The sequence below is a fragment of the Clavibacter capsici genome (assembly GCF_001280205.1).
Lineage (GTDB): Bacteria > Actinomycetota > Actinomycetes > Actinomycetales > Microbacteriaceae > Clavibacter > Clavibacter capsici.
Genome location: NZ_CP012573.1, coordinates 1243317 through 1299035 on the forward strand (window position 1 = coordinate 1243317; position 55719 = coordinate 1299035).

At 73.4% G+C, this 55719-nt stretch carries 55 protein-coding genes, 1 tRNA gene, 1 other RNA gene and 1 pseudogene (2 of these 58 running past the window's edge); 31 read left to right on the forward strand and 27 right to left on the reverse strand.

Translation table 11 applies throughout. The features are described from left to right. From AES38_RS05890 to AES38_RS05910, 5 genes are all read right to left on the reverse strand, one after another. Positions 1-1722, reverse strand: partial view of an alpha-mannosidase gene (locus AES38_RS05890; RefSeq protein WP_256998878.1) — the 5' portion only. Its footprint begins 1239 nt before the window's first position; 1722 of the gene's 2961 nt are visible here — the first part of the coding sequence; its start codon is at positions 1720-1722; its stop codon lies beyond the left edge, outside the window. Between the two features lie 204 nt (positions 1723-1926). Further along, on the reverse strand, positions 1927-2835 hold the full coding sequence (locus tag AES38_RS05895) for a carbohydrate ABC transporter permease (protein ID WP_081001853.1): 909 nt from the start codon (positions 2833-2835) through the stop codon (positions 1927-1929). A 2-nt stretch (positions 2836-2837) separates the two neighbouring features. Continuing rightward, positions 2838-3833 (reverse strand): carbohydrate ABC transporter permease, encoded by a 996-nt coding sequence (locus tag AES38_RS05900; protein WP_053774187.1) that lies wholly within the window; start codon positions 3831-3833, stop codon positions 2838-2840. Between the two features lie 3 nt (positions 3834-3836). Then, positions 3837-5225: an extracellular solute-binding protein gene (locus tag AES38_RS05905; RefSeq protein WP_053774188.1), complete on the reverse strand. Its 1389-nt coding sequence runs from the start codon at positions 5223-5225 to the stop codon at positions 3837-3839. 122 nt (positions 5226-5347) lie between these two features. Continuing rightward, complete coding sequence (locus AES38_RS05910) at positions 5348-6613, reverse strand: ROK family protein (protein WP_053774189.1); 1266 nt, start codon at positions 6611-6613, stop codon at positions 5348-5350. A 174-nt stretch (positions 6614-6787) separates the two neighbouring features. Between AES38_RS05910 and AES38_RS05915 the strand changes: the two genes are divergently transcribed. Next, positions 6788-7915, forward strand: a complete 1128-nt coding sequence (locus AES38_RS05915; RefSeq protein ID WP_053774190.1) for an iron-containing redox enzyme family protein — start codon at positions 6788-6790, stop codon at positions 7913-7915. Next, positions 7912-8187, forward strand: coding sequence for a CDGSH iron-sulfur domain-containing protein (locus tag AES38_RS05920; protein ID WP_053774191.1), 276 nt, complete (start codon positions 7912-7914; stop codon positions 8185-8187). Before AES38_RS05915 ends, AES38_RS05920 begins: the two co-directional genes overlap by 4 nt. 9 nt (positions 8188-8196) lie before the next feature. On the opposite strand, the gene ypfJ is transcribed toward AES38_RS05920, so the two are convergent. The 10 genes from ypfJ to AES38_RS05970 all read right to left on the reverse strand — a co-directional run bounded on the left by ypfJ (position 8197) and on the right by AES38_RS05970 (position 17016). Further along, complete coding sequence (gene ypfJ, locus AES38_RS05925; RefSeq protein ID WP_053774192.1) at positions 8197-9105, reverse strand: KPN_02809 family neutral zinc metallopeptidase; 909 nt, start codon at positions 9103-9105, stop codon at positions 8197-8199. A gap of 31 nt (positions 9106-9136) precedes the next feature. Further along, complete coding sequence (locus tag AES38_RS05930) at positions 9137-9787, reverse strand: DNA alkylation repair protein (RefSeq protein ID WP_053774193.1); 651 nt, start codon at positions 9785-9787, stop codon at positions 9137-9139. Then, entirely contained in the window at positions 9784-10797 is a 1014-nt protein-coding gene (locus AES38_RS05935) for an NAD-dependent epimerase/dehydratase family protein (protein ID WP_053774194.1), read from the reverse strand. Before AES38_RS05935 ends, AES38_RS05930 begins: the two co-directional genes overlap by 4 nt. Before the next feature lie 114 nt (positions 10798-10911). Continuing rightward, positions 10912-11424, reverse strand: a complete 513-nt coding sequence (locus AES38_RS05940; protein WP_053774195.1) for a DUF2017 family protein — start codon at positions 11422-11424, stop codon at positions 10912-10914. After that, positions 11421-11795 carry an ATP-dependent Clp protease adapter ClpS gene (gene clpS, locus AES38_RS05945; RefSeq protein WP_053774196.1) on the reverse strand — a complete coding sequence of 125 codons (375 nt, stop codon included), beginning with the start codon at positions 11793-11795 and terminating at the stop codon, positions 11421-11423. Before clpS ends, AES38_RS05940 begins: the two co-directional genes overlap by 4 nt. A gap of 88 nt (positions 11796-11883) precedes the next feature. Further along, positions 11884-12582: a response regulator transcription factor gene (locus tag AES38_RS05950; protein WP_053774197.1), complete on the reverse strand. Its 699-nt coding sequence runs from the start codon at positions 12580-12582 to the stop codon at positions 11884-11886. Continuing rightward, entirely contained in the window at positions 12579-13877 is a 1299-nt protein-coding gene (locus AES38_RS05955; RefSeq protein ID WP_242430817.1) for a sensor histidine kinase, read from the reverse strand. Before AES38_RS05955 ends, AES38_RS05950 begins: the two co-directional genes overlap by 4 nt. Positions 13878-13909: 32 nt before the next feature. Continuing rightward, positions 13910-14749, reverse strand: a complete 840-nt coding sequence (locus tag AES38_RS05960) for an ABC-2 transporter permease family protein (RefSeq protein WP_053774198.1) — start codon at positions 14747-14749, stop codon at positions 13910-13912. Continuing rightward, positions 14746-15681, reverse strand: coding sequence for an ABC transporter ATP-binding protein (locus AES38_RS05965; RefSeq protein WP_053774199.1), 936 nt, complete (start codon positions 15679-15681; stop codon positions 14746-14748). Before AES38_RS05965 ends, AES38_RS05960 begins: the two co-directional genes overlap by 4 nt. 129 nt (positions 15682-15810) lie before the next feature. Next, positions 15811-17016, reverse strand: a complete 1206-nt coding sequence (locus AES38_RS05970) for an aminotransferase class I/II-fold pyridoxal phosphate-dependent enzyme (protein WP_053774200.1) — start codon at positions 17014-17016, stop codon at positions 15811-15813. Positions 17017-17254: 238 nt separating this feature from the next. Between AES38_RS05970 and AES38_RS05975 the strand changes: the two genes are divergently transcribed. From AES38_RS05975 to AES38_RS06005, 7 genes are all read left to right on the forward strand, one after another. Continuing rightward, positions 17255-17755, forward strand: coding sequence for a hypothetical protein (locus AES38_RS05975; RefSeq protein ID WP_244629245.1), 501 nt, complete (start codon positions 17255-17257; stop codon positions 17753-17755). A gap of 413 nt (positions 17756-18168) precedes the next feature. Beyond that, positions 18169-18648 (forward strand): PKD domain-containing protein, encoded by a 480-nt coding sequence (locus AES38_RS16285; RefSeq protein ID WP_244629246.1) that lies wholly within the window; start codon positions 18169-18171, stop codon positions 18646-18648. Between the two features lie 199 nt (positions 18649-18847). Beyond that, positions 18848-20377 (forward strand): S1C family serine protease, encoded by a 1530-nt coding sequence (locus AES38_RS05985; protein ID WP_053774203.1) that lies wholly within the window; start codon positions 18848-18850, stop codon positions 20375-20377. Positions 20378-20526: 149 nt separating this feature from the next. Further along, on the forward strand, positions 20527-21600 hold the full coding sequence (locus AES38_RS05990) for a glycosyltransferase family 2 protein (protein WP_053774204.1): 1074 nt from the start codon (positions 20527-20529) through the stop codon (positions 21598-21600). Further along, the gene (locus tag AES38_RS05995) at positions 21597-22418 is read left to right on the forward strand and encodes a CDP-alcohol phosphatidyltransferase family protein (protein WP_053774205.1); all 822 of its coding nucleotides are present in this window, start codon (positions 21597-21599) and stop codon (positions 22416-22418) included. Before AES38_RS05990 ends, AES38_RS05995 begins: the two co-directional genes overlap by 4 nt. Further along, positions 22415-23290: a glycosyltransferase family 2 protein gene (locus AES38_RS06000; RefSeq protein ID WP_053774206.1), complete on the forward strand. Its 876-nt coding sequence runs from the start codon at positions 22415-22417 to the stop codon at positions 23288-23290. Before AES38_RS05995 ends, AES38_RS06000 begins: the two co-directional genes overlap by 4 nt. A gap of 97 nt (positions 23291-23387) precedes the next feature. Further along, positions 23388-24671, forward strand: a complete 1284-nt coding sequence (locus AES38_RS06005; RefSeq protein ID WP_053774207.1) for a CDP-glycerol glycerophosphotransferase family protein — start codon at positions 23388-23390, stop codon at positions 24669-24671. Positions 24672-24701: 30 nt separating this feature from the next. Here the strand turns inward: AES38_RS06005 and AES38_RS06010 are convergent, their stop codons facing one another. Further along, positions 24702-25451: a hypothetical protein gene (locus tag AES38_RS06010; RefSeq protein ID WP_053774208.1), complete on the reverse strand. Its 750-nt coding sequence runs from the start codon at positions 25449-25451 to the stop codon at positions 24702-24704. 153 nt (positions 25452-25604) lie between these two features. On the opposite strand from AES38_RS06010, the gene AES38_RS06015 reads away from it, so the two are divergent. Next, positions 25605-25928, forward strand: coding sequence for a helix-turn-helix domain-containing protein (locus tag AES38_RS06015; protein ID WP_043672823.1), 324 nt, complete (start codon positions 25605-25607; stop codon positions 25926-25928). On the opposite strand, the gene AES38_RS06020 is transcribed toward AES38_RS06015, so the two are convergent. The 4 genes from AES38_RS06020 to AES38_RS06035 all read right to left on the reverse strand — a co-directional run bounded on the left by AES38_RS06020 (position 25918) and on the right by AES38_RS06035 (position 28620). After that, a complete protein-coding gene (locus AES38_RS06020) occupies positions 25918-26229 on the reverse strand; it encodes a hypothetical protein (RefSeq protein ID WP_043672820.1) in 312 nt (103 codons plus the stop codon). The genes AES38_RS06015 and AES38_RS06020 overlap by 11 nt on opposite strands. Before the next feature lie 76 nt (positions 26230-26305). After that, positions 26306-27094 (reverse strand): ABC transporter ATP-binding protein, encoded by a 789-nt coding sequence (locus AES38_RS06025; protein ID WP_053774209.1) that lies wholly within the window; start codon positions 27092-27094, stop codon positions 26306-26308. Continuing rightward, complete coding sequence (locus AES38_RS06030) at positions 27094-27891, reverse strand: ABC transporter permease (RefSeq protein ID WP_174775889.1); 798 nt, start codon at positions 27889-27891, stop codon at positions 27094-27096. Before AES38_RS06030 ends, AES38_RS06025 begins: the two co-directional genes overlap by 1 nt. Before the next feature lie 36 nt (positions 27892-27927). Continuing rightward, entirely contained in the window at positions 27928-28620 is a 693-nt protein-coding gene (locus AES38_RS06035) for a phosphocholine cytidylyltransferase family protein (protein WP_053774211.1), read from the reverse strand. Positions 28621-28911: 291 nt separating this feature from the next. Between AES38_RS06035 and AES38_RS16540 the strand changes: the two genes are divergently transcribed. The 3 genes from AES38_RS16540 (at position 28912) to AES38_RS06050 (ending at position 32493) form a co-directional block, all read left to right on the forward strand. After that, complete coding sequence (locus tag AES38_RS16540; protein ID WP_371259391.1) at positions 28912-30597, forward strand: ATP-binding cassette domain-containing protein; 1686 nt, start codon at positions 28912-28914, stop codon at positions 30595-30597. After that, on the forward strand, positions 30573-32144 hold the full coding sequence (locus tag AES38_RS06045) for a hypothetical protein (RefSeq protein WP_053774212.1): 1572 nt from the start codon (positions 30573-30575) through the stop codon (positions 32142-32144). Before AES38_RS16540 ends, AES38_RS06045 begins: the two co-directional genes overlap by 25 nt. Before the next feature lie 61 nt (positions 32145-32205). Next, on the forward strand, positions 32206-32493 hold the full coding sequence (locus AES38_RS06050; RefSeq protein ID WP_043672805.1) for a DUF3039 domain-containing protein: 288 nt from the start codon (positions 32206-32208) through the stop codon (positions 32491-32493). 25 nt (positions 32494-32518) lie between these two features. Here AES38_RS06050 and AES38_RS06055 read toward each other — a convergent pair. Beyond that, positions 32519-33789: pseudogene (locus AES38_RS06055) on the reverse strand (nicotinate phosphoribosyltransferase). A gap of 136 nt (positions 33790-33925) precedes the next feature. On the opposite strand from AES38_RS06055, the gene AES38_RS06060 reads away from it, so the two are divergent. The 5 genes from AES38_RS06060 (at position 33926) to AES38_RS06080 (ending at position 38706) form a co-directional block, all read left to right on the forward strand. Beyond that, positions 33926-35389, forward strand: a complete 1464-nt coding sequence (locus tag AES38_RS06060; RefSeq protein WP_053774213.1) for a cryptochrome/photolyase family protein — start codon at positions 33926-33928, stop codon at positions 35387-35389. Positions 35390-35447: 58 nt separating this feature from the next. After that, positions 35448-36344: a glutamate racemase gene (gene murI, locus AES38_RS06065; protein WP_053774214.1), complete on the forward strand. Its 897-nt coding sequence runs from the start codon at positions 35448-35450 to the stop codon at positions 36342-36344. Then, positions 36341-37078 (forward strand): ribonuclease PH, encoded by a 738-nt coding sequence (rph, locus tag AES38_RS06070; protein WP_053774215.1) that lies wholly within the window; start codon positions 36341-36343, stop codon positions 37076-37078. The genes murI and rph overlap by 4 nt, the downstream gene beginning before the upstream one ends. Positions 37079-37089: 11 nt before the next feature. After that, a complete protein-coding gene (locus AES38_RS06075) occupies positions 37090-37698 on the forward strand; it encodes a non-canonical purine NTP pyrophosphatase (protein WP_053774216.1) in 609 nt (202 codons plus the stop codon). A gap of 90 nt (positions 37699-37788) precedes the next feature. Beyond that, positions 37789-38706 (forward strand): cation diffusion facilitator family transporter, encoded by a 918-nt coding sequence (locus AES38_RS06080; RefSeq protein WP_053774217.1) that lies wholly within the window; start codon positions 37789-37791, stop codon positions 38704-38706. A 40-nt stretch (positions 38707-38746) separates the two neighbouring features. On the opposite strand, the gene AES38_RS06085 is transcribed toward AES38_RS06080, so the two are convergent. From AES38_RS06085 to AES38_RS06095, 3 genes are all read right to left on the reverse strand, one after another. Then, the gene (locus AES38_RS06085) at positions 38747-39475 is read right to left on the reverse strand and encodes a DedA family protein (RefSeq protein ID WP_053774218.1); all 729 of its coding nucleotides are present in this window, start codon (positions 39473-39475) and stop codon (positions 38747-38749) included. Between the two features lie 124 nt (positions 39476-39599). Continuing rightward, positions 39600-40523 (reverse strand): pyridoxal-phosphate dependent enzyme, encoded by a 924-nt coding sequence (locus AES38_RS06090; protein ID WP_053774219.1) that lies wholly within the window; start codon positions 40521-40523, stop codon positions 39600-39602. 63 nt (positions 40524-40586) lie between these two features. Beyond that, positions 40587-40668: transfer RNA gene (locus AES38_RS06095), tRNA-Leu, on the reverse strand. A 32-nt stretch (positions 40669-40700) separates the two neighbouring features. Here AES38_RS06095 and xylB point away from each other — a divergent pair. The 8 genes from xylB to AES38_RS06135 all read left to right on the forward strand — a co-directional run bounded on the left by xylB (position 40701) and on the right by AES38_RS06135 (position 46834). Beyond that, on the forward strand, positions 40701-42134 hold the full coding sequence (gene xylB, locus AES38_RS06100) for a xylulokinase (protein ID WP_053774220.1): 1434 nt from the start codon (positions 40701-40703) through the stop codon (positions 42132-42134). A 65-nt stretch (positions 42135-42199) separates the two neighbouring features. After that, complete coding sequence (locus AES38_RS06105; protein ID WP_053774221.1) at positions 42200-43435, forward strand: TadA family conjugal transfer-associated ATPase; 1236 nt, start codon at positions 42200-42202, stop codon at positions 43433-43435. Further along, the gene (locus AES38_RS06110; protein WP_053774222.1) at positions 43432-44295 is read left to right on the forward strand and encodes a type II secretion system F family protein; all 864 of its coding nucleotides are present in this window, start codon (positions 43432-43434) and stop codon (positions 44293-44295) included. The genes AES38_RS06105 and AES38_RS06110 overlap by 4 nt, the downstream gene beginning before the upstream one ends. After that, positions 44292-45242, forward strand: a complete 951-nt coding sequence (locus AES38_RS06115) for a type II secretion system F family protein (RefSeq protein WP_053774223.1) — start codon at positions 44292-44294, stop codon at positions 45240-45242. The genes AES38_RS06110 and AES38_RS06115 overlap by 4 nt, the downstream gene beginning before the upstream one ends. 51 nt (positions 45243-45293) lie before the next feature. Further along, a complete protein-coding gene (locus tag AES38_RS06120) occupies positions 45294-45488 on the forward strand; it encodes a hypothetical protein (RefSeq protein ID WP_053774224.1) in 195 nt (64 codons plus the stop codon). After that, complete coding sequence (locus tag AES38_RS06125) at positions 45488-45865, forward strand: TadE/TadG family type IV pilus assembly protein (RefSeq protein WP_053774225.1); 378 nt, start codon at positions 45488-45490, stop codon at positions 45863-45865. Before AES38_RS06120 ends, AES38_RS06125 begins: the two co-directional genes overlap by 1 nt. Next, the gene (locus AES38_RS06130; RefSeq protein WP_053774226.1) at positions 45840-46295 is read left to right on the forward strand and encodes a hypothetical protein; all 456 of its coding nucleotides are present in this window, start codon (positions 45840-45842) and stop codon (positions 46293-46295) included. The genes AES38_RS06125 and AES38_RS06130 overlap by 26 nt, the downstream gene beginning before the upstream one ends. Beyond that, complete coding sequence (locus AES38_RS06135; RefSeq protein ID WP_053774227.1) at positions 46295-46834, forward strand: pilus assembly protein TadG-related protein; 540 nt, start codon at positions 46295-46297, stop codon at positions 46832-46834. Before AES38_RS06130 ends, AES38_RS06135 begins: the two co-directional genes overlap by 1 nt. 37 nt (positions 46835-46871) lie before the next feature. On the opposite strand, the gene AES38_RS06140 is transcribed toward AES38_RS06135, so the two are convergent. Further along, entirely contained in the window at positions 46872-48179 is a 1308-nt protein-coding gene (locus tag AES38_RS06140) for an MFS transporter (protein ID WP_053774228.1), read from the reverse strand. Positions 48180-48272: 93 nt separating this feature from the next. On the opposite strand from AES38_RS06140, the gene prfB reads away from it, so the two are divergent. From prfB to ssrA, 5 genes are all read left to right on the forward strand, one after another. Beyond that, on the forward strand, positions 48273-49376 hold the full coding sequence (gene prfB, locus AES38_RS06145; protein ID WP_043672750.1) for a peptide chain release factor 2: 1104 nt from the start codon (positions 48273-48275) through the stop codon (positions 49374-49376). A gap of 75 nt (positions 49377-49451) precedes the next feature. Further along, a complete protein-coding gene (ftsE, locus tag AES38_RS06150; RefSeq protein ID WP_053774229.1) occupies positions 49452-51077 on the forward strand; it encodes a cell division ATP-binding protein FtsE in 1626 nt (541 codons plus the stop codon). Next, positions 51074-51991, forward strand: coding sequence for a permease-like cell division protein FtsX (gene ftsX / locus AES38_RS06155; RefSeq protein ID WP_053774230.1), 918 nt, complete (start codon positions 51074-51076; stop codon positions 51989-51991). The genes ftsE and ftsX overlap by 4 nt, the downstream gene beginning before the upstream one ends. Before the next feature lie 66 nt (positions 51992-52057). Beyond that, positions 52058-52534, forward strand: a complete 477-nt coding sequence (gene smpB / locus AES38_RS06160) for an SsrA-binding protein SmpB (RefSeq protein ID WP_053775699.1) — start codon at positions 52058-52060, stop codon at positions 52532-52534. Positions 52535-52678: 144 nt separating this feature from the next. Continuing rightward, positions 52679-53054: a transfer-messenger RNA gene (ssrA, locus tag AES38_RS15445) on the forward strand. 99 nt (positions 53055-53153) lie between these two features. Here the strand turns inward: ssrA and AES38_RS06165 are convergent. Beyond that, positions 53154-54968, reverse strand: a complete 1815-nt coding sequence (locus tag AES38_RS06165; RefSeq protein ID WP_053774231.1) for an ABC transporter permease — start codon at positions 54966-54968, stop codon at positions 53154-53156. A 2-nt stretch (positions 54969-54970) separates the two neighbouring features. Next, positions 54971-55719, reverse strand: the 3' portion of a protein-coding gene (locus AES38_RS06170) for an ABC transporter ATP-binding protein (RefSeq protein WP_053774232.1). Its footprint extends 280 nt past the window's final position; 749 of the gene's 1029 nt are visible here — the last part of the coding sequence; its start codon lies off the right edge, out of view; it ends in the stop codon at positions 54971-54973.

Genomic DNA, 55719 nt, shown 5'->3' on the forward strand with positions numbered 1-55719 from the left:
GTGCTCGCGCTCGGCCTCCTGGTGCACCCACGCGATGGAGGTGCCCGGGAGGATGTCGTGGAACTGGAGCAGCAGCACCGTGCGCCACAGCGCGTCGAGCTCGTCGTGCGGGTACTCCGCGAGTCCCCGGACGGCCGCGGTCGCGAGCCACAGCTCCGCCTCGCGCAGCAGGTGCTCGCTCCGCCGGTTGCCCTGCTTGGTGCGCGCCTGCGACGTGTACGTGCCGCGGTGGAACTCGAGGTACATCTCGCCCGACCACACGTGCGGATCCCGGATCTCCGCCCGGGCCGCGTCGAAGAACGCCAGCGGCGTGCCCAGCGTCACGCGCGGCGACCCCTCCAGGTCGTGCGTGCGGTGCGCCGCCGCGACCATCTCGCGCGTCGGCCCGCCGCCACCGTCGCCCCAGCCGAACGGGACGATGGACGCGTTGCTCACGGCCTTCTCGGCGTGCTGGCGCTCGGCGCGCGCCAGGTCCTCGCCGGAGAGGTCGGAGTTGTAGGAGTCCACCGGCGGGAAGTGCGTGAAGACGCGGCTGCCGTCGATGCCCTCCCAGAGGAAGGTGTGGTGCGGCATGGTGTTGGTCTCGTTCCACGACTGCTTCTGCGTGAGGAAGTACTCGGCGCCCGCCCCGCGCACGATCTGCGGCAGGGCGCCGGTGTAGCCGAACGAGTCGGGCAGCCACACCTCGCGGGCGTCGATCCCGAACTCCTCGAGGAAGAAGCGCTTGCCCTGCACGAGCTGGCGCACGAGCGCCTCGCCGCCCGGCATGTTCGTGTCGGACTCGACCCACATCCCGCCGACCGGCACGAACCGGCCCTCGGCCACGCGCTGCCGCACCCGCTCGAACAGCCCCGGGTGGTCCTCCTTCAGCCACGCGTACTGCTGCGCGCTGGAGGCGGCGAACACGAAGTCCGGATCCTCGTCCATGAGCGCGAGCACGTTCGAGAAGGTGCGCGCGACCTTGCGGCGGGTCTCGCGCACGGGCCAGAGCCAGGCGGAGTCGATGTGCGCGTGGCCGACGGCGGTGACCCGGTGCGCGCTCGCGTGGGCCGGTGCGGCCAGCACGGCCGCGAGCTCGCGTCGGCCCGCGTCGGCGGTGCCGGCGACGTCGTCGGGATCCACCGCGTCGCACATGCGCTCGAGCGCGGCGAGGATCTCCGCGCGCCGCGGCGACGCCGGATCCAGCTGGGCCATGAGGCCGCGGAGCGTCCACACGTCGCGGTCCAGCTCCCAGACGGCCACGTCGCGCCAGGCGAGGTCCATGGTCCGGAGCGTGTAGATCGCCTCGTCGCCGGCGGTCGCGGGGTCGCCGAGCGGGGTCTCGCCGTGGAAGGAGTCGCCGCCGATGTCGGGGTTCGAGGCCGCCTCGATCCAGAGGTCGATGCGCGTCCCCGGCGCCGTGCCCGCCCCGATCGCCTCGAGCGGCACGTAGCCGTTGTAGGGCTCGATGGCCTTCACGACGCTGCCGTCCGGCCGGTGGACGAGGCCCTCGGCCTGGAACCCGGGCTGCCGGTCGCTGAAGCCGAGGTCGACGAGCACCTCGAGCGCCGTGCCCGCGGCGTCGCCGTCGGCGGGCACCTCGCCCGTCACGTGGAACCACGTGGTGCCCCACGCACGGCTCCACGGGGTGCCGACGGCGAAGGGCCGGCCGTGCTGCGCGACCGCCTCGGCGAACGGCACGGGCTCGCCGGGCGCGTCCCACGCCTCGATGGCGAGCGGCATCCGGCGGCGGTGGACGTTCGGCGTGAGGCGGTCGCGGACGAACCGCTCGATGCGGGCCTCGGCGAGCTGGGTGGTGGGGGCATGGTCGTCTCCGGTCGTGTGGCGCGGCGGGCCGCGGCGGGTGGATCGGTGGGTCGGGTGGTGCGGGCGCGCGGTCGGCGCGCCGGGGTGCGGGGGAGCGCCCGGCGGCGGCTCCCGGACGGATCAGCCCTTCACGGCGCCGGCCAGCGCGTTGGAGCCGCCGAGCGTGCGCGAGACGAGCACGTACAGCGCGATGACGGGCACCGAGTACACGAGCGAGAACGCCGCGAGCTGGCCGTAGGCGACCGACCCGTACTGCCCGAAGAAGGCGAAGATGCTGACGGCGGCCGGCTGCTTGTCCGGGCTCAGCAGCAGGATGAAGGGCACGAAGAAGTTCCCCCAGGCCTGGATGAACACGAAGATGAACACCACCGCGATCCCCGGCCGCATGAGCGGCACGACGATGTGCGTGAGCGTGCGCATCATCGACGCGCCGTCGGTCCACGCCGCCTCCTCGAGCGAGATCGGCACGGAGTCCATGAAGTTCTTCGCCATCCAGATCGCCATCGGCAGGCTGGTCGCGGCGAGGAAGAAGACCGTGCCGCCGATCGAGTCGATGAGGTCGAGCGTCACGAAGAGGCTGTAGACGGGCACCATCATCGCGGTGATGGGGAGGCAGGTGCCGAAGAGGATCCCGTAGAGGAACGGCTTGGTGATCCGCATCCGGTACCGCGACAGCGGGTACGCCGCGAGGATCGCGACCACCACCGTCACGACGGCGCAGCCGCCCGAGAGCACGAGGCTGTTCATCAACGGGATGAAGGAGATCTCGGGCGTCAGCACCGCGGTGAAGTTGTCGAGCGTGAACTCGGCGGGCACCTTCGCCGACAGCGTGGCGGACCGGTCGACGGACGCGAGCACGAGCCAGACGAGCGGCACCGCGAAGCACAGCGCGACGAGCACCAGCACGCCGTTCGCGACGAGGCGCATCACGCGGCCGCTCGGCGAGGTCATGCGCGATCCCGGCGGCCGGGCCGACCGCCTCGCGCGAACCGGCCGGGCGGCGGGCGGGGTCATCGTGGTCACGGCCATGGTCAGTCCACCTCCGGGCGCAGCGCCCTGATGTAGATCACCGAGAACACCGCTCCGACGAGGAGCATGATCGTGGCGATCGCGGTGCCGAAGCCCAGCTGCGAGAACTGGAACGCCTCCTGGTAGGCGAGGATCGGCAGGGTCGAGCTGCTGGTGCCCGGGCCGCCGCCCGTCATCACGAAGATGAGGGTGAAGACCGAGAGCGTCTGCAGCGTGGTGAGCATCAGGTTCGTCGAGATGCTGCGGCGGATGACCGGCAGCGTGATGAACACGAGCCGCTGCCAGCCGGTCGCGCCGTCGACCTCGGCCGACTCGGTGATCTCCGGCGGCACCTCCTGCACGGCCGCCGAGTACACGAGCATCGAGAAGGCCGAGCCGCGCCACACGTTCGCGAGGATCACCGACAGCAGCGGCAGCCCGTAGAGCCAGTTCGCGCCCTCGATCCCGAACCAGCCCAGGATCGTGTTGAGCGTCCCGTCGTCGTTGAAGAACGCGTACGCGGCGAACGCGGCGACGATCTCCGGCAGCACCCAGGCGGCGATCACGAAGGTGCCGACGATCGCGCGCACCACGCGGTTCCCCTGCCGCATGAGGAGGGCCAGCCCGAGGCCGACGACGTTCTGCCCGACGACCGCGGAGAAGAACACGAACGCCAGCGTGAGGAGCACCGACTTGGGGAAGTCGGGATCCGCGAACAGCGCGGTGTAGTTGTCGAACCCGATGAACCGCGCGCCGCCGGCCGCGTACCCGGTGAGGGACGCATCCGTGAAGGAGCCGTAGAGGCTCGAGATCACGGGGCCGAGGAGGAACAGGGCGAGCAGGACGATCGAGGGCAGCAGCGGGATCGTGCGCGCGCCGGTGCGGAGCGCGTGGGAGCGGGCGCGGCCCGGGCGGACCGGTGCGGATCCGCCCGCCCCGGGGCCGCGGCCCGATCCCCCCGCGTCCGGCCGGCCGGCATGGCGGCCGACGGGCACCGGGACGGGGGCGATGGTGGCCACGGATCAGTCCTCGGCCTTCTGCGTCCCGTCCTCGCCGACGATGCCGACGAGCGCCTGGTCGTAGGCGGCCGCGGCCTCCTCGGGCGTCTGCTGGCCGGTCATCACCGACTCCATGGCGACCGTGATGGCGTTCGAGATGCGGCTGTAGTCGGTGGTCGCGGGACGGAAGTGCGTCGTGTCGACGATCGAGGAGAAGAACTCGAACGTGGGGTTGGAGGCGACGTACTCGGGATCCTCGGCGACGTCGCTGCGGACCGCGATCTGGCTGGCCGCGATGTCGTACGACTTCGAGCCCTCCTTGTCGAGCGCGTCGGCGATGAACTCGAACGCCTTGTTCGGGGCCTTCGTCTTCGCGCCGACCGCGAGGGTCCAGCCGCCCGACATGCTCACGGCGCCGGGTGCCTGGCCGTCCTGGGTGGGCATGGGCGCCTGGCCCATCACGTCGCTCCACTCGGGCCACGGGTTCGTGCCCGTCTCGAGCCAGGTGCCGCTCAGCCACGAGCCGTCGAGGTCGATGGCGAGCTTGCCCTGCGGGAGCCACTGGCCGGCGACGATGGTGCCGATGTTGGTGTCGAGCGCCTCCTCGGGCTTCGGGCCGATGCCGCCCTGGTAGACGTCGCGGATGAAGCCGAGCGAGTCCTCGAAGCCCTGGGAGCCGGTGATCCACTTGCCTGTCGCGTCGTCGTAGAGGGTGCCCGTGGGGGTGCCGTAGTGCAGCATCTCGAAGCCCTGCATCGTCGCGCCCTCGCCCTGGGGCTTGCCCGAGTAGACGTTGATGGGCACCACGTCCGGCAGCTTCGCCTTGATCGTCTTCGCGGCGTCGAGCACGTCGTCCCACGTCCTCGGCTCCCACGGCACGGGGAGCCCGGCCTGGGCGAACAGGTCCTTGTTGTACCAGAGGGCGCGCGTATCGGTGCCCATCGGGATCCCGTAGACCTTGCCGTCCTCGCCGACGCCCGCCTGCTTGGCCGAGTCGAAGAACTCCGACCAGTCGTCCCACTTCGCGACCTGGTCGTCGAGGGGGAGGAGGTAGCCGGCGGCCGCGTCGGACTTCACCTTGAAGGTGTCCTCGTACATCACGTCCGGGGCGGTGGAGGCGGAGCGGTTCATCAGCGCGAGCTTGGTGAAGTAGTCGTCGTTCTGCGCGGCGATGGGCACGAACTCCACCTTCATGCCGGGGTTCGCCGCCTCGAAGGTCTTCGCGGTCTCCTTCATGTGGGCGTCCATCTGGGTGAACGTCCCGAACTTCTGGTACGCGACCTTGAGGGTCTTCCCGTCGCCGCCGCCCGCGCCGCCCGAGCAGCCGGATGCGAGGAGGAGGGCGGCGACGGAGGCCGCCGTGATCTGGAGGATGCGGGCTCGCGTCCTGCGGCGAGGCGTTCGATTCATCATGGTGCTCCCTTGCTCCACTGGCTCGGACGGCCGGCGTCGTCGCGGGTCGTCGGGGTTAGCCAAACGTATGGACTAATCCATGTCAAGACATCCTGGTGACCATCCGCGGACGCATGCCGTCGCTAGCCGTGGATGAGCATCGCCGACGGACGCGGTGAGAAGGCGTTGTCGAGCACGAGGCACGCGGCGCCCACCGCGGCGACGTCCTCGCCCACGGCCGACTCGACCACCCGCACGGGGTGCTTCGCGATGAGGGCGGGGGAGCGGCGCACCTCCTCGGGCAGCACCCGCAGCATCAGGCGCGAGACGGGGTGCCAGAACGGCCCCCCGCAGACGACCTCGTCGAGGTCGAGCAGGTTCACCTGGATCACGATGGCGCGCGCCAGGTTCCGGGCGGCGGTCTCCACGATCCGGCGCGCGGGCCCGTCCTCCGCGTCGGCCCGGGCGGCGAGCACGTGGAAGGCCTCGCCGATGAGCCGCATGTCGACCGCGTCGCCGCTCGCCGCCGCCTCCGCGAGGGCCGCGTCCGACACGTCGCCGGCCGCGAGCACGCCGCCCTCGACGGCCTGCCGGACCAGCGCGTGCGGCGTGATCAGCTCGCCCACGCAGCCGACCCGTCCGCACGTGCACCGTCGACCGCGCGACGCGACCATGATGTGCCCGGAGTCCCCGGCGTTCGAGCTCGCGCCGCGCACGGGCTCGCCGCCGAGCACGAACCCGGTGCCGAACCCCGTGCCGTAGTAGACGAACGCGAGGTGGCGGCGATCCCCGGTGCCGAACCACAGCTCGGCCACGGCGGCCGCGGTCACGTCCTTCTCCAGGAGCACGGGCAGCCCGGTCGCGGTGCTGAGCGCCGAGCGCAGCGGCACGTGGCGCCAGCGGGGGAGCATCGGCGGATCCAGCACGAGGCCCGCCCCCACGTCGATGGGCCCCGGTGCGGCGAGCCCGACGCCGAGCACGGCCCCCCGGTCGACGCCCGCGTCCGCGATGAGGCCGTCCACCAGGCGGGCGACGAGCGCGACCACCTCGTCCGGGCGGGACGCGGACGGGGTGGGGCTGCTGACGTGGCGGAGCACCGTGCCCTCGAGGTCGAGGAGCACCGAGGTGATGACCGCGGGATCCACGTGCACGCCCACCGCGAAGCGCCCGTCGGCCACGAGGTGCAGCAGGGTGCGCGGCTTGCCGGGTCCGCGGATCACGGTGCCGCCCTCGCGCACCAGCCCCTCGTCGATGAGGCGGCGCGTGACGTTGGTGACGGTCTGCGCGCTGAGCCCCGTGCGCTCGGCGATCTCGGAGCGGCTGGCGCCCTCGGCGGCGCGGCGCACCGCGTCGAGCACCACCGTGCGGTTGTAGCCGCCGATGGCGGGCAGGTTGGTGCCGCGTCGCATGGGGCACCTCCTCGCGCCGGCCGTCGCCCGTCGCGCGCGGGCCTCCCCGCAGTATCCCGGATGCGCGGACCCGGCAGCGGCCCGCGGCGGGGCGATCGGCGATCCCTTACCGCTGCCCGGGGGACATGCCGACACGCCCGGCCGGGCCGACCGGGGGCGGAGCAGGGTGGACGCATGACCGATCTGCTCGACACCGCCCACGAAGCGGTCCGCACCCTCCCGTCGCCCCTCCCCGCCGCGCGCGGGCCGCTCAGCGCGGCCCTGCTCGCCGACCTGGTCGGGGGATCCTCCACGCCGGTCGCGCGCGGATCCGACGGTGACGCCGGCGCCGACGCGCCCGCCCCCGACCTCGCCGCCCTCGCGGTGGAGGCGCTCGCCGCGACGGACGACGTGGTCCGCGACGACGACGTCCAGCTGGCCCTGTTCTGCCTCTACGAGCTGCACCACGCGGGCCTCGAGGGCGTCGACGACGACCGCGAGTGGGACCCGCGGCTCATCGCCGTGCGCGGGATCCTGGAGCGCGCGTTCGAGGCCGCCCTGCGCGAGCGCGTCCCCGTCCCCGAGCGCCCCGAGCCCACGTCCGCGGGCGTGGCCGCCGCGCTCTTCGCGCTCACCTCGGCGGACTCCGGCCCGTCCCTCTCGCGGTTCGTCGCGCGGAAGGCCACCGTCGGGCAGCTCCGCGAGTTCCTCGTCCACCGCTCGATCTACACGCTGGGCGAGGCCGACCCGCACTCCTGGGCGATCCCGCGCCTCCGGGGCCGCTCCAAGGCCGCGCTCGTGGAGATCCAGGCCGACGAGTATGGCGGCGGCCGGCCCGAGCGCGTGCACGCGACGATCTTCGGCGCGACCCTCCGCGGCGTCGGCCTCGACGACCGCTACGGCGCCCACCTCGACGACGTGCCCGCGATCACGCTCGCGTCCTCCAACGCCATGTCGCTCTTCGGTCTGCACCGGCGCCTCCGCGGTGCGATCGTCGGCCACCTCGCCGCGTTCGAGATGACGTCGAGCGTGCCCAGCCGCCTCTACGCGAGCGGGATCCGCCGCCTCGGCTTCGGCGACGACGTCGCCTGGTACTACGACGAGCACGTCGAGGCCGACGCGGTGCACGAGCAGATCGCGGCGCACGACCTCGCGGGCGGGCTCGTGGAGTCGGAGCCCCGGCTGCTCGACGACGTGCTGTTCGGGGCGGCCGCGTGCCTCGAGGTCGAGGGCTGGGTCGGCGCGCACGTGCTGGCGAGCTGGCAGGCGGGCCGGTCGTCGCTGCGGGAGGGCTCGACGGCCGCCGTCGTGACCGCCGCGTGAGCGCGCTCCCCGCCGACGACGACGCGAGGGGCGTCCCGGCGCCCGCGCGCCCGGCCGCCGCGGAGCCGCCCCGGATCATCGCGTACCCGGACGGCCCGTTGCTCGTGCGCGGCGAGTTCGAGATCGTCGACCCCGAGGGCCGGCCCGTGCCGCGCACGCGCAAGACGGTCGCGCTGTGCCGCTGCGGCGTCTCCTCGATCAAGCCCTACTGCGACGGGACGCACCGGCTGGTCGGGTTCCGCACGGATCCGCCCGCCCCGACCGAGGAGTAGCGGGGCGCCTCAGAGCTGCGCGGCGGGCACCGCGAACGTGTCGCACGCCGTCGGCCCGCCCGCGCGCCCGGCCTCGAACCAGCGCTGGCGCTGCTCGGCGGATCCGTGTGTCCAGGTGTGCGGGTCGACCTCGCCGCCGCTGGCCGCCTGGATCCGGTCGTCGCCCACCGCGGCCGCCGCGTCGAGCGCGTCGCGGACCTCGGCCGGGCTCACGGGCTCGAGGAACGCCGTGCCCGCGTCGTCGCGGATCCCGGACGCCGCCCCCACCCACGCGCCCGCGAAGCAGTCGGCCTGCACCTCGAGCCGCACGGAGTCCGACGCCGGGCCGGTGCCCGTCCGGTCGGCGCGGTCGAACGCGCCCGAGAGCTGCTGGATGTGGTGGCCCCACTCGTGCCCGACGACGTACATCTGCGCGAGCGGCCCGCCCGAGGCGCCGAAGCGCGTGCGCAGCTCGTCGAAGAAGGTGGTGTCGACGAAGAGCCGCTGGTCCGGCGGGCAGTAGAAGGGTCCGGTCGCGCTCGAGGCCTCGCCGCAGCCGGTGCTGGTCGCGGCGTCGAAGAGGGAGAAGCCGGGGGAGACGTAGTCGGCGACGCCCGCCTCGGGCGCCGCGGTCGTCCAGTACGTGTCGAGGGAGTCGGCCGCGCCGGCCATCCGGCACTCGACGCTGGCGTTCGCCTCGGCGCCGGTCGTGCAGCCCTCGATCGCCTCGTCCTGCTGCTGTCCGGATCCCGTGCCCGGCCCGCCGCCCGCCCCGCCGACGAGCCCCGACAGGTCGACGCCCGTGAACTGCTGCACGAGGATCACGGCCACGACCACGAGCAGGCCCGCGCCGCCCGCCGCGACCCCGGTCGTGCGTCCTCGGCCGCGACGACGCGTGACCTTGCTGGTGTCGATGCGGGCGTCGTCGTCGAAGGTCATGACCCGAACGTACCCGGGCGCGCGCGGGGCGTCAGTCGCCGGGGACGGGATCCGCGGCGAGGTCGGGCCGCGTCTCGCGCACGACGTCCCGCACCCGCTCCACCGCCTCGCGCACCACGTCGTGCCCGCCCCGCGGAGCCGCCTGGGCCGCCCGCGCACGACGGAGGAAGCCGTCCCAGTCGCCGCCGCCCGCCCGGAGCGGGCGCGTCGGCGCGAGCAGCGCGGCCCGACGGAGCCACACGTCGGCCTCGCCGGCCCAGCGGTCGAGCGCCGCGTCGGCCTTGGCGCGCGGCGACCCGGCCAGCCGCTCGACGAGCGGGCCGATCACGTCGAGGGCGAGCGGATCCACGAGCGCCCGCAGCCGCGCGTCCCGTACGAAGCCCTCGATCCGCGTCAGGTCGCCGTTGTCGAGGCGCCCGACGTGCTCCTGCAGCAGCACCACCGCCGCGAGCCGCCGTTCGTACACGCGCGACCGCCAGAGCTCCGAGGCCAGCGCGACGGCCTCGTCCCGCGTCATCCCGGGACGCCGGCGACCGAGGTCCCGGACCGTGCCGCGGACGGCGCCGACCGACGCGCCCACGAACTCGAGGTCCGACCGCAGCCGCTCGCGCTCCGCCTCGGCGCGGTACCAGGCGCCCTCCCGCTCGAGCGCGGCCGCGACGAAGTCCGCGTCCTCCGTCATCCGGCGAGCGGCGCCGAGCCCTCGCGGCCGGTGCGGTGCACGAAGGCGCGGCCGAACTCGGTCAGCACCTGCTCCGCCGTGTGCGTCGGCGTCCAGCCGAGCACCTCGCGGGCGCGCGCGGTCGACATGACGGGGACGTTCGCGGCGATGTCGATCCAGCCCGGATCCGTCCGCTGCACGCGCGCCCGCCAGCTGGCGGACACGAGCGCGCGGAGCGCGGGCAGCGGCACGGTCACGACGCGCGCGTCGAGCAGGCGCCCGACGAGCGCGGGGTCGACGATCGGATCGGCCGCGATGTTGAAGGCCCCGGGCGCGCGGCGCTCGACGGCGCGCCAGATGGCGTCGGCGACGTCCTCGTTGTGCACGACCTGCGACACCAGCTCGCGGGGGAGCGGGAGCACCGGGGTGCGGGTGGCGAGGCCGAGCCAGCGGGTCGGGATCCAGCGCCCGAGGAAGAGCCCGGCGATCTCGGCCGCCGCCTCGTCGTGCATCACGAGCCCGGGGCGCATGCGCGTCACGACGACGTCGGGGTGCGCGGTCGCGAAGGCGTCCATCGCGCGCTCGTTCTCGGCCTTGTGCCGCGAGTAGTGGGAGGTGTGGATGCCGCCGGTGGGCCAGGTCTCGTCCCGCGGGCGGTCCTTCGGCGCGGCGCTGTAGGCGCCGACGGAGGACGCGACGACCACCTGCGCCACGCCCGCCTGCGCGACCGCCTCCAGGACGTGGGCGGTGCCGATGACGTTGGTGCGGTGCATCACGCGCTCGCGGTGGTTCGGCTGCAGGGCCCAGCCCAGGTGGATCACGGCGTCGGCGCCGCGCATGGTCGCCGCGAGCCCGGACACGGCACCCGCCGCACCGATGTCGGCCAGGCGCCAGGTGACCCCGGAGTACGGCTCGAGCGACGCGTCGGGCATGCGCCGCGCGACGCCCACGATCTCGGCCCCCGCCGCGTGCAGGCGCCGGAGCACCCCGGTCCCGAGGTTCCCGGTCGCTCCGATGACGACGACGCGCATGCTGCTCCTCTCCTGCGGACGGGACCCGACGGGCCGGCTGATCCGCGGGTCCCCTCCATCATGCTCGCCGCAGCCCGGCCTGGAGGCGGTGCGCCGCGGGTGCGCGGCCGACGCTCAGCGGTCGACGGCCTCGATGAGCGAGCCCTGCGCGAAGGTCAGCCAGTCGTAGAGGCTCGCGCTCTCGCGCGGGGCGCGGTCGCGCCAGCCGTCGGCCTCGTCGATCCGCAGCGGCACCGAGATCGCGAGCCGGAGGTCGTTGAGGGTGCGGAGCCAGGCCTGCGCGCCCGGGGGATCCAGCACCACGAGCAGCCCGCGCCGCCCGGCCTGGCGGGCGTCGGCCTCCGCGAGGGTCGCCTCGACCGTGGTCGCGTTCGCGGCCTTCGCCTCGGTGAGGTCGGAGGCCGTGAAGCGCCGGAACTCCGCGGACGCCTCGGCGTCGTCCGGGTAGGCGTCGGGCAGCAGCCGCTCCGCGACGGGGGACGGCGCGGAGGACGCGGCGCCGTCGGTCGCGGTGCCCTCGTCGAGGATCCCGCGGAGCTCGCCGAGGAGCCCCCGGAGCATCTGCACCTCGTGCGGCTCGAGGTGCGCGGCGACCGTCCCGTCCGGCCGCGCGCGGAAGGCCCTCACGCGTCCACCCGCTCGAGGGTCGCCCAGAGCCCGTAGCCGTGCATGGCGAGGACGTGGCGCTCGATCTCCTCGCGGATCCCCGTGGCGACCACCGCCCGGCCGTCCTCGTGCACCCGGAGCATGAGCTCGTCGGCGCGCTCGCGCGTGAAGCCGAAGTAGCTGCGGAACACGTAGGAGACGTACGTCATGAGGTTCACGGGGTCGTTCCAGACCACGCAGCTCCACACCGGCGGCGTGGACGCGCGCTCCAGCAGGCTCGTGTCGGATCCGGTGCTCGTGCCGGCTCCGGGGTCGCCCGCGGGCGGGTCGGCCGCGCGACGCGCGTCGGGCATCGGTCGGGGGACGCGCGCGTCCCGGGCCTTCGTGGTCATCGCGCTCCCGACGTCTCGTCCCGGCGTCCGGCCGGCTCGTCCATCCTCTCCCGTGATGAGCGCCGCCGACGACCGCGATCCGCCCCCGTCACGCACCGGGCCGCACGAGCCCGCAGTCGTAGGCGAGGATCACGGCTTGCACCCGGTCCCGCACCTCGAGCTTCGCGAGGACCCGGCCCACGTGCGTCTTCACGGTGGACTCCGACAGGAACAGACGGCCCGCGATCTCCTGGTTGGTGAGCCCCTCGGCCAGCGCCGTGAGCACCTCCAGCTCGCGGGCGGTCAGCGGACGCAGGCGCGGGTCGGCGGCGCCGTCACCCGTGCCCGCCGCGCCGCCGGTCGCGGGCATCGCGGGGCCGAGCAGCTCGATCATGCGGCGCGTCACCCGGGGCGAGATGGCGGCGTCGCCGTCCGCCACCGCGCGGATCGCCTCCATCAGGTGCTCGGGTCGGGTGTCCTTCACGAGGAAGCCGCTCGCGCCGGCGCGGAGGCCCGCGAACGCGTACTCGTCGAGGTCGAACGTGGTGAGCACGATGACGCGCGTGGCCGGGTGCCTGGCGACGATCTCCGTGGTGGCCTCGATCCCGTCCATCCCGGGCATGCGCACGTCCATCAGGACGATGTCGGGCGCCAGCTCGCCGACGCGGGACACGGCGGCGCGTCCGTCCGCGGCCTCGCCGACCACCTCGATCCCGGGCTCGGCGTCGAGCACCATGCGGAAGCCCATGCGCACGAGCGCCTGGTCGTCCACGATGAGCACGCGGACGGGGGCGGGGCTGTCGGTCATCGGTCCTCCGGGGTGGGCGGTCGTCGGGTGTCGGGGGCGGGGGATCGCGGCGGGTCGCCGGGCCGCACGTCGTGGAGGCCGCTCGGCATCCGGGCGAGCACCCGCCAGCCGCCGGCGTCGCGGCGCCCGGCGGACGCGGTGCCGCCGTAGACGGCCATGCGCTCGGAGACGCCGACCAGCCCGCGGCCGCTCCCCGGGACGGGCGGCACGACGGGGCCGGTGACGTCGTCGTCGGTGACCTCGACCGTGATCTCGTCCGGCCGGTGGTCGACGCGCACGTCGACGCGGTCGGCGTTGGGGGCGTAGCGGAGCACGTTGGTGAGCGACTCCTGCACGACGCGGAAGACGGCGAGCTGGCGTCCCGGGTCGTCGGGCGGGGTGCCGGTGCTCGTGAACCGCACTGGCAGCCCGGTCGAGCGGAACGAGTCGACCAGGGCGGCGAGGTCGGCGTGGCCGGGCTGCGGGGCGCGGAGCGACGGGGCGTCGACGGCGCCGGGCTCCTCCGCGAGGACGCCGAGCATCCGCCGCATCTCCGAGAGGGACGTGCGGCCCGTGTCCGCCACCTCGCGCATCGCGTCGCGCGCGAGCTCCGGGCGGGCGAGGGCGCTCGCGCCGGCGCCGTCGGCGAGGGTGACCATGACGGTGATCCCGTGGGCCACGATGTCGTGGATCTCCCGCGCGATGCGGGTCCGCTCCGCCGCCGTCGCGAGGCGCGCCTGCTGGTCGCGCTCGCGGGCGAGCTGCACGGCGAGGTCCCGCAGCGCCTCCACGTACCGCTTGCGTCCGCCCACGTTCGTGCCGATGAGCGTCGCGATGAGCATGGGGATCAGGTTGATGATGAGCATCGACGCGGCCGAGAGCGCCAGCGGCCCGGTCCCGACGGTCAGGGGCACGATCACGCCGGAGAGCAGCGAGGCGCCGCCGAGCCCGATCCAGGCGCGCCGCGACGACCCGTGCACCGCCACCGCGTACAGCGCGAGCGGGATCGCGCCGCCGTCGAACGCGCCGGTGAGCGTCGCGCCCGCGGTGGCGCAGGCGGCGCTCACGGCGAGCACCGTCACGGGGCGGCTGCGGCGGAGCATCAGGGTCGCGCCCATGACGAGGGAGAGCACGACGAGCACGACCCCGGCCGCGGGGACGGAGGACCTGGTGCCGGAGGCGGCACCGGCGGCGATCGAGACCCACGTGTACAGGAAGGCGATGGTCCCGTCGACCAGCCGCGGGTGCCGTCCCATCCAGCCGCGGAACGCGCCGGGCGGGGTGGGCAGGCGGACGCCGTCGGGCGCGGCGTCCACCGCGCCCGACGGCGTCCTCCGGTCCGCGTCGATCAGGCGTCCCGCTTCCGTGCGAGCACCACGGCGGGGACGAGGATGACGACGACCCACCCGACCATGACCAGGAGCGCCTGCCAGAACTCGAGCTCGCCCGGAGCCCCGGTGCCCGTGCTGTAGAGCCGGTTGCCCGCGCTGAGCGGGAAGTACGGCTCGAGCTTCGCGACCCAGTCGAGCACGCCGCCGAGCAGCGAGCCGACGATCGGGACCACCAGGACGAGGCCGACGAGCGCGCCGATCCCGGCGGCGCCGTTGCGCAGCAGCAGCCCGAAGCCGAAGCCCATGAGCCCGATGAGGACCACGAAGAGCACGCCGCCGAGGGCCGCGAGGAGGAAGTCGCCGTCGAGCACGTCGACCTCGGCACCGGCCGACGCGAAGTACCCGCGGGCGATCAGGAGAGCGGCCGCCACCGCGACGGCGGTGACGACGAAGGTCACGAGCGTGTAGACGATCGCCTTGGCCGCGATGACGCCGAGACGGCGCGGCGCCGCGCTGAACGACGAGCGGATCATGCCGGTCGAGTACTCGCCGCTGATGACCAGCACGCCGAGCACGCCGGCGACGAGCATCGAGAGCGTCACCCCGCTGAGGCCCACCGACACGAGCAGGTCGGACGCGGGGGCGCCGGGGAGGGAGATCTGGGACCGCAGCTGGTCCACCACGAACGGCGTGAAGAGCGCCGAGAAGCCGGCGAGGAGGAGGAAGACGAGCGCGAAGCACCAGATGGTGGAGCGCAGCGTCCGGAGCTTGATCCACTCGGAGCGCATGAGGCGCGGGAGCGTGGGCCGGCCCGAGGTCACCGGTGCGGGTGCGTAGGGCGTGGTGGTGGCGGTCATCGTGCGATCTCCTGCTCGGCCGTGCCGACTGCGGCGCTGTGGTACTCGACGTCGCCCTGCGTGAGCGACAGGTAGGCGTCCTCGAGGGACGCGGTGACGGGCGTGAGCTCGTGCAGCGCGACGCCGGCGGAGAGCGCCGCGTCGCCGACCTGCGCGGCCGTGAGCCCGGTGATCTCGATGAGGTCGCGCTCGACGCTCGTCACCACGACGTCGGGTCGTGCCACGGCCTGCCCGAGGCGGTCGGCGTGGGGCGAGCGCACGCGGACGAGCCCGCTCGTGGCCCCGGCGACGACCGCCGCGACCGGCGCGTCGGCGAGCACGCGACCACGGCCGAGGACGATGAGGTGGTCGGCGGTCTGCGCCATCTCGCTCATGAGGTGGGAGGAGAGGAGCACGGTGCGGCCCTGGCCGGCGAGGTACCGCGTGATGTTGCGCACCCAGAGGACGCCCTCGGGGTCCAGCCCGTTGACGGGCTCGTCGAGGATCAGCGTGCGCGGATCCCCGAGGAGCGCCACGGCGATGCCGAGCCGCTGCCCCATGCCGAGGGAGAAGCCGCCGACGCGCTTCTTGGCGACCGGCTGGAGGCCCGTCATCTCGATGACCTCGTTCACGCGGGTGCGCGGGATGCCGTGCGTGGCGGCCATGGCGAGGAGGTGGTTGTAGGCGCTCCGACCCGTGTGCACGGCCTTCGCGTCGAGGAGCGCGCCGACCTCGTGGAGCGGTGCCCGGAGGTCGCGGTAGCGGTGGCCGTTGACGGTGACGGACCCCGACGTGGGGCTGTCGAGCCCGACGATCATCCGCATGGTCGTGGACTTGCCGGCGCCGTTCGGACCGAGGAATCCGGTCACCATGCCCGGCTGGACGGTGAAGCTCACGCCGTCCACGGCGGTCTTCGCGCCGTAGCGCTTGGTCAGGTTCTCAGCGACGATCATGCGCGCTGCCTCCTCAGGGTGGTTGCGCGGGCCCAGCGCCCGCGTGATCCACGTTAGGGGCGGGCTCCCGGGCGGGCGTCCCCCCTCCGGACCCGGCCTCGGCGCCGCCCGTGGTACCAGGGTGCCGGCTCAGGTGGTCCTGTCCGCGAGGGCGGCGAGGCGGGAGGCCGCCTCCTCGAGCACGTCGATCCGCTTGCAGAACGCGAACCGGACGAGGGATGCGTGCTCGACCGCGAGCGGCGGCCGGCAGAAGGCCGACAGCGGCACGCCCACGACCCCGACCAGGCCGGGCAGGCGCTGGCACAGGTCGCGGGCGTCGGCGAACCCCAGGGGTGCGGCGTCGGCCACGATGAAGTAGCCGGCTGCGGGCAGGTGGATCCGGAAGCCGGCCGCGGTCAGCCCGGCGGCGAGCACGTCGCGCTTGCGCCGGAGGTCCGCGGCGATGCCGTCGTACACCGCGTCGGGCAGCGCGAGGCCGGTGGCGATCGCGGGCTGGAACGGCGCGCCGTTCACGAAGGTGAGGAACTGCTTCACCGCGAGGATCGCCGTCACGAGCGGCGCAGGCGCCGTCAGCCAGCCGATCTTCCAGCCGGTCGTGCGGAAGGTCTTGCCGCCCGAGGAGATGGACACCGTCCGCTCCCGCGCCCCCGGGAGCGTGGCGACGGGGACGTGGGGCGCGTCGAACACCAGGTGCTCGTAGACCTCGTCGGTGACGATCACGGCGTCGTGGGCGATCGCGAGCTCCACGACGAGCTCGCGCACCTCACGGCTCAGCACGGTGCCGGTCGGGTTGTGCGGGTCGTTGAGGAGGATCACGCGGGTGCGGTCCGAGACAGCCCGCCGGAGGTCGTCCGGGTCGGGCTGGAAGCCGGGCGCCCGGAGCGGCACGGTGCGGTGGATCCCACGGGCGAGGGAGATGAGCGCGCCGTACGCGTCGTAGAACGGCTCCAGCGTCACGACCTCGTCGCCCTCCTCGACGAGCGCCAGCAGCGTCGCGGCGATCGCCTCGGTCGCGCCCGCCGTGACGAGGACCTCCGTGTCGGGATCCACCCCGAGGCCGTAGAAGCGCTCCTGGTGGACGGCGATCGCCTCGCGGAGCTCGGGCGTCCCGCGGCCCGGCGGGTACTGGTTCATCCCCGCGGAGATCGCGGCACGCGCTGCCTCGAGGACCTCGTGCGGCCCGTCCTCGTCCGGGAACCCCTGCCCGAGGTTGATCGCCCCGGTCGCCGCGGCCAGCGCGCTCATCTCCGCGAAGACCGTCGTGCCCGGCGCACCGTCCGGCCCCAGCAGCATGGCCCCGCGTGCCGCGCGCACCCATGCGCCGGGAATCGTCATGCGCCCATCATGGCGCGCCGCGGTCCCCGGCATCCCTCCCCATGTAGCCGAGCCGGTGGCGCGCGCTCGCCGTGTGGAGCGATGCCGTCCCCGCCGCCCCCGCCCCGTTACCTTGCCTGCACCCGCGACGCCCGGCCTCCACGCGCCGGCCTCCGCGCGGGATCCGAACGGCCCGGGGGAGACGACCTTGCACGAGCGACCGCGCGACCTGCCACTGCGACGACGAGGGGGAGCGGCGGTGGCCGGGCTCACGGTGGTGCTCGCCGGGTGTCTGCTGGCCGGATGCACGGCGTCGCCCCCTGCGGATCCCGAGCCGACCTCCACCCCGTCCCTCACGCAGGAGCAACAGGACGACCAGACGTTCGAGGGCCTGTTGTCTGGTTTCCTGGCCCTGCCATTCCAGGGTGAGTCGACGGAGGGGCTGCGCCCGTTCCTCACGGGAGACGCCCTCTCGGATGAAGAGCGCGAGGTCGTGCAATACCAATCCGCGCACGAGACGGTGGATGGGAAGGACACGTACTACGGCTTCCGTGTGACCGACCGGGGGGCCGGGTACATGGTCGCGCAGGTCTGCCTGGACATCAGCGGGACCCGAGTGCTCGATGCCCAGGGGAAGGACGTGACCCCTCAGAGGAGTCCCGCCGTCTCTCTGCAGCTCAAGGCCGTCGACATCGACGGGAACGGATCATGGCGCATCAGCGATCTGGTGCCGAACGACAAAGTCCACGCATGCGGGTGAGGGCGCCGCTCGGGCTCGCGGTCTCTTTCGCACTCGTGGTGCTGGTCGCTCCAGCGGTGCATGCGGATGACGGACGATGCGCTCGTCGCGGGCTGGGCAGCTCGTCGTGCGTGGGCGCGGAGATCGGGGCAGGCGGAGTCATCGTCCAAGGTTCGTCGAGCTCCCCGCCGAGCGGGTCACCGAATCAAGACGCGGCTCCCGTCGTCCCGCGGGACGCACGAGAGTCTCCGCCCGTGGTTGCCGACCCGGTGCCGCGGGGGCGGTCGGCGGCGGATGTGGACGTGTCGTGCTCGCCGGGTGAGCGGCTGTCGAGTGGGGGCATGTGCCGGGATGGGCAGCATGCGTTCCTGCCGCCGGCGACGTGGCCGGGAAAGCCCGCGGATCCGGCGCCCGCGGCGCCGACTGTTCCCGGGGTGACGCTCGCGGACGTGGCGCGGTTCGTGCCGAGGTCGGCGTCCATCCGGTCGCAGCCGAACGGGTGGGCGCTGGTCGGGGCGCCGGTGAACCTCCTCACGGACGCGTCGGCGCAGGTGGTCGACGGGACGCTGCTGGGTCGGCCGGCGCAGGTGCGGTTCGTGCCGGTGTCGTTCACCTGGAACTACGGGGATGGAACCATCAGCACGACGGACGGGCCGGGTGCGTCGTGGAAGCAGCTGGGGCAGCAGGACTTCACCACGACGGACACGAGCCACGTGTACCCGAGCATGGGCGACCGGCAGGTCACGCTCACGATCGCGTATGCGCCGAGCTACCGGTTCGACGGTGGCGGGTGGCAGCAGATCCCGGGCACGTTGCCGGTGCAGGTCGGACCGGTCACGATCCACGTGCTGCAGGGGTCCACGGTCCTGGTCGGGGGTGCGTGCGGCACACGGAACGCCGGCCCCGGATGCTGAGCCCGAGACGCGGGCCTCGAGGCGCGCGGGACTCCATGCGCACGCCGCGTACGCTCTACCCAGCATGCGAGTCGCGGAGGACGCGGCCCGATGTCCAGCGGTTCATCCGGCGGATGCTGGGCGGCCGGCTGTCAGGGCAGCCATAGAGAACGCACAGACTCGCCCGGAATGCTGGCAGCACCCGAGAGGAGCACCACCGATGACCGACAGAACCCCCGGAGCGGACGAGCACGAGGGCGGCCGCGACGTCGACGGCCGCGTCGACGGCTCGTCGTCCGAGCCGGCATCTCCCGCTCAGGCCTCCGGCGACGGAGCAGCCTGGCCCGCCCCGGCCGGCCCCGCAGCAGCAGCGCACCCCGCCCCGACCGGTGACGACCAGCGCGAAACCCTCGCCTACGGATCCGCTCCCATCGCGCCCTCCGGCCTCGCCCCGGAGACCGCCGCCGCGGCAACCACGGCAGGACCCTCTCCGGACGGCACCACCACGGCGCCTCCCCGCAAGAGGACGAACAAGGCGCTGCCGCTCGTCGCCATGCTCGCGGTCGGCGCGCTCATCGGCGGGGCGGCCGGCGGGCTCACCACCTGGGCCATCGCGCACGATGACGACTCCACCGAGTCCGTCAGCCAGTCGCCCGCGAACATCACGGTGAACGACCCGGACGACGCGACCCCCATCACGGCGGTCGCCGCGAAGGTGTCCGGTTCCGTGGTCACGATCGACGTCGCGGGCGCACAGGCCGGGGGAACCGGCTCCGGGGTCATCCTCTCGAGCGACGGCTACATCCTCACGAACACGCACGTCGTGACGCTCGACGGGCAGACCGGCGACGCGACCATCAAGGTCAAGACCGCGGACGGGGCCATGTACACGGCCAAGCTCATCGGCACGGATCCGGTCGTCGACCTCGCCGTCATCAAGCTCGACGACGCCAGCGGCCTCACCCCCATCGAGTTCGCGGACTCGTCGAAGCTCAACGTCGGCGACACCGCCATCGCCATCGGCGCTCCTCTCGGCCTGTCGGGCACGGTCACCGACGGCATCGTGAGCGCTCTCGACCGCAGCATCCAGGTCGCCTCGTCTGCCGCTCCGCAGACACCCGGCGACGGCAGCCAGAGCGACGAGACGCCGTTCAACTTCTGGCCCTTCGGCAACGAGGGCCAGGGCGGATCCCGTGGCCAGGGCGGACAGGGCGGCTCGGGTGCCCAGGGCCAGCCGGCGGCCACCATCAACCTCGCCGTCATCCAGACCGACGCGGCGATCAACCCCGGCAACTCCGGCGGCGCCCTGCTCGACGGCGACGGCAAGCTCATCGGCGTCAACGTCGCGATCGCGAACGCAGGTGGCACCAGCTCCACGTCCGGCAGCATCGGCGTCGGCTTCGCGATCCCGTCGAACCTCGCCAAGCGGGTCGGCAATGAGATCATCCAGGACGGCACGGCATCGCACGGCCTCCTCGGGGCGAGCGTGCGCGACGTCGCCAGCGGCGACTCGTCCACCCCGGTCGGCGGCGCGTTCATCGCCGAGGTGCAGAGCGGCGGCGCCGCGGCCTCGTCCGGCCTGAAGCAGGGTGACATCGTGACCGCGTTCGGGGGCATCCCGATCGGGAAGGCGAGCGACCTCACGGCGCAGGTGCGGGCTCTCGCCGGCGGCAGCGACGTCGAGCTCACCGTCCTCCGCGGCGGTCAGAAGCAGCAGATCGACGTGAAGCTCGGCACGCTGCAGCAGTAGGCGGGCACACGAGGAGGGGCGGATCGGCTGATGCCGGTCCGCCCCTCCTCGTGTCCGCGGGCGAGCCGCCGACGGGGAGGCTGGTAAACTCCTGCGAGGCTCGGCCCCCGACTGGCCCCGGCCGCACCTCCCTCAAGAGATCGGCTCAGATGGCGCACCACCCGCGACGCGACCCCGTCGCCGGCAGCACCGGCGGCCTCCCCGCCGTCTCGTACGTCATGCCGATCCTCAACGAGGCGGACCATGTGCGCGCCGCCGTCGGCAGCATGATGCGGCAGGACTACGCCGGCGAGATCGAGGTGGTCCTCGCCCTCGGCCCCAGCACCGACGGCACCACCGAGGTCGTGCGCGAGATGGCCCGCGAGGATCCGCGCATCACGAGCGTCGACAACCCCACGGGATCCACCCCCGGCGGCCTCAACGCCGCCATCCGGGCCACGCGCCACCCCATCGTCATCCGCGTCGACGCGCACTCCCTGCTCCCGCACGACTACACGCGCATCGCCGTCGAGACCCTCCAGGCGACCGGCGCCGACAACGTCGGCGGCCTCATGTCGGCCGAGGGGCGCACCCCGTTCGAGAAGGCGGTGGCGCGGGCCTACGGCGCGCGCGTCGGGCTCGGCGGGACCGCCCACCACGTGGGCGGCAAGGAGGGCCCGGCGGAGACCGCGTACCTCGGCGCGTTCCGGCGCGACCGCCTGGTCGAGGTCGGCCTCTTCGACGAGGGCGTGCGCCGCGGTCAGGACTGGGAGCTCAACCGCCGCCTCCGCCAGAGCGGCGGCCTCGTGTGGTTCACGCCGCGGATGAAGGTGACGTACCGCCCGCGCTCGACGTTCCGCTCGCTGGTCCGCCAGTTCTTCGCCACCGGCCTGTGGCGCGGAGAGCTCGCGCGGCGCTACACGCGGCAGAACTCCGTGCGCTACTTCGTCCCGCCCGTGGCCGTGGCCGGTGTCGCCGCCGGCCTCGTGCTGGGCATCGCGGGTCTCGTCGGACCCGCCATCGGCGTCCCGGCGCTGCGACGGCTCGTCGGCGCGTTCGTCGTCCCCGGCGTCTACGCCGGCTTCGTCCTGGTGAGCACCGTGACGGTCGCCTCGCGCGACGGTGCGGCCACGATGCTGCGCTTCGCCGCGGTGCTGCCGTCCATCCACTTCAGCTGGGGCACCGGCTTCGTGCTCGGCTTCCTCGAGCTCACCGACGACCTCGACGGGCACACGGGTCGATGAGCGGAGCAGCCGGTGCCGGCGATCGCGGCCTGCCCACCTCCATCGCCGAGCTCCGGCGCGTGACGCAGCCGCCCGAGGTGCGGCTCCGCGCCAACGCCGAGCACTGGACGGCGCACCTCTACCTGCGAGACCTCTCGCCGTACCTCACGTGGCTGCTGCTCCGCACGCGCATCAGCGCCAACGGCGTCACCGTGGTGATGATCCTCACGGGCTGGGCCGCCGCCGCGGCGCTGCTCATCCCCGGCATCGGCGGGGCGGCCCTCGCGCTGGTCCTCGGCCAGCTCCAGATGCTGGTGGACTGCTGCGACGGGGAGGTGGCGCGCTGGCGCCGCACGTCGTCGCCCGTCGGCCACTTCCTGGACGCCGTCGGGCACTACTCGACCGAGACGCTGATCGCGCTGGCGCTCGGGATCCGCGCGGCCGCCTACCCCTTCGAGGCGCCGGGCGACCTCCCCTGGACGACGCTCGCGTTCGCCCTGGCGCTCGTCATCGTCCTCAACAAGGCCCTCAACGACATGGTGCGGGTCGCCCGGGCATCGGCGGACCTGCCCAAGGCGCCGGTCGGCGCGAGCACGGTCGCGTCGCAGCACTCCCTCGTCGCGATCGCGCGAAGGGCGGTGCGGTTCCTCCCCTTCCACCGGATGTTCCACTCGGTCGAGCTCACCATCGTGGTCTTCGTCGTCTCGCTCGTGGGACTCGTGGCAGGGCAGCCCGTCACCGATCGGGTCCTGCTCGTCGCGCTCGTCCCGCTGGCCGTGCTCGCGCTCGTCGGGCACTTCGTGATGATCGTCACCTCCCGTCGGCTGACGTCCGCGTGACCGGGGACCTCCCGCGCGTCGGCGTGGTCGTCCTCAGCCAGGGCCGACGACCCGAGGGGCTGGCCGCGTCGCTGCGGTCGGTGCTCCGCCAGGAGGGCGTCGTGATCGACGCGGTCGTCGTCGGCAACGGCTGGGTGCCGGAAGGCCTCCCGGACGGCGTCCGCGGCGTGCACCTCCCCGAGAACCTCGGCATCCCCGCGGGTCGGAACGCCGGCGTGCCGCACGTCGGCGGCACGACGCTGTTCTTCCTCGACGACGACGAGACCGTCCCGAGCGCGACCTTCCTCGCCGACACCCTCGCGCTCATGCGGCGTCTCGGGGACGTCGCGCTCGTGCAGCCCCGCATCGTCGACCCGACGGGCGCCGCGACGCCGCGCCGCTGGATCCCGCGCATCCGCAAGGGCGATCCCGCGACGTCGAGCGCGGTCCTCTCCGTGCTCGAGGGCGCGGTCGTGGTCCGACGCGACGCCTTCGAGGCGGCCGGCGGCTGGGCGGGGGAGTTCTTCTACGCGCACGAGGGGATCGAGCTGGCCTGGCGGATCTGGGACCAGGGCCTGCACGCCTGGTACGCGGGTGACCTGGTGGCCCACCACCCCGCCGTCGCGCCCACCCGTCACGCGGAGTACCACCGGCTGAACGCGCGCAACCGCGTGTGGCTCGCCCGTCGGAACCTCCCGCTCGTCCTCGTCCCCCTCTACGTGGGGTCGTGGACGGCGGTGCAGCTGCTCCGCAGCGCCCGCGACCGGGACGGGCTCGGGACGTGGCTGCGCGGCTGGCGGGAGGGCTGGGCGACCTCGCCGGGGGAGCGCCGGCCCATGTCGTGGCGGACGGTCCTCCGCATGACGCGCGCGGGCAGGCCGCCCGTCATCTGATCGTGACCCGGTGTCGGCCGGTCACGATCCCACACCGTTCCGCGCCCCCGGCCGGGGCTCGCGCGGGAGCCCGCCGAGCTCTGGTTACGGTGGATGCATGGGTCTCCTGAACGACGCTCGCCTCGGCGTGCGCGCTGTCCGCTCCCTGGTCCAACAGCGGCGGGCACGTGGGTCCCTGCAACGCAAGCTGGCGCTCCGCGCGCCCTCGCCCCGCGGCGAGTACCGCATCGCCGTGTACTTCGCCGACTCGGCCGTGAACATGTACCAGATCCGCCAGTGGTACCGGCCGCTCGTCGAGCTCGCGAGGACCCACCCCGTCGTGATCCTCAGCCGGCACCCGGGCGGTGCCGACGCGCTCCTCGACGAGAGCCCGCTGCCGGTCGAGTACGTGCGCCGCGTCGCGGACCTCGAGCGGGTCATCGCGGAGCAGGACATCCGCATAGTCCTGTACGTCAACCAGAACACCCGCAACTTCCAGATGATGCGCTACGGGCGCCGCTGGCACGTCTTCGTCAACCACGGCGAGTCCGACAAGATGTACATGACGACCAACCAGTTCAAGGCGTACGACTACAGCCTCATCGCCGGCGACGCGGCGCGCGCGCGGCTGGGCAAGGTGCTCTGGGACTACGACCTCGATCGGCGGGCCATCCCCATCGGCCGTCCGCAGGCCGACCACTACGCCGGCGAGCTGCCGTACGCGCCCGACGACCGCACGGTGGTGCTCTACGCCCCCACGTGGGAGGGCGATCGGGCCGCGGCGGCCTATGGATCCATCGCCACGCACGGCGTGCCCCTCGTGCGGGACCTCGTCGCCACGGGACGGCACCGCGTCGTCTACCGGCCGCATCCCCGGTCCGGCGTCATCGATCCCGAGTACGCGCGCGCGAACCGCGAGATCGCGGCGATGCTCGAGCGGGCCAACGCGCAGGACCCGGCCGCGCAGCACGTCGTGGACCGCTCGCGCGAGCTCGCCTGGCAGCTGTCGGCCGCGGACCTCGCCATCGTCGACATCTCCGCGATGGTCTACGACCGCCTCGCTGCCGGCCGACCGCTGATGGTGACGCGGCCCGTGCGACCGGAGGCGGAGATCGACACCGACGGGTACCTCTCCGACTGCGAGTGGCTGACGGCGGAGGACGCGGGCGACATCGTCGCCCGCCTGGACGCCCTCCAGCACGACTCGGCGGCGGACCAGCGGCTCGCCGCGTGGGTGCGGCACTACTTCGGGGACACCGCCCCGGGCCGGTCGACGGAACGGTTTCACGCGGCGATCGAGCACCTCATGGGGGAGTGGGACCGGCACGCGGCGCTCCACGCCCGGGATGGCGCGAGCACACCGGGAGACGACCAGGTCGACGACGAGGACGAGGAGTCCTGAGGAGGCCGCCGCCCACGCACGGACGTGGCGTCAGCCCTTGGCGGCCTTCTTCTCCGCGACGCGGATGACGCGCGGCTTCCGCTCGGGCACTCCGAGCTCCGCCGGGAAGCCCGCGGGTGCCGGACCGAACGCCTGACGCGAGCTGGCCACGATCTTGTTCCCGAGCATCCGGTTGCCGGCGCCGCCGATGACGGCGCCGATGCCGAAGGGCACGGCGCGTCCGATGGCGCTCGCGCTCTGGTTCACCACGAAGCGCTTGATGAAGGCCCGCTTGATGCGGTCGGCGATGGGCCCGATGGCGAACGACGGCAGCCCCGACGTGATGGCGCGCCCCCAGTTGGCGTTGCGATCGACGGGCTGGCCCTGGAACTGCCCGGTGAACTGCTGGATGACCTGCGCGCCCGGGGCACCCAGCATCATCGTCATGACGAGCGCGCGGGCGCGCGCCGGATCCTCGACCGTGATGCCGTGGACCTCCGTGACGGACTGCGCGAACAGCGCGCTCGCCTCGAGGAAGCCGGCCGTCTCCACGCCCGTGAGGGCCAGGGAGACGCCCGTGCCCACGCCGGGGATGACCGCGCTGGCGCCCACGGCCGCGCCGCCCGCGGTGACGGCGGCGAGGAAGCGCTTCTCGAGGATCGCGATGATGCGGTCGGGCGACGCCTCCGGGTGACGCGCCCGGATCGACCGGATGTGGGCGAGGACGACAGGGCGTTGCACGGATAGGAGACGATCTATGCCGCTGGCCACGGTCGGGTCGAGCTCGGGAGCGTCCTTCATGCTCCGAGCCTACGCGGGGGCGCCTGCGGGCGACCTGCCGCGACGCCGACCGGATGTCCACGGTGACGCCGGCCTATCCCCTGAGGAGCGGGCACATGCGCATGGGGCGGCACCGCTCTGGTCATTCCTCCATGTGGCGGATAAGCATGTGCCATGGTCACCACCGTCTCCGACGCCGCAGCCGAATTCGGCTCCCGCGTGCGCGAGCAGCGCCAGCGCATCGGCATCAGCCAGGAGACGCTGGCGGAGCTCTCCGGCATCCACTGGACCGCCCTCGGCAAGATCGAGCGGGGCCAGCGCAACCCGAGCCTGCGGAACATCATCAAGATCGCCAGCGGGCTGGACGTGGACGCCGGGCTCCTCGTGACCGGCCTCACGGCGGACATGCTGCCGCAGGACGACGGCGAGTCGCCCGCCGAGCTCATCCGGCTCGAGCGCGAGCGCGACCGACGCGGCACCACGCCCGTCAGAAGCTGACGCGCCACAGGTACTCGCCGCCGTCGGGTCGGAACCAGCGGACGACCAGGACCGTGTCGAGCGCGAGGTCGTCCCCGCGGATCGTGGTGGAGAGGCGCTCGCCCGGTCGCACCGTGACGGGTGCGCGCGAGAGCATGGTGCCGGAGCCGAGCAGGTGCAGCGAGATGGCGTGCAGCACCTCGTCCCCGACGTTGACGAGGGCGAAGCGCGGACGCTCCAGCGTGCGGTCGAAGTGCCAGGGCACGCGGTAGGCGGGCTCGGGATCCGGGCGGACGGGCAGGGGCGGGACGGGTCGCAGCATGCGTGCACGGTAGGTGCGGCGTGCGACGTGCGGGGTCGCGGGCCTGTGGAAGGGCGGGGTTGGGGAGGAGGGGCGCTCAGCCGGCCGACGCTCCGGCCGCGGCCGGCGGGTTGTGGTCGGCGTTGTAGGCGTCCACGACGCGGTCGATGGGCCCGTCGAGGACGAGGGCGCCCTTGTCGAGGTAGAGGCCGCGCGTGCAGAAGCGGCGGAGGTCCCGCTCGTTGTGCGAGACGAAGAAGAGCGTGCGCCCCTCGTCCAGCATCTCCTCGATCCGGTGGTAGCACTTCTCCCGGAACGCCTTGTCGCCCACCGCGAGCACCTCGTCCACGAGGAGGACCGGCTCGTCGAGCCGCGAGATGACGGCGAACGCGATGCGCACCTTCATGCCGCTGGAGAGGTGCTTGTAGGGGGTGTCGACGAAGTCGGGGATCTCGGCGAAGGCGATGATCTCGTCGAACTGGGCGTCGATCTCGGCCTTCGCCATGCCGTGCAGCCCCGCGGTGAGGTAGATGTTGTCGCGGACGGTCAGGTCGCTGACGAACCCGCCGGTGATCTCGATGAGCGGCGCGACGCCCGCGTGCACGCCGATGGAACCCTCGTCCGCGATGAGGACCTCGGCGACGAGCTTGAGGAGCGTCGACTTGCCCTGGCCGTTGCGGCCCACGACGCCGATCGCCTCGCCGGCGCGCACCTCGAAGGACACGTGGCGGAGCGCCCAGAACTCGCCGGGTCGGGCCCGCCGCGCGGATCCCGCGAAGAGGTCCTTGAAGCTCCGTCGGGCCTTGCGGTTGCGGCGGAAGCGGATGCCGGCGTCCTGCACCGTGATCACCGGACGCGCGGACGGCTGCGGTTGCGAGGCGCCCATCAGATCTCCTTCAGCACGGCGGGCAGGGAGCGCCGGAAGACGAGCGCGCCGACGAGGAGCAGGGCGGCCGAGATCGCGGCGCTCATCGCCACGGCGTACCCGTCCAGCTCGGCGGGGAAGAACGCCGAGCGGTAGAGGCCGAAGACGCCGGTGAGCGGGTTCAGCGCCGCCCACGGGTGGAGCTCCGCGGGGAGGTCGCGCGACGAGTAGACGATGGGGGAGGCGTAGAAGAGGAAGCGGAGCACGAGCTTCACGGCGCGCTCGAGGTCGCGGAAGAACACGACGAGCGGCGAGATGATCAGCCCGATCCCGAGCAGGAGCGCCGCCTGGATCAGCACGGCGAGCGGGAAGAGCAGCACGTGGACGTCGAGCCGGGCGCCCGCGACGATCGCGAAGACGGCGAGGACGGGGAGGCTCGCGAGGAACTCGAAGCCCTTGGCGAGCACGAGGCGGAGGACCCAGATGGTGCGCGGGATCCGCGTCGAGCGCACGAGCTTGGCCTGCGAGCTGAATGCCTTCGTGAAGTCGCTGGTCGCACCGGTGAACCACATCCAGGGCAGGAGCGCCGCCAGCAGGAACACGATGTACGGCTCCTCGCCGACGCTGCGGGAGAAGACGACGGTGAAGACGAACCAGTAGATGCCCGACATGACGAGCGGGTCGAGGATCGACCAGAACCACCCGAGCGCGCTCGTCGAGTAGCGGACCTTCAGGTCGCGCGTGGTGAGGAGCCAGAGCGAGCGGCGATAGCGGGCCGCCGGGGTGCGGGAGGCACGACCGGGAGCGGCATCGGGCACGGCGGGGATCCTCTGCGTCAGCATCCCCGAGGCGGTCTAGACGAAGAGGTTGGCCCTCTCGAGGTCCTCCGCGAAGTCGACCTCGACCGCGTACAGGTCGGAGATGTCTACCGGTTCGACGAGCAGGGAGTCCTGCTCGATCGCCAACTCTATTCCACGCTCGAAGTAGTCCTGGTCGGCGACGCGGGCGAGCTGGCGGATGAGGACGGGCTTGTCGGCCTTCGAGACGTAGTTGATGCCGACCGCCTCGCCGAGGCCGCCCTTCACCGTCTTGGACAGCTCGCGGATGTAGCCCTCGGGGCTGGTCGTGTACTTGACCTCCTCGTCGGAGACGCGGGAGGTGTTGACCGTGACGAACGACTGGTCGCGCGCGATCATCGCCGCCGCGCGGCGGAGGATCATCGGGTCGAAGACCACGTCGCCGTTCATCCAGAGGACGCCGCCGGAGCCGGAGGCGCGGAGGGCGCGGAGCAGGCTCTTCGACGTGTTCGTCTGGTCGTACTGCTCGTTGTAGATGTAGTCGGCGTCCGGGAAGGCGTCGATGATGTGATCGAGCTTGTACCCGACGACGATGCTCACCTTGGCGTCGTCGCCGAGGCCGAAGCGGATGTTGTCGAACTGCTGGGCCATGATCGTGCGGCCGTCGCTGAGCTCGGTGAGGGGCTTGGGGAGGCTGCGTCCGAGACGGCTGCCCATGCCTGCCGCCAGGATGACTACCTGCGTGGTCATGTGTTCTCCGTTCGATGCGGGTGCCGAGTGCGACCGGGACCCTCGGACGTCGAGGGTTCGCCGGGACTTCACCCGCGGGTTTCCTGTTCGACACGCCGTCATGCCTCCTCCATCGTAGGCCGCGGGCGAGGAAATGGGCGGGATCCGGGGCCTCGTCGTGTCCCATTCGTGATGTGGGGGCGCGTGCGGATGGCGTCGACGGACCCCGCTCGTGACCGCGCGCGGTCCGGTGCGGCGCCGTGTCGAGGAGGGCCGGGCGGGCGCGCAGGACGCCCTTGCTAACGTGGGCCCGTGACCGACGCCCCCGACGAGACGACCCTCCCCGACGCCACGTCCGACACCGGTGCGCACCCGCAGGACGGCGCGTCGACCGGTGGGTCGACGCCCGACGACGGGGCGGTCGACGCCGCCGCGGACAGCCCCGCCGCCGTCCCGCGCCCGCCGCGTCCGGGCCAGCGCGTGCCCCGCCGTGCGACGGCGCCGTCGCCCCGCACCGCGCCCGCCGTGGTCGTGGCACCGACCCCGCCACGGGTGAGGTCGACGCCGCTCGTGGCGACGTCCTCGCGATCCGCCGATGCCGGGGACGCCGAGGAGTCGGGGACCGGGAGCGCGTCGCCTCCCGCTCGTGCTCCCCGCGTCCGACGCCGGACGCGGGTGCAGCGCCCCGCAGGCGGCACCGACCTCGCGGCCGGCCCCGCCGGCGAGGAGCACGGGGCGAGCCCGGACGCCGCGCCCGAGGCCGCCGCGGACGGGACCGCTGGCACGGCGGATGCGCACGCGGATGTCGTCGCGCCGGAGCCGACCGCCGAGTCCCCGGCGCCGGAGCAGGACGCCGTGGACGACGTACGGGACCTGCTCGCGGACGCGGACGCCGCCCTCGAAGCGGATCCTGTCGAGCGGGAGGGCGTCGGGACGGCCGACGACGACTCCCCGGAACCGCAGGACGCATCCTTCGGGGCCTCAGAGCCGGGTGGCGACGAGATCGTCGAGGCGACCGGCGTGGACGCCGAGGCCGACGTCGAAGCCGCAGCCGAACCGGAGACCGAGACCGAGTCCGAGCCGGAGACCGAGGTCGAGCCCGAGCCCGCCCGCGCCGTGACCGTCCGCACGGACAGCCTCACGTCGCCGCGCTCCACCCGACCGGGGCTCGCGGGCGTGGGGGAGACGGCGCTCACGCCGTCCGTCCGGGGGGAGCGCGCGGCCGCCCCGGACCTCGGGGACGACGTCCTCGTGATCGAGGGGCTCACCAAGCGCTTCGACGAGAAGGTCGCGGTGGACGACGTCGCGCTCACGGTGCGCGCGGGATCCTTCTACGGCATCGTCGGCCCGAACGGCGCGGGCAAGACCACCACCATGTCCATGGTCACCGGGCTGCTGCGGCCGGATGCGGGGACCGTGACGGTCAACGGCATCGACGTCTGGCGCGACCCGCTCACCGCGAAGCGCAGCATCGGCGTCCTCCCCGACCGCCTCCGGCTCTTCGACCGCCTCACGGGCGCGCAGCTGCTGCACTACTCCGGTGCGCTCCGGGGCCTCGACGACGCGGAGATCCGCAGCCGCGCGGCCGACCTCGTCCAGGCCTTCGGGCTGGAGGACGCCGTCGGCCGCCTCGTCACCGACTACTCGGCGGGCATGACGAAGAAGGTCGCGCTCGCCTGCGCCATGATCCACTCGCCGCGGATGCTCGTGCTCGACGAGCCGTTCGAGTCGGTCGACCCGGTGTCGGCGGCGAACGTGGTCGAGATCCTGCAGGACTACGTGGCGCACGGCGGCACCGTCGTGCTCTCGAGCCACGGCATGGACTTCATCCAGCGCATCTGCGACCACGTCGCGATCATCGTCAACGGCCGCGTGCTCGCCTCGGGCACCATGGACGAGGTCCGCGCGGGCCGCTCGCTCGAGGAGCGCTTCGTCGCGCTCGCCGGCGGTCGCCGCACGGCGGAGGGGTTCTCGTGGTTGCACTCGTTCTCCGACTGAGGCTCGCCCTCCTCGCCAACGCGTTCCGTCGCAGCCCCTGGCAGGTCCTCGGACTCGTGGCCGCGGGCGTCTACGGGATCCTCGTGACGGTCCTGGCCGTCGGCGCGCTCGCGGGGCTCCGCGACGCGGACCCGACGGCGGCGCGGGACCTCGTCGTGGCCGGGGGAGCCCTCGTGGTCCTCGGCGCGCTCGTGGTGCCGCTCGTGCTCGGGTCGGACGACGCCATGGATCCCCGCCGCTTCGCGCCCTACGGCATCGAGCCCCGGCGCCTCGCGCTCGCGCTCGCGGTCGCCGCGCTCGTCAGCGTGCCGGGCGTCATCCTCGCCGTCGTCGCGCTGACCACCGTCGTCACCTGGGCCCGGGATCCGATCACGGCCCTCGTCGCCGTCATCGGGGCCCTGGCAGCCGTCGTCACCTGCGTCCTCGTCGCCCGCATCAGCACCGTCCTCGCCTCGGTGCTCCTCAGCACGCGGCGGGCGCGCGAGGCGACGGGACTCGCCGCGGGCCTCGTGGCCGTGCTCCTCGTGCCCGCCGTCGTCGCGCTGGCGCAGGCCGACCTCCTCGACGACGGGCTCCGCCCCGCGCGCGGGCTCCTGGGCGTCCTCGCGTGGACGCCGGTGGGCGCGGCGTGGGCTGCCCCGGCGGCGGCCGTCGCGGGCGACGCCAGCGGCGCGCTCGGCATGCTGCTCGTGGCCGTCGCCTCGGCCGCGCTGCTGGCGCTCGTCTGGATCCGCCTCGTGCCCTGGGCGCTCACCGCGCCCGACCGCATGGGCGGCGGCCGCGCCCAGACCGGCCTCGGCTGGTTCGGCCGGTTCGGCGCGTCGCCCGCGGGGGCGGTGGCCGCGCGCAGCGTCACCTACTGGATCCGCGACCCCCGCTACCGGGCCACCCTCGTGCTCATCCCGGTGCTCCCGCTCGTGCTGCTCGTCCCGCTCGTGATCGTGGACGTCGACGCGCACGTGCTCGCCCTCGTGCCGCTGCCCGTCATGGCCCTGTTCCTCGGCTGGAGCGTCCACAACGACACCGCGCACGACCACACGGCGGTGTGGCTGCACGTGGTGTCCGGGATCCGCGGCGTCTCCGACCGCGTCGGGCGCATCGTGCCCGTGCTCGCGATCGGCGTGCCGCTCGTCGCGATCGGCGCGCCGCTCAGCGCGCTCGGCTTCGGCGACGCGTCGGTGCTGCCGTCGATGGTGGGTGTCAGCGGCGGCGTCCTGCTCGCGGGCGTCGGGCTCGCGTCCTTCTTCTCGGCGCGCTTCCCGTACCCGGCGTCACGGCCGGGGGACAGCCCCTTCCACGCGCCGCAGACCGTGGGCGCGGGCGGATCCACCGTGCCGACGCTCACCTTCATCGCGACGGTCGTGCTCGCGCTGCCGTCCGCCTGGCTCGGGTGGATGGGCCTCGTGCACGGCGGCGCGTACCCGGTGTGGTCGCTCGTCGTGGGCCTCGGGATCGGCGCGCTCGCGCTCGTCGGCGGTCTCGTCGGCGGAGGCCGCGTGTTCGAGCGCCGCGGCCCCGAGCTTCTCGCGTTCGCCCAGCGGCACTGACCCGGCGGCCTCGGTCGTCCGCGCCGTGGGTTCCCCCGCGCGGGAAAAGTAGACTGGGCGCATGGTCATCCTCAGCATCGAACAGGCCCCGGGAAGCCCCGCCCAGGGCGGCGGCACCGACACCCTCGACCGCGAGCTCGAGGAGCTCCTCGAGCAGGAGACGATCGAGCCCGGGGATCACGAGCGCTTCTCGCACTACGTGAAGAAGGACAAGATCCTCGAGTCCGCGATCAGCGGCAAGCCCGTCAAGGCGCTCTGCGGGAAGAAGTGGCTGCCCGGCCGCGACCCCGAGAAGTTCCCCGTCTGCCCCGACTGCAAGCGGATCTACGAGGGCATGAAGCCCGAGTAGCCCGGCCGCCTCGCGGGGCGCCTCGTCAGGCTGCCGGGCCCTCGGCGGTCGGGATGGCGGCGTCGCCCGCGCGAAGGCGGAAGGCCTGCGCCGGCAGGTCGCGCACGACGCGGGCGTGGTGCGCGCGTGCCGCGGCGGTGCCCTCGGGACCGAGCCAGCGCGGATCCGGCTCGCCGCCCTCGACCAGCGTGACGACGAGGTCGCGATCGCCGGGGAGCGGCTCCGGGTGCGGGCCGACCGTCACGAGCTCCGAGGTCGCGGTGCCCTGCGCGTCGTGCCGGCGCAGCGCGCCCTTGAGCCCGCCGCGGCTCTGCTTGCCCGTCGACCGCTTGGCGACCGGCACCCACTCGCCGGCGCCCCCCGCGGGCGGTGCGCGACGAGCTTGAAGACCATGCCGGCCGCGGGAGCGCCGGAGCCCGTGACGAGCGAGGTCCCGACGCCGTAGGAGTCCACCGGCGACGCCGCGAGCCCCGCGATGCCGTGCTCGTCCAGGTCGTTGGTGACGGTGATCCGCGTGCCCGTGGCGCCGAGCGCGTCGAGCTGCGCGCGCACCTCGCCGACGAGCACGGGCAGGTCGCCCGAGTCGAGGCGGACCGCGCCGAGCCCCGTCCCGGCGACCCGGACGGCGGTCTCGACGCCCTGCCGCACGTCGTACGTGTCGACGAGGAGGGTCGTGCCGGCGCCGAGCGCGTCGACCTGCGCGCGGAACGCCTGCTCCTCGGTGTCGTGCAGGAGCGTGAAGGAGTGCGCGGCCGTGCCCATCGTCGGGACGCCCCAGGTGCGACCGGCCTCGAGGTTCGAGGTGGCGCTGAAGCCCGCGATGAAGGCGGCGCGGGCGGCGGCGACGGCCGAGCGCTCGCCCGTGCGGCGGGATCCCATCTCGGCGAGGGGACGGCCGCCGGCGACCTGCACCATGCGCGCGGCGGCGCTCGCGACCGCGGAGTCGTAGTTGAGGACGCTGAGCACGAGGGTCTCGAGGATCACGCCGTCGGCGAAGGGCGCCTCGACCGTGAGGAGCGGCGACCCGGGGAAGTACACCTCGCCCTCCCGGTAGCCCGTGATGCGGCCGCGGAAGCGGTAGTCGGCGAGCCAGGCCAGCGCCTCCTCGCCCACGACGCGCTCGGACCGGAGGTACTCGAGCTCCGCGTCGCCGAAGCGGAAGTCGCGGATCAGCTCGAGGAGGCGTCCGGTGCCGGCGACGACGCCGAAGCGGCGGCCGCTCGGCAGCCGGCGCGCGAAGCACTCGAACACGCACTCGCGGTCGTGGGTGCCGGCCTTCAGCGCTGCGTCGAGCATCGTGAGCTCGTACCGGTCGGTGAGGAGGGAGGTCGCCTGGTGCACGGCCTCAGCCTAGGGCGGTGCCTCGGCGCCGGACCGATCCGCCGGGCGCACGACCCGCGCCGATGACGGTGGTCCGGCCTAGGTTCGTGCCATGCAGCGCACGCGATGGATCCTCGCCGACCAGCTGGGCGACCACTTCGACGACGGCGGGCCCGTGCTGCTCGTCGAGTCGCGCGGCCTCCTCGCGCGGCGCCCGTACCACCGGGCCAAGGCGCACCTCATCCTCTCGGGCATCCGGCACCGGGCCCGTGCGCTGGGGGACCGCGTCGAGTTCCACCAGGTGGACCACTACCGCGACGTCGTGCAGCACCGGCGCGACCTCCAGGTCGTCGACCCCACCTCGCGCGGGCTCCGGCGGCTCGTGGCCGAGATCGAGGCGGAGGTGCTGCCGAGCCGCGGCTTCGTCACGAGCGAGCAGGAGTTCGCCGAGTGGATGGCGGGCCGCACGTCCGACCGCCTCGTCATGGAGGACTTCTACCGGTGGTCCCGCGCCCGCACCGGGATCCTCATGGACGGCGACGACCCGGTCGGCGGCCGCTGGAACTACGACCACGACAACCGCGAGCGCCCGCCGAAGGGCGCCGCGAGCCTCGGCCTGCCGGAGCCGTGGTGGCCCGAGGAGGACGACATCGACGCCGAGGTGCGCGCGGACCTCGACGAGTGGGAGCGGAAGGGCCTCGTGCGGTTCGTCGGAGAGGACGGGCCGCGGCGCTTCGCCGTGACGCCGGAGGAGGGCCGCCTCGCGCTCGACGACTTCGTCGCCAGCCGCCTCAACGACTTCGGCCCGTTCGAGGACGCGTCCCTCCGCGGCGACTGGACCATGGCCCACTCGCTGCTGAGCGCCACCATGAACATGGGCGTGCTGGATCCCGCGGACGTCATCGAGCGCATCGTCGCCGAGCACGCGGAGGGGCGGGCGCCCATCCAGAGCGTCGAGGGCATCGTGCGGCAGATCATGGGCTGGCGCGACTACGTCTGGCACCTCTACTGGGCGTTCGAGGACGACTACACGACGCAGAACCGGCTCGACGCGCACCGGGGTGTCCCCACCGCGCTGCGGGAGCTCGACGCATCGGGCATCGAGGCGGCGTGCCTCTCCCACGTGGTCGACAAGGTGCGCACCCACGGGTGGGCGCACCACATCGAGCGGCTGATGATCCTCGGCAACCTCGCCCTCCAGCGCGGCTACGACCCGGCCGCCATGAACGACTGGTTCATCGACTCCTTCGTCGACGGCACGCCGTGGGTCATGCCCGCGAACGTCGTCGGCATGGCGCTGCACGCGGACGGCGGGCGCATGGCCACCAAGCCCTACGCCGGCGGCGGCGCCTACATCGACCGCATGTCGGACCACTGCGGGGGCTGCCCGTTCGACCCGAAGGTGCGCGTGGGGCCGACGGCATGCCCCTACACGGCGGGGTACTGGTGGTTCCTCGATCGCAACCAGGAGCGGCTGCGCGGCAACGCCCGCATGAACCAGCCGCTGGCGGGGCTCCGCCGCCTCAAGGACCTCCCGGAGCTCGTCGCGCAGGAGGACGCCAGGCGGTCGCTGTGACCTCCGGTCGCGCGGCCGCGGAGGCCGACGTCGCCGGGCCCGCCGGTAGGCTGACGGGATGAGCGACGCGCCGATCGGGATCTTCGACTCCGGCGTCGGCGGCCTCACGGTGGCCCGTGCGGTGGCCACGCTCCTGCCGCGCGAGTCGATCATCTACATCGGCGACACCGCGCACACGCCCTACGGCGACAAGGCCATGGCGGACGTCCGCCGGTACGCGCTCGCGGTCCTCGACGACCTGGTCGAGCGCGGGGTGAAGATGCTCGTCATCGCCTGCAACACCGCGTCGGCGGCCATGCTGCGCGACGCCCGCGAGCGCTACGACATCCCGGTGGTCGAGGTGATCCAGCCCGCCGTGCGCACGGCCGTGAGCGTCACCCGCAACCACCGCGTCGGCGTCATCGCCACGCACGCCACCGTCACGAGCCGCGCCTACGACGACGCGTTCGCCGCCGCCCCGCACCTCGCGCTGTCCTCCGCCGAGGCCCCGCGCTTCGTGGGGTTCGTGGAGCGCGGCGAGACCTCGGGACCGGAGCTCATGGCCGCCGCCGAGGGGTACCTCGCGCCGCTGCGTGACGCGGGGATCGACACGCTCGTGCTCGGCTGCACGCACTACCCGTTCCTCGAGGGCGCCATCTCGCTCATCATGGGCCCGGACGTCACCCTCGTGTCCAGCGACATCGAGACCGCGAAGGACGTCTACCGGGAGCTCGTGTCCGCGGGCCTCGAGCGCCGCTCCGACGCGCCTCCCGTCATCCGCTACGAGGCGACCGGCGGCAGCGCGTCCGACTTCGAGGCGCTCGCCCGGCGCATGCTCGGCACCGGCGTCACGAACGTCGAGCTCGTCGAGACCGGCGCCATCCAGCTTCCCCGCCCGCCCCGTCCGGATGCGGCCACGCACCCGGCCGACGGCGGCACCCCGCCCACCCCCGACACGAGCCGAGGCAGCACATGACCGACGACACCCCCCGCCACGACGGCCGCGCCGCCGACCAGCTGCGCGAGATCACCATCGAGCGGAACTGGAGCGAGCAGGCCGAGGGATCCGCCCTCATCTCCTTCGGGCGCACCCGCGTCCTCTGCACGGCGTCCTTCACCAACCGCGTACCCCGCTGGAAGGCGGGCAGCGGCCAGGGCTGGGTCACGGCCGAGTACGCAATGCTGCCGCGCGCCACGAACGAGCGCATGGACCGTGAGGCCGTCAAGGGCAAGGTCGGCGGACGCACGCACGAGATCTCGCGCCTCATCGGCCGCAGCCTCCGCGCCGTCGTCGACATGAAGGCGCTCGGCGAGAACACCGTCGTCATCGACTGCGACGTGCTCCAGGCCGACGGCGGCACGCGCACGGCGGCGATCACGGGCGCCTACGTCGCGCTGGCTGACGCGCTCGAGTGGGGCCGCGAGCGGAAGTTCATCGCCCAGCGCGCGACGCCCCTGAAGGACAGCGTCGCCGCGGTCTCCGTCGGGATCGTCGACGGGAAGCCCCTGCTCGACCTCGCCTACGTCGAGGACGTCCGCGCCGAGACCGACATGAACGTCGTCATGACGGGCAGCGGTTCCTTCGTCGAGGTCCAGGGCACCGCCGAGGGCGCGCCCTTCGACCGTGCCGAGCTCGACGCGCTCCTCGACCTCGCTCTCGGCGGCGGCACCACGCTCACCGCCCTGCAGGCGCAGGCGCTCGGCCGCTGAGGATCCCGCCCGTGATCCCGCTCGTCCTCGCGACGCACAACGCCCACAAGGTCGAGGAGCTGCGTCGGATCCTCGGCTCCCGCCTCGACGGGATCGACCTGGTCGCCTACGACGGCCCGGAACCCGTGGAGGACGGCACGACGTTCGAGGAGAACGCCCTCATCAAGGCGCGCGCGGCGGCCCGGCACACGGGCCACGCGGCGCTGGCGGACGACTCGGGGATCGGCGTCGACATCCTCGGCGGATCGCCCGGCATCTTCTCCGCGCGCTGGGCCGGCCCGGCACGGGACAGCCGCGCGAACCTCGAGCTCCTGCTCGGGCAGCTCGGCGACGTCCCGGACGCGCACCGCGGCGGCCGCTTCACCTGCGTCGCCGCACTCGTCGTGCCCACCGCCGACGGTCTCGTCGAACGGACCGCGCTCGGCGTGTGGGAGGGATCCGTCCTCCGCGAGGAGGAGGGGTCGGGCGGCTTCGGCTACGACCCGATCTTCCGTCCGGTCACCGGCGGTGCGAGCGCGGCGGCCCTCGGCGCCGACGAGAAGAACCGCGTCAGCCATCGCGCGCTCGCCTTCGACGCCATCATGCCGGTGGTCCGCCGGGAGCTCCTCGGGGAGGGCTGACCCGCCCTCCGCGCCCTGCTGAGAGCGGGAGTCGTTCCCGACTGCGCCGCCGGCTGGATCCGCATGACCGCGGGCCCGTACGGTGGATGCATGGCCCCCGGATCGCACGACCACGGCGCGGCCACGACCGACCGCCGACGCCTCCTCGTCGCGATCGCCATCACCGCCACGGTGCTGATGGTGGAGGTGGTAGGCGCCCTCGTCTCCGGCTCCCTCGCGCTCCTCGCGGACGCCGGCCACATGACGAGCGACCTGCTCGGCCTCGGCATCGCGCTCGCGGCCACGCTCATCGCCGCGCGTCCCGCGACCGACCGCCACACCTTCGGCTTCCAGCGCGGCGAGGTCCTCGGCGCCCTGGCCAACGGGTTGATCCTCGCGGTCGTCGCCGTCTTCGTCGCGGTGCAGGGCGTCCAGCGGCTGCTCGCGCCGGAGCCCCCGGAGGTCGACGCGGGCGTCATGCTGCTGGCCGCCGGCATCGGCCTGGTCGCCAACGTCGCCGCACTGCTGGTGCTGCGCGGGGGAGCGGGCAGCTCGATCAACCTGCGCGGCGCCTACCTGGAGGTGCTCGGCGACGCGTTCGGGTCCGTCGCGACCATCGTCGCCGGCGTCGTCATCGCGCTCACGGGGTTCGGCCGCGCGGACGCCGTCGCCTCGCTCGTCATCGCGGCGCTCATCGTGCCCCGGGCGGTCGTGCTGCTGCGGGAGGTCGTGCGGGTCCTCGCCGAGTCGACGCCCGTCGGCACCGAGCCCGAGCGGATCCGCGCCCACCTGCTCGAGACGCCGGGCGTCACCGCGGTGCACGACGTGCACGTCTGGGCCATCACGTCGGGGTCACCGGTCTTCACGGCCCATGTCGTCGTCGACCAGGAGGTGTTCCGCGAGGGGCGCACGGGCGAGCTGCTCGACGCCCTGGCCGGGTGCCTCGACGACCACTTCGACGTCGAGCACAGCACCTTCCAGCTCGAGCCCGAGGAGCACGCCGGGCACGAGCACCGGCACCACGTCTGATCCGGCTGTGGCGCGGCCCGCCTCAGCGGCGCGGGTCGCCTCAGCGGCGCGGGTCGTTCGAGGGGTCCTGGTCGAAGGCCTCGGGGGCGAGCGCGAGCTCCTCGCCGTCCGTGCGGACGCCCGCGGCCTCCTCGTCGCGCGCGTGCTTGCGGGCGCGGAGGAAGTGGATCGCGGCCGGCACGACCGTGATGAAGACGGCGCCCAGCAGCACGTAGTCGATGTAGTGCGTGACGAAGTCGCGGATGGGCGGGAACCCGTTGAGCAGGTGGCCGAGGAAGGTGAGGCCCGCACCCCAGATGAGGGCGCCGACGGCGTTGTAGAAGGAGTACTTGCGGTAGTCCATGTGGCCGACGCCCGCCGCGATGGGGGCGAACGTGCGGACGATGGGCACGAACCGCGCGGCGATGACCGCGAGGCCGCCGAAGCGGGCGAAGAACGCGTTGGTGCGCACCACGTTCTGCCGGCTGAAGATGCCCGAGTCCTTGCGCTCGAAGACCTTGGGCCCCGCCTTGTGGCCGATCAGGTAGCCGACCTCGCCGCCCGCGAAGGCGGAGAACGCGATCGCGAGGCAGACCCACCAGATGTCGATGCCCGTGATCCCGGGCAGCGTCAGCCCCGCGATGACGAGGAGCGTGTCGCCGGGGAAGAGGAAGCCGAAGAGCAGGCCCGTCTCGGCGAAGATGATGAGGCAGATCCCGATGAGGGCGAATCCCCCGAACGACTCGATGAGGGTCGTCGAGTCGAGGAAGTCGAAGAGCTGGGGATGCACGTGTGGGCTCCAGTCGTGGTGAGCTGCGGCGGTGCTGGACGACCGGCGGCAGAGCACAGGATATCGGGACCGGCCGCGTGCGCGTCGGGAGTGCGGCACCCCCGGTCGAGGGGCGCGACGCGGCTCAGGCGCCGAGCTCGGCGTGGCCGAACAGCCCCGGCACGCCGCCCGAGTGCCAGAGCACGACGCGGTCGTCCGCGGCGATGGATCCGTCGCGCACGGCGGCCGCGAGGCCCGCGGCCGCCCGGGCCGTGTAGGTGGGGTCGAGGAGGATCCCCGTCGTCCGCGCCACGAGCGTGAGCGCGGCCCGCGCCTCGTCGGTGAGGTGCGCGTACCCGGGGCCGACGCGGCCGTCGTCGATCCGGAGGCGGTCGGCCGCGATGCCGGTGCCCCGCTCCGCGAGGAACCCGGCGACGACGGCGCGCGGGTCCGCGACGGCGCCGCAGTGCACCCCGAGCACGCGCTCGGGCCCGAGCGCCTCGACGAGCCCGGCCATGGTCCCGCCGGATCCGAGCGCGACGACCACGTGGTCGACCGCGCCGACCTGCTCCGTGAGCTCGTGCCCCGCGTCGACGAAGCCCTGCACGGAGTGCGCGTCCGATCCGCCGAACGCCACCCGGTGCACGCGCGTGCCCGCCTGCTCGAGCTCCACGACGACGGATCCGGCGCGCGACTCCGCGTCCTCGTCGCCCGACCACTCGATGCGCGCCCCGAACAGCCCGTCGAGCAGCACGTTGCCGCGCTCGGCGACCTGATGGCCCTCGAGCACGAGCACGACGTCGAGCCCCAGCGACGCCCCGGCCGCCGCGGCCATGCGCGCGTGGTTGCTCTGGGCGGCGCCCGTGGTGACCACGGTGGTCGCGCCGAGCGCGACGGCCCGGCCGAGCGAGCGCTCGAGCTTGCGCGCCTTGTTGCCGCCGCCGCCCCAGCCGATGAGGTCGTCGCGCTTCATCAGGAGCCGCTCGGGGTGGAGGCCGAGCGCCTCGGCGAGCCGGGGGACCGGGTGCACGGGCGTCGGGTCGGACCAGAGGCAGAGGCGGTCGTCCACGGGCTGCTCCTCGTCGGGGTGGGAGCGCCGCGGAGCGGGCCCGTCGCCGGGTGCCGTCCCTCGTGCGGGAGAAGGGACTTGAACCCTCACGCTCGAAAGCACAGGAACCTAAATCCTGCGTGTCTACCGATTCCACCACTCCCGCGGGTGCCCGACCAGCTTAGGACGCCCCCTAATATGTTGATCGTGACAACGAAGACACTCGTAGCAGGCATCGACTCCTCCACGCAGAGCTGCAAGGTGGTCGTCCGCGACCTCGACACAGGCGCCCTCGTGCGCTCCGGCCGCGCGTCCCACCCGGACGGCTCGGAGGTGGATCCCGCGCACTGGTGGGACGCGCTCCTCGCCGCCATCGCCGACGCGGGCGGCCTCGACGACGTCGCCGCCATCTCCGTCGGCGGCCAGCAGCACGGCATGGTCTGCCTCGACTCATCCGGCGCGGTCGTCCGCGACGCGCTCCTCTGGAACGACACGCGCTCCGCGCAGGCCGCCGCCGACCTCCGCGACGAGCTCGGCGCGGAGACCTGGGCGAGCGCCCTCGGGGTCGTCCCCGTCGCCTCCTTCACCGCCACCAAGCTCCGCTGGCTCCGCGACGCCGAGCCCGAGAACGCGGCCCGCGTCGCCGCCGTAGCCCTCCCGCACGACTGGCTGACCTGGCGCCTGCTCGGCCACGGCACGGGATCCCCGGACCTCGCCGCCCTCGCGACCGACCGCTCCGACGCGAGCGGCACCGCCTATTGGTCGAGCGTGACGGGGGAGTACCGCCTCGACCTGCTGGAGCGCGCGCTCGGCCGCGTGGTCGGCCTGCCGCGGGTCCTCGGCCCCGGCGAGTCCGCCGGCGTCACGGGCGACGGGATCCCCGGCGTCCCCGCCGGCATCCCCGTCGGCCCCGGCGCGGGCGACAACGCCGCCGCCGCGCTCGGCCTCGGCGCCGTGCCGGGCGACGTGGTGGTCTCCATCGGCACGTCCGGCACGGTGTTCGCCGTCACGGCGGATCCCATCACCGACGCCACCGGCACGGTCGCCGGCTTCGCGGACGCCACGGGCAACTTCCTCCCGCTCATCGCGACCCTCAACGCCGCCCGCGTGCTCGACGGCGGCGCGCGCCTCCTCGGCGTCGACCACGCGCGCCTGTCCGAGCTCGCGCTCGAGGCGCCCGCGGGAGCCGACGGCCTCGTGCTCCTGCCCTACTTCGAGGGCGAGCGCACCCCGAACCTGCCCGACGCGACCGCGTCCCTCCACGGCATGACCCTGCGCAACTCGACGCCGGCGACCATGGCCCGCGCGCACGTCGAGGGCATGCTGTGCGGCCTGGCCGACGGCCTCGACGCGATCACGCGCCAGGGCGTCGAGGTGGAGCGCGTGCTCCTCATCGGCGGCGGGGCGAAGAGCCGTGCCGTGCGCGAGATCGCGCCGACCATCTTCGGCGTCCCCATCCACGTGCCGGACGCGGGCGAGTTCGTCGCCGACGGCGCCGCGAAGCAGGCCGCGTGGATCCTCACGGGCAGCGTCCCCGAGTGGCCCCTCGCGGGCGACGAGGTCTTCGACGCACCGGGCGTGCCCGCGGTGCGCCAGGCGTACGCGGCGGCGAAGGCGGAGCTGGGGTACTGACGCGTCCGTCCCGACGCATCCTCCTGTGGACGGACCGGGCGGGATGACCGTCTGATCAGCATCCTGTGCGGGTGCAGACGCGGACCCCCCTCGACACCATCGCCGGCCGCGTGCGGGAGCGCCTCCGAGACGACGGCGCGGTGGCGGATCCGGCGGGCACGGCGGCCGTCGTGCGCGAGGAGGTACGGCGGTTCGCCGAGCAGGCGCTGGGCTCGGATTCCCGGCTCGTCGACGACGAGGCCGCCACCGAGCGGCAGGTGCTCGCGCGCATCACGGGCTTCGGCGCCCTGCAGCCGCTCCTCGACGACGACTCGATCGAGGAGATCTGGATCAACGCCCCGACCCGCGTCTTCGTGGCGCGGGCGGGCGTGCCGGAGCTGACGCCCCTCGTCCTCTCCGACGCGGAGGTGCGCGACCTCGTCGAGCGGATGCTGCAGTCCTCCGGGCGGCGGGTCGACCTGTCGACCCCCTTCGTGGACGCCTCGCTGCCGGACGGGTCCCGGCTGCACGTGGTCATCCCCGACGTCACGCGTCGCCACTGGGCCGTCAACATCCGCAAGTTCTCCCGGCGGATCCGCGACCTCGACCACCTCGTCGACCTCGGGAGCCTGCCGCTCCAGGCGGCCGAGTTCCTGCGCATGAGCGTGCGCGCCGGCCTCTCCATCGTCGTGAGCGGCGCGACGCACACGGGCAAGACGACCATGCTCGACGCGCTCCTGTCCGCGGCGCGGGCGTCCGATCGCATCGTCACGGTCGAGGAGACCTTCGAGCTGGATCCCGCGGGCCGCGACGTCGTGGCCATGCAGTGCCGGCAGCCGAGCCTCGAGGGCTCCGGGGAGATCACGCTGCGGCGCCTCATCAAGGAGGCGCTGCGCATGCGGCCCGACCGCCTCGTGGTCGGCGAGGTGCGCGAGGCGGAGTGCCTCGACCTCCTCATCGCGCTGAACTCCGGCGTGCCCGGCATGTGCTCCATCCACGCGAACAGCGCGCGCGAGGCCCTCGTGAAGCTGTGCACGCTGCCGCTCCTGGCCGGCCGCAACATCGACGCCGCCTTCGTCGTGCCGACCGTGGCGACGTCGGTCGACCTGGTGGTGCACCTGGAGGTGCTGCCGTCGGGCGCCCGGCGCGTCGTCGAGATCCTAGCCCCGGGAGGACGGCACTCCGGCATGGTCATCGAGGCGAGCTCGGTGTTCGCCCTCGAGGACGGCGTGCTGACCGCGACCGGAGGGCAGCCGGCGCACCTCGGCAAGTACCGCTCGGCCGGGCTCGACCCGCTCCGGATCCTGGTGGGCGCCCCGTGAGCGTCGCGCTCGGCCTGGCGCTCGGTGCCGGCCTCCTGCTCCTGATCGCGCCGCGCCTGTGGCCGGCGGCGGAGGGCGGCGTCGGCCGTGGTCGCGGCATGACCGCCGCGATCCACGACCGCCTCACCCACGCGGGGCTCGAGCGGGTGTCCGTCAGCTCCTTCCTCGCCGTCTCGGCGCTGGTGGGGCTCGCGGCCGCCGTGCTGGTCGAGGCGCTCCTCCGCGTCGACGGCGCCGCGCTCGCCGCGGGCGCCACCGGGCTCCTGCTCCCGTGGGTCGTCGTGGGCGCACGGTCCGCGGCACGCAGGCGGGCGCACCGCGACGTGTGGCCCGACGTCGTCGACCACCTCGTGAGCGCGGTCCGGGCGGGCATGGGGCTGCCGGACGCGGTCGCCTCCCTCGCCGTCGCGGGGCCCGCCGTGCTCCGGCCGGCGTTCCGGGAGTTCGCGTCCGTCCATCGCACGACGGGGAGCTTCGCCGTCGCGCTCGACGAGCTCAAGGACCGGCTCGCCGATCCCACGGCCGACCGGATCCTCGAGACGCTGCGCATGGCGCGCGAGGTCGGCGGCACCCAGCTGCCGGACGTCCTCCGCGGCCTCGCGCGCTTCCTCCGCGAGGAGGCCGCCATCCGCAGCGAGGCGGAGGCCCGGCAATCGTGGGTCGTCAACGCGGCCAAGCTCGGGGTCGCCGCGCCGTGGATCATCCTGGCCCTCCTGTCGACGCGGCCGGAGGCGGTCGCCGCCTACGACACGCCCGCCGGCACCGTGGTCATCGTGATCGGGCTCGCCGTGTCGGCGGTGGCGTACCGGCTGATGCTCGCCCTCGGACGTCTGCCCGAGGACGGGCGGTGGTTCGCATGACGGGCACCGAGTCCTGGGGCGCGGTCCTCGGGCTGATCGCCGGTCTCGGCCTCTGGACGATGATGGGCGCGGTGCCGCGCTTCCGACGTGCGCGCCTGCTCGACCGCGTCGCCCCGCACGTGCTCGACGTGTCGGAGGGCGCGCGGCGACACCTGGCGCTCACCACGGTGCACCCGCTCCCCGTGCTCGGGACGCTCGGCGCCCCTGCCGTGGTCCCGTTGCGCCGCGGGCTCGCGCGCGTGCTCGGCGGCACCGAGCGCATCGAACGGCTGCTCGGCCAGGCCGGATCCATGGAGGACGTGGAGCGGCACCGCTCCCGCCAGCTGGTCGGGCTCGTCCTCGGGGCCGCCGCGGGCGCGCTGATCGCCGCGCTCGCCGGCAGCGCCGCCCTCCTCTCCGGGGCCGTCCCGCAGGCGCAGCTCGTCGCCGTCCCCGTCGTCGCCGCGGTCGCCGGGCTGGTCGCGTACGACTCGGCGCTGGAGCGGCGGGCGAAGCGGCGGATCGCCCGCATCTCCGCCGAGCTGCCCACCGTGCTGGAGTTCCTGGCGCTCAGCCTCGCGGCCGGCGAGGGGCTGCTGGACGCCCTCCGTCGCGTCGCCCGCGTGGGCTCCGGCGAGCTCGCGGGGGAGCTGGGGCGCGTGGTCGCCGACGTCGGCACCGGCATCCCGGTGACCCGTGCGTTCGACGACCTCGCCCGCCGCCTCGCCCTCCCGTCCGTGTCCCGCCTCGTGGACCAGCTCGCCGGATCCCTCGAGCGCGGCACCCCGCTGGCCGAGGTCCTCCGCGCGCAGGCGCAGGACGCCCGGGAGGTCGCCAAGCGCGAGCTGCTCGAGAGCGCCGGCCGCAAGGAGGTGGGGATGCTCGTGCCGCTGGTGTTCCTGATCCTCCCGCTCACCATCGTCTTCGCGCTCTTCCCCGGCGTCTTCGTCCTGCAGCTCGGGCTGTAGGACGCCGCCCCCACCGACCCACCATCCCGACACCGACCGAGAGGCGACCACATGACCGACGAACGAGGCACGCTGGACCCGGACACGACGCCCGGGGCGTCCTGGGACGACGACCGCGGCGACGTCCCCGGCTGGGTGCTCATCACGCTCATGACGGCGGGGCTCGTCATCATCCTGTGGGGCGTCGCGGGGCCCCTCCTGCAGAACGTGTTCACCCAGGCCATCGACCGGGTCACGTCCTTCTGATGCGCGACGACCGCGGCTCCGCGCCCGCCGAGTTCGTCATGGTCGGTGCGCTGCTCGTGGTCCTCGCGCTGTCCGTGGTGCAGCTGGCGCTGGCGCTGCACGTGCGGACGACCGTGCTCGACGCCGCAGCGGAGGGGGCGCGCACGGCGGCGCTCGCCGGGGCCACGCGCGCGGACGGCGTCGAGCGCACCCGCGAGCTCATCACCACGGCCGTGGGGGAGCGGTACGCGCAGGACGTGACGGCGGGCACGGGCACCGTGCTCGGGCACGCGGTGGTCAGCGTCACGGTCCGGACGACCCTGCCGCTCGTCGGCCTGCTCGGCGTCGACCACGGCCTGGAGGTGACGGGGCATGCGGCCGTCGAGCGCCTGGGCTGACGACCGGGGATCCGCGGCGCTGGAGTTCATCACGGCGGGCGTGCTCCTGCTGGTGCCGCTCGTGTACCTGGTCCTCGCCCTGTCGGCGATCCAGGGGGCGGCGCTCGGCACGGAGGGCGCGGCGCGCCAGGCGGCCCGGGTCTACGTGCGCGCGGACGACGACGCGTCCGGCCGGCGCGAGGCGCGATCCGCGGTGGACGTCGCACTCGCCGACCACGGTGTCCCGCCCGACGGCATCGCGCTCGACATCACCTGCACGCCGGATCCGACGCGCTGCCACGCGCCGCGCTCGCTCGTGCACGTGTCCGTCCGCGTCGCGGCCGCGCTGCCGCTCGCCCCGCCCGTGATCGGCCCGGACGAGCCGGGCTCCGTCGCGGTCCACGGCGACGCGGACGAGCGCGTGTCGGTCTTCGCCCGCGGGGCCGGCTGATGCGCGCGGGCGGTGGGCGCCTCTGGGGCGGAGCGGGGTGGCGCTCGACGGCGTCGTCGGGCGACGAGGGCTCGATCCTGCCGCTGGTGATCGCGTCCTGCGCGCTCGGGCTGGCCGTGATCCTCATGGTGTCCGCGGCGTCCTCGCTCTACCTCGAGCGCGTGCGGCTGTTCTCCCTGGCGGACGCGGCTGCGCTGGCGGGCGCCGAGTCCTTCGACGTGGACGCCGGCGGCGGGCCGGCGGCCGTGGTCGCGGACGACCGAGGGGCGACGCTGCCGCCGCTCACGGACGACGCCGTCGCGGCCGCGGTGGCGGGCTTCCTGGCCGACGAGCCGACCGGCGGCCTCCGCGACCTCCACCTCGACAGCGCGGACACGCCGGACGGCCGGAGCGCGCGCGTCACCCTGTCGGCCACGTGGATCCCGCCCGTCGCGTCGCTGCTCGTTCCCGACGGCGTGCGCATCGACGTCACGAGCACGGCGCGCAGCGTGCTGGTCGGTCCGGGCGGCGCGGCGGCGGGTCCGGCGGGAGGTGGGTGAGCGGAGCAGCCCCGATCGGTCCGCGAGACGCGGGGCGTCAGCGGGCGGTGCCGCGCGGCCGCGGCACGTACCGCGGCACGTACCGCACGAGGATCCCCGCGCCGATGAGCCCGAGCACGCCCATCACACCGCTGGCGACGGTGAGCGACGCCGCCGCGGTGGTGGCCGCGATGAGGAGCGGGGAGGCGGCGCTGCCGGCGTCTCCCGTGAAGCGCCAGGCGCCGAGGAAGGGCGCCGGGTCGTCCTTCGGGGCGAGGTCGGAACCGAGGGTCATGAGGATCCCCGAGCCGATGCCGTTCGCGACCGACATGAACATGGCCACCCCGATGAACCACTGCACGTTCGTCGGCAGGTCGGGGGTGAGGGCGAGCACGAGGTAGCCGGCGCCGAGCCCGACCATCGACGGCACGGCGCTCCAGAGGCGGCCGAAGCGGTCCATGATCTGGCCGCTCGCGTAGAAGAGGGCGAAGTCCACGCCGCCCGCGATGCCGATGATGAGCGCCGTGTTCGCGTCCGAGATGCCGATGCTCACGGCCCACAGGGGGAGGAGCACGCCGCGGCCCGCGCGCATCGCGCCGATGAGGGCAGCGCCGGATCCGAGCTTCACGAGCACGCCCTTGAACCGCCACAGGGTGCGCGCGAGGCCGGCCGACTCGCGGGCTGGGGGAGCGGTGCCCGCGGCCGCGGCGACGGACTCGTCGTCCTGGGGTTCGCCGGCGGTCGCGGGCGCGGCGCTCTGCAGGTCGGCCGCCCGGTTGCGCCGCACGACGTCCATCGGGTCGGGCAGCACGATGAGCGTCACGGCGGCCGCGAGGCACGCGACGATGTGGATCACGAAGGCCGACTGCGACGCCCCCGTCAGGTGGATCACGCCGGCCGCGAGGAACGGCCCCACGAAGTACCCGGCGCGGAACGTGCCGCCGAGGGTCGAGAGCGCGCGGGCCCGGTAGGTCTGCGGCACGAAGCTCGTCATGAACGCGTGCCGGGCGAGCGCGAACACGGCCGTCGAGACGCCGATGAGGAACACGCCCACGCCGAGCACGAGCGGGTTCGGCGCGAGGAGGCAGAGCACCAGGCCGCCGATGGAGACGAAGGCCGCGCCGATCATGGCGGTCCGCTCGCCGATGCGGCTGACCACGGATCCGCTCGGGATGTCGCCCACGAGCTCGCCGAGCATGATCATGCCGCCGATGAACGCCGCGATCGCGAGCGAGGCGCCGAGGCTGCCCGCGACGATCGGGATGATGGGGATGATCGCGCCCTCGCCGATGGAGAAGAGGAGCGCGGGGAGGAGCGCGGGGAGCGCGACCTGGCGCAGGGAGAAGGGGGTCTCGGGGGTCGACATCGCCCCCGAGCCTACGCGCGGGCGGGTCCCGCCCCGGACGGCGGCGACGGCCCGGACGGCGGCGACGGCCCGGACGGTAGGCTGGGCGGCACCATGATCGACCAGGACTTCTCTTCGCGGATCACAGAATTGCGCGACACCTACTCGAACATCCGCTCGGTCGTCGGCGTCGAGCGCCTGCAGCAGGAGGTCGAGGAGCTGAGCGCCCAGGCGGGCGAGCCCGACCTCTGGGATGACACGGAGAAGGCGCAGAAGGTCACGAGCGACCTGAGCCACCGCCAGTCCGAGCTGGCCCGCATCGACGAGCTCCAGCGGCGCCTCGACGACCTCGACGTGCTGGTCGAGATGGCCAAGGACGACGAGGAGTCCGCCGAGGAGGCGGTCGTCGAGCTCGACGGCATCACGAAGATCATGGACGAGCTCGAGGTGCAGACGCTCCTCAACGGCGAGTTCGACCCGCGCCCCGCGGTGATCACGATCCGCGCGGGCGCCGGCGGCGTCGACGCCGCCGACTTCGCCGAGATGCTCATGCGCATGTACCTGCGCTGGGCCGAGCAGCACGACTACTCCGCCACCGTGCTCGACACCTCCTACGCGGAGGAGGCGGGCATCAAGTCGGCGACCTTCGAGATCGACGCGCCCTACGCCTTCGGCACGCTGTCGGTGGAGGCCGGCACGCACCGCCTCGTGCGCATGAGCCCCTTCAACTCCGCCGGCAAGCGCCAGACGTCCTTCGCGGCGGTCGAGGTCGTGCCGCTCATCGAGCAGACCGAGTCCATCGAGATCCCCGAGAACGACATGCGGGTCGACGTCTTCCGCTCGTCCGGCCCCGGCGGCCAGTCCGTCAACACGACCGACTCCGCGGTGCGCATCACCCACCTGCCGACCGGCATCGTCGTGACCTGCCAGAACGAGAAGAGCCAGATCCAGAACCGCGCCGCCGCCCTCCGGGTGCTGCAGTCGCGGCTGCTCCTCGTGCAGCGCGAGCAGGAGGCGGCCACGAAGAAGGAGCTCGCCGGCAACATCACGGCGAGCTGGGGCGACCAGATGCGCAGCTACGTGCTCGCGCCGTACCAGATGGTCAAGGACCTCCGCACGGAGCACGAGGTCAACAACCCGTCGAACGTGTTCGACGGCGACCTCGACGGCTTCATCTCCGCGGGGATCCGCTGGCGGAAGTCGCCCGACCGCGCCTGAGAGAGTCCGGGGGACCGCTCGCCGCGGTGAGTCGATGCGGCGAATGACCCCTCCCGTGCCTAGGGTCGTACCGACATGATCAGGTTCGACCACGTATCCAAGGTGTATCCCGGCAACCCCCGACCGGCGCTGAGCTCCGTCGACCTCGAGATCCTCCGGGGGGAGTTCGTCTTCCTCGTCGGCGCGTCCGGGTCCGGCAAGTCCAGCTTCCTGCGTCTCGTGCTCAAGGAGGACCGGCCCACGCAGGGCACGATCCACGTCCTGGGCCAGCAGCTGAACCAGCTGTCGAGCCGCAAGGTCCCCTACTACCGGCGGAGCCTCGGGGTGGTGTTCCAGGACTTCCGGCTGCTCCCCAACAAGTCGGTGTTCGACAACGTCGCCTTCACGCTCCAGGTGATCGGCAAGTCGCGCGGCTTCATCCAGGAGGCCGTCCCCGACGTCCTCAACATGGTCGGGCTCAAGGGCAAGGAGCAGCGGCTGCCGCACGAGCTGTCGGGCGGCGAGCAGCAGCGCGTCGCCATCGCCCGCGCCGTGGTCAACAAGCCCGCCGTGCTCCTCGCCGACGAGCCCACGGGCAACCTGGACCCGCTGACGAGCGCCGGCATCATGCAGGTGCTCGAGCGGATCAACGCCAACGGCACCACCGTGATCATGGCCACGCACGACTCCGGCATCGTCGACCAGATGCAGAAGCGCGTCATCGAGCTGATCGGCGGCGAGGTCGTCCGCGACGAGATGGGCGGGCAGTACCAGACCTCCGCCATCGACCTGCCGCGCACGGCCGAGAACCCGGTCGGCGTGAACCCCGAGCACCCGCCCGTGGCCGCGCCCACTCCGGTGTTCGTGCCGGCGGCCCCGCTGCCCGCTCCCGTGCGCCCGACGGCGCCCGCCGAGCCCGCGACCGCGGCGGAGCGTCGCGAGCAGGCCCGTCGCGACAAGCAGCGCCGCGCCGACGAGAAGGCCCGCGCCAAGGAGGAGGCCGCCCGCGAGGCGGCCGCCGCCAAGGCCGCGCGGAAGGCGCCGAAGGAGCGCCCGACAGCGTCCGCCGCGCCCGTCCCGGCTCCGGCCGCGCCGACCGTCGTGCCGGCGGCGTCGCCCGTCCGGGAGCCGGAGCCGGTGACGGACGCGCAGCGGGCGACCGACGCGCAGCCCGCCCGCACCCCGCGCGAGGACACACCGGCCTACGCGCCGTCCGCCTTCGCCGAGGCCGCCCGCGTGGATCCCGTCCCCGAGCGCGACGCCGAGCGCGACCGTCCCGCGCCCACGGAGGAGCGCCGCCCGGCGACCCCCGTCCGCCCGGAGCCGACGGCGCCGGAGCCCACGCGACCGGAGCCGTCGCGCGCGGAGCCCGTCCGCCCGGGGACCGTCGAGCAGGCGCCGTCGCGCGCCGTGCCCGTCATCCGCGACGAGGCGCCCGTCGTCGACGACGCGCCGCCCGCCGCACCGACCCCGCCGAGCAGGCGCAACGGCGGCGGCGCCGCTCCGGCCGCGCCGAGCACCGGATCCATCCGCCGGCTCCCCGAGGGCACCGGCGTCATCCGCCTCCCCGACCTGACCGGCGGCGAGGGCGGGCCCGTGCCCGCCGACGGGCGCGACGACGCCGAGCTCGCCGAGCTCGGCCTGGCCGAGAAGCTGGGGCTCCGGGCCCGCGGCGAGTCGCCGGACGACACCGGCGCACAGGATGTGGGGCCCACGCGATGAGAATCGGACTCGTCCTCTCCGAGGTCGGCCACGGCCTCCGTCGGAACGTCAGCATGGTCGTCTCGGTCGTGCTCGTCACCTTCATCTCGCTCACGTTCGTGGGCGCCGCCGTGCTGCTGCAGATGCAGATCGGCCAGATGAAGAACTACTGGTACGACCGCGCCCAGGTCGCGATCGACTTCTGCACCGACACGTCGGTGCCGAGCGAGACGTGCGTCAACGGCAAGGCCACCCAGGAGCAGATCGACGCCGTCAAGCAGCGGCTCGACAGCGACACCCTCGCCCCGTTCATCGACAAGTACTACTTCGAGGACCAGGACACCGCGTACAAGAACTTCCAGGAGCAGTTCAAGGGCGACCCCGTCACCGAGCTGGTGCAGCCCGAGTTCCTCAACGAGGCGTTCTGGGTGAACCTCAAGGACCCCTCGAAGTCGGACATCCTGAGCGACAGCCTCTCCGGCCTCGCGGGCGTGGAGAACGTGACCGACCAGCGGCAGTACCTCGACCAGATCTTCTCGATCCTGAACGCGGCCAGCCTCACCGCCGTCGGCATCGCGGGGCTCATGCTCGTGGCCGCCGCCCTCCTCATCGCCACCACGATCCGCCTGTCCGCGTTCTCGCGGAGACGGGAGCTCGGCATCATGAGGCTGGTCGGGGCGTCGAACCGCTTCATCCAGACCCCGTTCATCCTCGAGGGCGTGTTCGCGGCGCTCATCGGGTCGGTGCTCGCCAGCGCGGCGACGGTGGCGCTGGTGAAGTTCTTCGTGCAGGGGTTCCTGAGCTCGCGGCTCACGTCGATATCGCTCGTGAACATGGACGATGCGCTGCTCGTGGTGCCGATCCTCCTCGGCGTGGGCGTCGTGCTGGCGGCCGTCTCGGCGAACTTCGCGATCAGCAGGTACCTGCGGATCTGATCCTCCGGTAGGCTGATGGGCTGCCCGGATCCGGGCGCATCCACCCGAACCATCGAGGAGTCCACCGTGCCCAGGGAACGTGGCGAGAAGGTGGTGGCGACCAACCGCAAGGCGCGCCACGACTACACCATCGAGTCGACCTACGAGGCCGGCCTCGTGCTCACGGGCACCGAGGTCAAGTCGCTCCGGCAGGGGCGCGCGTCGCTCGTCGACGGCTACGCGTTCGTGGACGCCGGGGAGGCCTGGCTCGACGCGGTGCACATCCCCGAGTACAACCAGGGAACCTGGAACAACCACCCGGTGCGCCGCAAGCGCAAGCTGCTCCTGCACAAGGAGCAGATCCTCAAGATCCACACGAAGGTCAAGGAGGGCGGCTACACGGTCGTCCCCCTGCAGCTCTACTTCGTGGACGGCCGCGCCAAGGTCGAGCTCGCCATCGCGAAGGGCAAGAAGGAGTACGACAAGCGCCAGACGCTCCGTGAGCGCCAGGACAAGCGCGAGGCCGACCGTGCCATGGCGTCGCACCGACGCCTCGGCGAGTAGCGCCTCCGCCCCCGGGTGGTGCGTGGAGCTCCGGCCGGGTAACATGGAGGGCTGGTCGCACAAGTCGCGGCCGGTGATTGACAACTCGACAGCGTGGAACATGCGACCCGGCTCGGGCGCCCCTCGGGGTGCTCTGCCGTTCATGGGGATGATCGGTTTCGACATTGCCTGAATGACTGCGAGAAGCGGGTCGAGGATGCAGGGCTATCTCGTAAACGCTCTCTGCAAAATACAACTGCCAATAACAAGCAGTCGTCCTTCGCTCTCGCTGCCTAAGCGAGCGAACTAACAGGACCGTCGACCCGGTGATGCTCTCTATCCGGTAAGTCGGCGTCAGAAAAGGGAGCTCGCTGCGCGGTCGTGCCTCAGGGCCGCGCGGGACTCGAACTGAGGCTGGGCCCGTCGGATCAGATGCCAGGAGCAAGTTCCGGGGCCGAGCAGGACGCCTTTCCTGGATACACCCGTAGAAGGCGCAGGATTACAGCAGTGGACCGGGGTTCGATTCCCCGCATCTCCACCATGGCGTCGCATGTCCCACGCTCGTCGAGTCGCCGGATCCGTCCGGCAGACGAAGGCCCCGTCCATCAGGACGGGGCCTTCGTCGTGCACGGGACGCGTCTCAGCGCACCGGCGTCCGCGGGGCCGCCGGGGCGGGCGCTCCCGGATCCGACGTGGCGAGCGCCGGCGCCGTGGTCGCGAGGGCGGGCGAGCCGGTGCGGCCGCGGCGCCGACGCGCGCGCCCGCCCGAACGGCCGTACACGAGGTACATCGTGAGCCCCATGATGACCATGAGCAGCACCGTGTAGACGAACGTGATGCTCATCGAGTCGAGGTTCGCCTCGCCCTCCGTGCTCGCCTTGATCGCGATGCCGAGCGGCTCGTACAGCGGCTGGTAGAGGAAGACGGCCGCGTCGTAGTCGTCGAGCAGGCTGTTGAAGTTGAGCGCGCTGATGGCGGCGACCGTGGGGATCACGAGCGGCACCAGCACGCGGCGGAACGTCGTGAGCGACCGGGCGCCGAGGATCCGCGCCGCGTCCTCCAGCGCCGGCGGCACGCTCGCGAACGCGGCCTTCAGCAGCCGCAGCGTGAACGGCACCTTCACCACGATGTAGGCCACGAGCAGCAGCCACGTCGTGCCCGTGAGCACCTGCCCGCCGACGAGCGCCTGCGGGCGGTCGAAGGTCTGCAGGAGCGCGAGGGCGATGAGGATCGTCGGCAGGATCCACGGGATGTGCAGCAGGTACTCGATCGCCGCGGTCAGCCAGTTGCGGTTGCGCTGGACCATGCGCGCGACGAACAGGAGGCCGGCCACCACGATCACGGCCGCGAGGGCGCTGTAGACGAGGCTCACGACGAACGGCCGCAGCACGTCGGGGGAGCCGAGCACGGTCGCGTAGTTCCGCAGGGTGAAGGACGCGGGCGTGATGGTGCCCGTCTGCACGCTCTTCGAGTCGAGGAACGAGAACAGCACGATGAGGACCACGGGCAGCGCGTAGACCACGAACAGGGCGTACGCGACCACGTGCACGACGGCGTTCACGACGGGGTTCCGGATGCGCTGCTTCTGCAGCGGCGTCGCGACCTTGGCGACCGAGAAGTGCACGCCCGACCTCTCGACGCGGTTCATGATCGCGAGGAGCACGATCGTCGCGACGCCGAGCACGATCGCGAGGAGCGCGGCGAGGTCGCGGGAGCTCGTGCTCTTGGAGAACGTGACGATCATGGGCGCCACCGTCTGGAAGCCCGTGCCGCCGAGCACCAGGGGAGCGGTGAGCGCCCCGAGGCCGGTGAGGAACGTGAGCACGGTGACCGCGAAGATCATGGGGCGCAGCGCCGGCAGCACGATGCGGAAGAGGATCCGTCCGGTGCCCGCGCCCATGCTCCGCGCGGCCTCGATGGTCTGGTGGTCGATGGCCGCGAGGCTCGAGCGCAGGAACAGCATGTGGTTCGTGGTGGTGGCGAAGGTCATCACGATGACGACCGCGAAGTAGCCGGAGAACCAGTCGGGGTCGAGGTCCGGGACGACGCGCTGGGCGATGGCCGTGACGAACCCGTAGCGCCCGTAGATGAAGTCGTACCCGGCCGCGAGCACGATGCCGCCGTAGATGAGCGTCGTGGCGTAGCCGAGCCAGAGCACGCGGGATCCGCGCACCACGAAGTACTCGGTGACCAGCACGATGAAGATGCCGACCACGTTGACCGTGACGGCGAGCGTCACCGCGAGGAGCAGGCTGTTGCCGACGCTGCGCATCGCCCGGTCGGAGCCCACGAGCTTCTCGAGCGCGCGGCCGCTGAAGGCGCCGTCGGGGAAGAACGTCGTGACGAGCAGGTTCGCGTTCGGGAACACGAGGAACGTGACGATGAACCACAGCGCGGCGACGAGCACCACGACGCCGAGGGGGGAGCGCAGCAGCGCGCGGACGGGGGTGCGCACGGCTACGACCGGTACTGCAGGATCGCGGTCGGGTCGATGCCGACGGCGACCTCTGTGCCGGGCGCGAGCGGCGGAGCGCCCGTCTCGGCGACCAGGGCGGTCACGGCGTCATCCCCGAGGTCGATCCGGTACGTGCTGTGGGAGCCGTGGTACGAGCGCTCGGCGACGACGCCGTCGATGCGCACGCGGGCCGGATCCGCCGCAGCGGCGTCGCGGGCGTCCACCGACACGCGCTCGAGCCGCACGTAGGCGCGCCCCGACGCGTCGAGGCCCGACGCACCCGCCGCGCGGAGCCGGGCGACCGTGGCGGGCCCGAGGGCGTTGATGGCGCCGACGAAGGTCGCGACGAACTCCGTGGCCGAGCGCTCGTAGACCTCCTCGGGGGTGCCGACCTGCTCGATCCGGCCCGCGTCGAAGACGGCGATGCGGTCGCTCATGGTGAGCGCCTCCTCCTGGTCGTGCGTCACGTACACGGTCGTGATGCCGAGGCGCGACTGCAGGCCCTTCAGCTGCTCGCGCAACTGGACGCGGAGCTTGGCGTCGAGGTTCGACAGCGGCTCGTCGAGCAGCAGGATCCGCGGCTCCAGCACGAGCGCCCGCGCGATGGCGACGCGCTGCTGCTGCCCGCCGGAGAGCTCGGCGACGTCCTTGTCGAGCTGCGCGGCGCTCAGCTCGACCTGGTCGGCCATGGCCCGCACGAGCCGGTCGGTCTCCGCCTTGCCGGCCTTGCGCACCGTGAGGCCGAAGGCGA

What these genes read in the sequence shown, in the direction of transcription:
- AES38_RS06050 (WP_043672805.1), top strand. Translation starts at nt 32,206, where the DNA reads ATGGTCATCCTCAGCATCGAACAGGCCCCGGGAAGCCCCGCCCAGGGC.
- AES38_RS06005 (WP_053774207.1), top strand. Translation starts at nt 23,388, where the DNA reads ATGGGTCTCCTGAACGACGCTCGCCTCGGCGTGCGCGCTGTCCGCTCC.
- AES38_RS06125 (WP_053774225.1), top strand. Translation starts at nt 45,488, where the DNA reads ATGCGCGACGACCGCGGCTCCGCGCCCGCCGAGTTCGTCATGGTCGGT.
- AES38_RS05990 (WP_053774204.1), top strand. Translation starts at nt 20,527, where the DNA reads ATGGCGCACCACCCGCGACGCGACCCCGTCGCCGGCAGCACCGGCGGC.
- prfB (WP_043672750.1), top strand. Translation starts at nt 48,273, where the DNA reads ATGATCGACCAGGACTTCTCTTCGCGGATCACAGAATTGCGCGACACC.
- AES38_RS05905 (WP_053774188.1), bottom strand. Translation starts at nt 5,225, where the DNA reads ATGATGAATCGAACGCCTCGCCGCAGGACGCGAGCCCGCATCCTCCAG.
- AES38_RS06120 (WP_053774224.1), top strand. Translation starts at nt 45,294, where the DNA reads ATGACCGACGAACGAGGCACGCTGGACCCGGACACGACGCCCGGGGCG.
- AES38_RS06015 (WP_043672823.1), top strand. Translation starts at nt 25,605, where the DNA reads ATGGTCACCACCGTCTCCGACGCCGCAGCCGAATTCGGCTCCCGCGTG.
- AES38_RS06140 (WP_053774228.1), bottom strand. Translation starts at nt 48,179, where the DNA reads ATGTCGACCCCCGAGACCCCCTTCTCCCTGCGCCAGGTCGCGCTCCCC.
- AES38_RS05895 (WP_081001853.1), bottom strand. Translation starts at nt 2,835, where the DNA reads ATGGCCGTGACCACGATGACCCCGCCCGCCGCCCGGCCGGTTCGCGCG.
- AES38_RS06130 (WP_053774226.1), top strand. Translation starts at nt 45,840, where the DNA reads ATGCGGCCGTCGAGCGCCTGGGCTGACGACCGGGGATCCGCGGCGCTG.
- AES38_RS06080 (WP_053774217.1), top strand. Translation starts at nt 37,789, where the DNA reads ATGGCCCCCGGATCGCACGACCACGGCGCGGCCACGACCGACCGCCGA.
- ypfJ (WP_053774192.1), bottom strand. Translation starts at nt 9,105, where the DNA reads ATGACCTTCGACGACGACGCCCGCATCGACACCAGCAAGGTCACGCGT.
- AES38_RS05950 (WP_053774197.1), bottom strand. Translation starts at nt 12,582, where the DNA reads ATGACCGACAGCCCCGCCCCCGTCCGCGTGCTCATCGTGGACGACCAG.
- AES38_RS05930 (WP_053774193.1), bottom strand. Translation starts at nt 9,787, where the DNA reads ATGACGGAGGACGCGGACTTCGTCGCGGCCGCGCTCGAGCGGGAGGGC.
- AES38_RS06025 (WP_053774209.1), bottom strand. Translation starts at nt 27,094, where the DNA reads ATGGGCGCCTCGCAACCGCAGCCGTCCGCGCGTCCGGTGATCACGGTG.
- ftsX (WP_053774230.1), top strand. Translation starts at nt 51,074, where the DNA reads ATGAGAATCGGACTCGTCCTCTCCGAGGTCGGCCACGGCCTCCGTCGG.
- clpS (WP_053774196.1), bottom strand. Translation starts at nt 11,795, where the DNA reads ATGACCACGAAGGCCCGGGACGCGCGCGTCCCCCGACCGATGCCCGAC.
- AES38_RS05985 (WP_053774203.1), top strand. Translation starts at nt 18,848, where the DNA reads ATGACCGACAGAACCCCCGGAGCGGACGAGCACGAGGGCGGCCGCGAC.
- AES38_RS06115 (WP_053774223.1), top strand. Translation starts at nt 44,292, where the DNA reads ATGACGGGCACCGAGTCCTGGGGCGCGGTCCTCGGGCTGATCGCCGGT.
- ftsE (WP_053774229.1), top strand. Translation starts at nt 49,452, where the DNA reads ATGATCAGGTTCGACCACGTATCCAAGGTGTATCCCGGCAACCCCCGA.
- AES38_RS05915 (WP_053774190.1), top strand. Translation starts at nt 6,788, where the DNA reads ATGACCGATCTGCTCGACACCGCCCACGAAGCGGTCCGCACCCTCCCG.
- AES38_RS05965 (WP_053774199.1), bottom strand. Translation starts at nt 15,681, where the DNA reads ATGATCGTCGCTGAGAACCTGACCAAGCGCTACGGCGCGAAGACCGCC.
- murI (WP_053774214.1), top strand. Translation starts at nt 35,448, where the DNA reads ATGAGCGACGCGCCGATCGGGATCTTCGACTCCGGCGTCGGCGGCCTC.
- AES38_RS06010 (WP_053774208.1), bottom strand. Translation starts at nt 25,451, where the DNA reads ATGAAGGACGCTCCCGAGCTCGACCCGACCGTGGCCAGCGGCATAGAT.
- AES38_RS06135 (WP_053774227.1), top strand. Translation starts at nt 46,295, where the DNA reads ATGCGCGCGGGCGGTGGGCGCCTCTGGGGCGGAGCGGGGTGGCGCTCG.
- AES38_RS06060 (WP_053774213.1), top strand. Translation starts at nt 33,926, where the DNA reads ATGCAGCGCACGCGATGGATCCTCGCCGACCAGCTGGGCGACCACTTC.
- AES38_RS06035 (WP_053774211.1), bottom strand. Translation starts at nt 28,620, where the DNA reads ATGACCACGCAGGTAGTCATCCTGGCGGCAGGCATGGGCAGCCGTCTC.
- AES38_RS06020 (WP_043672820.1), bottom strand. Translation starts at nt 26,229, where the DNA reads ATGCTGCGACCCGTCCCGCCCCTGCCCGTCCGCCCGGATCCCGAGCCC.
- xylB (WP_053774220.1), top strand. Translation starts at nt 40,701, where the DNA reads ATGTTGATCGTGACAACGAAGACACTCGTAGCAGGCATCGACTCCTCC.
- AES38_RS05995 (WP_053774205.1), top strand. Translation starts at nt 21,597, where the DNA reads ATGAGCGGAGCAGCCGGTGCCGGCGATCGCGGCCTGCCCACCTCCATC.
- AES38_RS05970 (WP_053774200.1), bottom strand. Translation starts at nt 17,016, where the DNA reads ATGACGATTCCCGGCGCATGGGTGCGCGCGGCACGCGGGGCCATGCTG.
- AES38_RS05960 (WP_053774198.1), bottom strand. Translation starts at nt 14,749, where the DNA reads ATGACCGCCACCACCACGCCCTACGCACCCGCACCGGTGACCTCGGGC.
- AES38_RS05910 (WP_053774189.1), bottom strand. Translation starts at nt 6,613, where the DNA reads ATGCGACGCGGCACCAACCTGCCCGCCATCGGCGGCTACAACCGCACG.
- rph (WP_053774215.1), top strand. Translation starts at nt 36,341, where the DNA reads ATGACCGACGACACCCCCCGCCACGACGGCCGCGCCGCCGACCAGCTG.
- AES38_RS05935 (WP_053774194.1), bottom strand. Translation starts at nt 10,797, where the DNA reads ATGCGCGTCGTCGTCATCGGAGCGACCGGGAACCTCGGGACCGGGGTG.